Genomic DNA, 55,426 nt, shown 5'->3' with positions numbered 1-55,426 from the left:
CCGACGCCGTGACCGGCATCACCGTCGCCGTCGATGTCCGGGGCATCGCCACGGTGACACTGGACCGGCCCGATATACACAACGCGTTCGACGACGCGATGATCGCGGCGCTCACCGGCGCGCTGCACGACCTCGCCGCCGATGCCGCTGTGAGAGTGGTAGTGCTCGCGGCCAGCGGCCGGAGTTTTTCCGCGGGCGCCAACCTCAACTGGATGAAGCGCATGGCCGGCTATTCCGAGGCGCAGAACGTCGAGGATGCGCTGGGGCTGGCGCGGCTGATGCACACGCTCTACACGTTCCGCAAGCCGACCCTCGCGCGCGTGCACGGGCCGGCGTTCGCCGGCGGGCTCGGGCTGGTTGCCTGCTGCGACATCGCGGTGGCGGCGCCCGAGGCCACGTTCTGCCTGACGGAAGTCCGGCTGGGCATGATCCCGGCCGTGATCACGCCCTACGTCGTGGCTGCCATCGGCGAGCGCCAGGCGCGCCGCTACGGCCTCACCGCGGAGAAATTCGACGCCGCCGAAGCGTTGCGGCTCGGGCTGGTACACGAGGTGGTCGACGCGGCGGCGCTCGATGCCAGGATCGATGTGCTGGCCGGGCAACTGCTGCTCGGCGGCCCGTGTGCGCTGGCCGAGTGCAAGGCCTGGGTCGCCGAAGCGGTGGGGCGCCCGATCGACGAGGCACTTGTCGCGGAGTCGGCGCGCCGGATCGCCGCGCTGCGCGCCAGCCCCGAGGGCCGCGAGGGCGTCACTGCATTCCTGGAAAAGCGAGCCGCCCGCTGGGTCGCCGAAGCGAAGCGGTGAGCGCGGCCACGAACAGAACTGGCCTGCTGCCCGCTGCCGTGCGCGTGGTCGAGGTCGGGCCGCGCGACGGGCTGCAGAACGAGCCGGGCAGCATCCCGGTGGCGACGCGCGTGGCACTCATCGACCGGCTCGCGTCGGCGGGCCTCTCGATGGTCGAGTCGGGCGCTTTCGTGTCGCCGAAATGGGTGCCGCAGATGGCCGGGACCGCGGAGGTGCTGTCGGAGATCGCGCGGCCGCCCGGCACGCGGTTCCCGGTACTGGTGCCGAACATGAAGGGGTTCGAGACCGCACTCGCGTACCAGCAGGCGAGCGGCATCGCGCTGGAAGAGATCGCTGTGTTCTCGGCAGCCAGCGAGGCGTTTTCTCTGAAGAACACCCACTGCACCATCGACGAAGGGCTGACGCGATTCGCCGAGGTCACCCGCGCCGCGCTTGCACAGGGCTGGCGGGTGCGCGGATACGTCTCGGTGGCGTTCGGCTGTCCGTACGAAGGCGAGGTGGCTGCCGCGCGCGTGCTCGACGTGACGCGCCGGTTGCTCGATCTCGGCTGCTACGAGGTGTCGATCGGCGACACGACCGGCATCGGCACTGCGGGGTCCGTGCACCGGTTGTTCGACCTGCTGATCGCGCAGGTGCCGGCCGCGCGGCTGGCCGGACATTTCCACGATACCTGGGGACAGGGGCTGGCCAATACGCTCGCGATGCTCGAGCACGGCGTGGCGACGGTCGATGCCTCGGTGGCCGGCCTCGGCGGCTGCCCGTATTCGCCCGGGGCGACCGGCAATGTCGCGACCGAGGACGTGGTGTGGATGCTGCACGGCATGGGCATCGAGACCGGCGTCGACTTCGACCGGCTGGTCGATGCCGGCTGCTTCATCAGCGAGGCACTGGGGCGCCGGACTGGATCGCGTGCGGCACGCGCGCGGCTGGCCGGGCGCGAACGCAGCCTGGCTTCCTGAGCGAGTGTCGCAGGCTGGCGCTGCAGCGCGGCATGCCGGACAATACGGGCCCGACGCGCCGCAGGCGCGCTCCCCGACTGCAGGACACCGAGGCCATGGCCGTGACGCTCCCGACTTCCCGATCGCTGCCCGGGACTGCCGATGCGGCGGATGCCGAGGCGCCGGTGGCGTCGCCCTGCGTGCTGGTCTGCCTCTACGACAAGGACCTCGACGCCTGCCGCGGCTGCTTCCGCTCGCTGGACGAGATTGCCCACTGGTCGATCTACACAGCCCAAGAACAGCGCGACGTGCTCGAACGCGTGGCCGCGCGGCGCAGCCGATCCGGGGCGCAGCCTGCGGGCTGATGGCAGTTCCCTCCAACCGCCGAAGCAACGTTTTCCAGATGCCACTGTCCGAACCTGCCCCGCGTACCGCGATCCATGTCCGCCGCGTCGAATGCCAGGGTTTCCAGCGCGAGGATGGCCTTTGGGACATCGAGGGCTTCATGATCGACGTGAAGGCCCATGTCCACCAGCGGCGCGATGGTGGCGAGCCCCGTGCGCCGGGTGAACCGATCCACCAGATGCGTATCCGGCTGACCATCGACCTGGACTTCCTGATTCACGACTGCGAGGCGGTGACGGAAGCGTCGCCCTACAGCGGCTGCGGCGACATTGCCCCGGCGTTCAAGGCGCTGGTCGGACTGAAGATCGGGCCGGGCTGGCGGCGCAGGACGCTGGAGGTGCTCGGCGGCACGCGCGGCTGTACCCACCTGCTGGAACTGCTCGGGCCGATGGCAACCACCGCCTACCAGGCGACCGGCCGTGCGCGCGCCGCCCGCGACCAGTTGCGCCCTCCGGACAAGCGTCCCTACCAGATCGATTCCTGCCACATCTACCGCAGCGATGGCCCGGCGGTGCTGGAACGCTGGCCGGCCTGGCACACCGGCCCGAAGGACTGACGCCGGCCGCTCAGCGGCCGATGACGCCGAGCCGCTCAGCGGCCGATGACCCCGGCCGCTCAGCGGCCGAAGGGCGCGACGCCGATCAGCACCCGGTGCAGCCAGAACGCGAAGACTGCCCACAGCGCGATGCCCAGCACGACGGTGGCCACCGTGGGTAGCGTGGCGCTGTTGTACGTCACTCCGGCTGCGCGATCGCGCTGCCGTGCCGAGATGAAGTCGGCGACTGCCCATGCCAGGAAGCTGCCGAACAGCACGATGTCGGCCAGCGTGCCGTTGGCGAGCAGGTGGGCGAAAGCCCACAGCTTCACCCCAGCCACCATCGGATGGCCGATCGCCGCCTTGATCCGGTTCGACGGAATGTAGGCGGCGACCAGCAGCACGAAGGCACCGAGCGTCAACAGGGAGGCGGCATGCCGGGTCCAGACCGGCGGCTGCCACAGGAAGACCGGGTCGGTGCGGGTGGCGCCGTAGCCGATCACGATCAGCACCAGTCCGACGAGCGAGACCAGGGAACACAGCCCTTTCCAGCCGTTGGGTCCGAGCTTCGCGATCATCGCATCGCGCCAGCCGCTGGCGAAGATACGCGTCGAGTGGACACTGAGGAAGAGGATCAGGCCCAGGAGCATCAGGGTCATGTCGAAATACCTCGGATTGCGTGAAGAAGTGCCGATCCCTGGATGGGAGCGGATGCAGTGTGCTGCCCGTGAAACCGGCCGCGGGCTGGCCGGAAACGCGGGGCAGGTTCAAGGTCTGGCGCGCATCCATCGGAAAGGATGCAGGAAGACCGGCCGATACCGGATCGACATTACCCCGGCTGGCCATTGCCGTCCATTCGTGCGGCCGGGTGGACATCGCCGCTGTCTGCCGGAGGTCGGTCGGCGGCAGGCGCCGCGCCGCTCCGCGGGGTCATGCAGGACGTCGGCGCAGCGTCTGCGCTACCGTCCACAGGTCGACGCGAGCGGCGCCCTGGCGCAGCAGCGCGTGCGCGGCTTCGGCACCGGTGGCGCCAGTGGTGGTCACGTCGTCCACGAGCGCAACATGCAGGCCGTCGATCGGACGGTCGACCACGAAGGCGCGGCGCAGGTTATCCGCGCGTCCGGCCAGCGGCAGCTCTGACTGGGGCAAGGTGTCGCGCGCGCGGCGCAGGACCTCCAGACGCATCGGGATGCCGGTCTGCTTCGACAGCAGGCGCGCGATCTCGGCCGACTGATTGAAGCCGCGTTCGGCGATCCGCTGGTCAGACAGCGGCACCGGCAGCAGGCATTGCGGCCGGGCGGCGCTGGCACAGCGCTCGAGCAGGAGTCCGGCCAGCACCGGGACCAGCCACAGTTCGCCTTCGAATTTCAGGCGCCGGATCATGGCGTCAACCGGAAAGCGGTAATCGAGTGCGGCGACGAGCCGTTCGAACGGCGGCGGTTCGCGCGCGCAGCGGTTGCAGCGCGCAGGTGCGCCGGTCTCTGGCGCACGCGCGGGAGCGCCGGCCGGTTCGCCACAGCGCGGGCAGGCGTTGCCGTCGAGCCACGGCAGGTCGCGATGGCATCCGTCGCATAGCGATTCGCACGCTTCGCTGGCGGCACCGCACAAGGCGCAGGGCGCGGGGCCCGACCACAGCCTGTGCAGACGCCGCCAGGCCGACGCGCGCGGCGCGCCGCCGGACATGCCGGCGGACGCCGGATCGAAAGCAGGATTGAACGTGGTTTGACATCGCGTCATGGGCGACCGATCATCGTTCGGCAAGGAATGCCTTTCATTGTTCGACAGCCCGAGTCCATGGACACCCTCGAGAAACCTCCGTATCGCCCCGATTCCCCGTCCAGCCCGCGATCGTGGTCGGTCGACGAAGTGGCAGCGCTGTTCGACCTTCCGTTCGCGGACCTGATGTTCCGGGCACAGACCGTCCATCGCGAGCACCATGATCCGAACGCGGTCCAGCGCTCGACGCTGCTGTCGATCAAGACCGGCGGCTGCCCCGAAGACTGCGGCTACTGCCCGCAGGCCGCCCGGTACGACACGGGCGTGGGCAACGAGGCGATGCTGTCGGTGGACGCGGTGGTCGAAGCTGCCCGCGCCGCGAAGGCCAATGGCGCGACGCGCTTCTGCATGGGCGCCGCATGGCGTAGCCCGAAGCAGCGCGACCTCGAGCCGGTGCTGGCGATGGTGCGCCAGGTGCGCGCGCTCGGCCTGGAGACCTGCGCGACGCTCGGCATGCTCAAGCCAGGGCAGGCCGGGCAACTGCGCGATGCCGGCCTCGATTACTACAACCACAACCTCGATACCGCCCCCGAGTTCTACGGCGACATCGTGTCGACGCGTAGCCAGGATGACCGGCTCGACACGCTGGCACAGGTCCGGTCGGCCGGCATGAACGTCTGCTGCGGAGGCATCGTCGGCATGGGAGAGACGCGGCGCCAGCGGGCGGGGCTGATCGCGACGCTCGCCAACCTCCAGCCGTACCCGGAGAGCGTGCCGATCAACCACCTGGTGCGCGTGCCGGGCACGCCGCTCGAGAACGAGGACGCGCTCGACCCGCTCGAGTTCGTGCGCACCGTGGCCGTCGCGCGCATCGCGATGCCGCGGGCGATGGTCCGGCTCTCGGCCGGCCGGGAAGAGATGTCGGAATCCGTGCAGGCGCTGTGCTTCCTCGCCGGGGCCAACTCGGTCTTCTACGGCGATCGCCTGCTCACCACTGGTAATCCCGATGTCGAGCGCGACCATGCGCTGTTCGACAGGCTCGGCATCCACGGGCTCGACCCCGCGACGACGCCGGCGGCAGCTGGCGCCCTCCTCGCGCCGGGAACCTGAGGCGCGGTGACCAGGCTGTCCGACCTCGCAGCGCGGCTCGCCGGGCTGGAGGCCGACTCGCTGAGGCGTACCCGTCGCCGGCTGGAATCGCCGCAGGGCGTGTCCGTGACCATCGACGGCCGCGATTTCGTGTCGTTCTGCAGCAACGACTACCTCGGCCTCGCGGCGCATCCCGGGATCGCTCGCGCGGTCGAGGAGGGCGTACGGCGCTACGGTACCGGGGCTGGGGCCTCGCACCTGCTGACCGGGCATACCGATGCGCACGAGGCGCTGGAGCGCGACCTCACCCGCTTTTCGGGGTTCCCGGCGGCCCTGCTGTTCTCGACCGGCTACATGGCCAATCTCGGCATCGCCACCGCCCTGCTCGGCCGTGGCGACGCCGTGTTCGGCGACCGGCTGAACCATGCCTGCCTGAACGACGGCGCGCTGCTGTCGCGCGCCACCTTCCACCGTCATCCGCACGGCGACCTCGCGGCGCTGGAGCGCCAGCTGGCCACCAGCGATGCGCGGGTGCGCATGATCATGGTCGATGGCGTGTTCAGCATGGACGGCGACATCGCCCCGTTGCCCGAACTGCTCGAACTGGCGGCCCGCTTCGATGCCTGGCTGCTGGTCGATGATGCCCATGGCTTCGGCGTGCTCGGTGGCGGTCGCGGCTGCCTGGCGCACTTCGGCATCGAGCCGTCCGACGTGCTCGACCGGGTGATCTACATGGGCACTCTGGGCAAGGCGGCCGGGGTATTCGGTGCATTTGTCGCGGCCGCACCCGAGGTGATCGACACGCTGGTGCAGTCGGCGCGCACGTATGTGTTCACGACCGCGCTGCCGCCGATGCTCGCCTGCGGGCTGCAGGCGAGCCTGGCACTGATCGAGCGGGAACCGCAGCGGCGCGAACACCTGGGCGCCCTGATCCGGCGCTGGCAGGCGGGCGTGCGCGGGCTGCGCAGCGGGCATGCGCTGCCGTCGTCGACCGCGATACAGCCGTGGGTGGTGGGCGCCTCCGCGCAGGCCCTCGCCCTGTCGGCGGCGCTGGCCGAGCGCGGATTGCTGGTGCCGGCGATACGGCCCCCGACTGTCCCCGCCGGCAGCGCCCGCCTGCGCATCTCGCTGTCGGCCGCGCATACGCTCGAGCAGCTCGACCGACTGTGCGAGGCCATGCACGAGATCGATGCGCGGCGTGGATGAACGCGCGCGTGCGCCGATCGGCGACTGGCTGCTGGTGCCGGGTTGGGGCTTCGCGGCATCGGTGTTCGATGAATTGCGGGCCTTCCTGCCGCCGACGATCGTCGCGACGGCGGTGGCCTGCAGGGCAGCTGTCGCCGCCATCGACCAGCGTGCGGCAGCCGTGCGTGCCGGCGACGCTCCGCCCTTCGGTATCTGTGCATGGTCGCTCGGCGCGACCCTGGCGGTCGACCGCGCGCTCGCCCATCCCGGGGCGATCGCGGCGCTGGTCCTGGTCGGCGCCACGCCCCGCTTCGTCGCCGGCGACGGCTGGATCCCGGCCATGCCCGCCGCCGAGTTCGAGGCATTCGCGGCTGTCGCCGCGGCCTCGGTTCCGGCGGCGCAGTCACGCCTGGCGTCGCTCTGCGCGATGGGTTCGGCGGATGCGCCGGCACTGGCGCGTCGCCTGCGGCGTTCGTTCGACCGTGCGTTGCCTGGCGAGGCGGCTGCCGGTTTTCCGGACGCGATGATGGAAGGGCTCGACTGCCTGCGCCGCGCGGATCTGCGCGGAAGGCTATCCGCGCTGGACGTCCCGGTTGCCCTCGTGCATGGCGAGCGGGATGCACTGGTGCCCGTGGCGGCCGCGCACGCGCTCGCCGCCGCGCTGCCGCGTGCACGCGGGCTGGCAGTGGCCGCGGATGGGCACGCGCTGCCCGTCGTACAGGCCGGCCGACTTGCCGTTACGATCGCCGAGATGGACGGTGCCTCGCACCGCTTCCTGCACGAGACCGCATCCCGCACATGAACCTGCCCCCGACCGAGCCGCACGTGATCGACAAGCGCGCCACCCGCGCCTCGTTCTCGCGCGCCGCGTCCGACTACGACCGTGCGGCGGTCCTGCAGCGCGAGGTCGGCGACCGGATGGCCGAGCGTCTCGATTACATCCGCATCGAGCCGTCGCGCCTGCTCGATGCTGGCAGCGGCACCGGGCATGGCACGCTGGCGCTGGCGGCGCGCTACCCGAAGGCGCAGCGGTTCGCGCTCGACATCGCACCGGCGATGCTGCGCACCGCGCTGGCAAAGGAGCCAGCCCGCTGGCGGTCGGCACTCGGCGGACGCGCGCGTAGCCTGCCGGTGTGCGGCGACCTCGAGCGCCTGCCGCTCGCGTCCGGGTCGATCGACATGGTGTGGTCGAACCTCGCGCTGCAGTGGGTGAACGATCTGCCGGTGGCGCTGGGCGAGTTCTCGCGGGTCATCCGGCCGGGCGGGCTGGTCATGTTCAGCACCTTCGGCCCCGATACCCTGAAGGAGCTGCGCACGGCATTCGCTGAAGTCGATGGGTACAGCCATGTCAGCCGTTTCACCGACATGCACGACATCGGCGACATGCTGCTGGAGGCCGGGTTCGTCACACCGGTGGTCGACATGGAGCGGATCACGCTCACCTACCCGACGCTGCCGGCGCTCATGCGCGATCTGAAGGCGATCGGTGCACACAATGCGACCGCCGGCCGGCGCCAGGGCATGATGGGGCGGCATGCGTTCGACCGGGTGGTCGCAGCCTACGAACGTTTCCGCAGCGACGGCCGCCTGCCGGCCACCTACGAAGTCGTCTACGGCCATGCGTGGCGCGGCGAACCGCGGCGTACCGCCGATGGTCGCTCGATCGTGCGTTTCGAACGCGTCCGCCCTGGCGGCGGGGGCTGACGCGAATGCGCGGGATTTTCGTCACCGGTACCGATACCGGCATCGGCAAGACGCGCAGCTGCGCGGTCGTCGCGCGTGCGCTCGGTGCCGTCGGGCACCGGGTCGGCGTGATGAAGCCGATTGCCTCCGGAGCCTGCGCGCCGGAGGGCGGCGGCAGCACCCTCGCGTGGGAGGACATCGATTCCGCGGTCGCGGCGGCGAACGTGGCGCTGCCGGCGGCGTGGGTCAACCAGTACCGGTTCGCCGAGCCGGTCGCGCCGCACCTGGCGGCCCGGCAGGCTGGCGTTGCGCTGTCCACCGCGCAAATCGTCGAGGCGGCGCGGGCCGCTGGCGCGCAGGTCGACTGGCTGCTGGTCGAGGGCGTCGGCGGCTTCTGCGTGCCGCTGGCGGACCAGCCGGGTCCGGGCGCCGACACTGCGGCACTTGCCGTGGAACTCGGTTTTCCGGTGCTGCTCGTGGTCGGGCTGCGGCTGGGATGCATCAACCATGCGCTGCTTACTGCCGAGGCCGTGCAGCGGCGCGGGCTGTCGCTGGCCGGATGGCTGGCGAACGAGATCGATCCCGCACTCGCGCGGGCCGACGAGGTATTCGGTACGCTGGAGCGTTGGCTGCCCGCGCCCTGCGTCGGGCGCCTGTCCCATGCGCCCGTTCCCGACTGGACCGGCGCGGCCGCGCAGGTTCGGATCGATCGCATCGAGGCTGCCGTCGAACCCACCTGAGACAGGGCAGCGCGGTTGAAGGTCGCCTGTCGGCTGTGCTAGATTCAGACCTATGTTGAAGGGCCGTGTCTGACCCGGCCCGAAGTTCAACCCGGGGTTCATCCGAGTGTCGTTGCAGGCCTCCCGTAACAGGCTGCATCGGCCACCGGGACATGTCCGGACAGCGAGGGTGAACCACCGGATGCTGTCCGCATCGCGTTGCATGCAGGTGCGGAAAGTCTGTTCCTGCATGCAGTTGGCGCGGCCGATCCGGCCGCACATTCCGGCCAGCGGACCGGGTCTAGAAGTCCGCCGTCGGTCAGGCTGGTGTCCTGTACAGGCTTGTCGGTCGCCAGCCGCGCAGGGAGATTCGAAATCACTACGATCGAGGCCGATGTGGGCTCCGTTGCGATCACCGCGGTGCCAGCGGAAGACCGGAAGCGTTCTGACCCTACGGTCGGCCTGAGCCTGACTGCGCGTCCGAACCGATCGCTGTCGCCCGCCGTGCGGCGCTGGGTCGCCGCCGGCATGTGCGTGCCGGTGCTGGTCGTGGCCACGGTCGTTACGGCACAGGGGGCATGGCTGGTGCTGCCGTTCGCCGGGCTCGAGGTAGCGATGATCGTGTTCGCGTTCCGCTGGCTGCGGGCTGGCGACGGCGATTTCGAAACAGTCACGATCCTCGGTCATGAACTCGTCGTGCGGCGCTCGATGCGCGGGCAGATTACCGAGGCACGTTTCAACCTGCACTGGGTGCAGGTCGTCTTCGAACCGGCAGGCATCGCGCGCAAGAGCGTGCTCGCACTGCGTTCGCATGGCCGGGTGCACCCGATCGGGCACCTGATGACCGAGGCCGAGCGCACTGCCGCGGCCGATTACCTGGTCATCCGCATCCGCCACGCGCGCGCCGCGGCTGCCTGAGCTCACTTGGTCGAACGCACCGAACAGCACCACCGAAAACTGCTTCCGATATCCTTCCGAATTCAATGCCACGGCTGCAGGTCGCATCGCACACCGGAGTCTTCATGAATCGTCCGCACTACCCCCGCATTCCTTCGGCCCTGGCCGGCATCGCCGGCCTGCTGCTCCCAGCGGCGTCCTTCGCGCAGGAGGCCGCAGGCCCGGCTTACCAGGCCGCGTCGAAGTACAACCTGCAACCGCCGGTCAGCGAGATCGCCTCGCAGATCTACGACCTGCACACGCTCGTCCTGATCTTCTGCGCGGTGATCTTCGTGGCGGTGTTCAGCGCGATGTTCTACGCGATCATCTACCACCGGAAATCGGTGGGCCACGAGCCGGCCCAGTTCCACGAGAACACCACGGTCGAGATCGTCTGGACGGTGGTGCCGTTCCTGATCCTGATCCTGATGGCCTGGCCGGCCACGAAGACGGTGATCGCGATGAAAGATACCTCGTCGCCCGACCTGACCATCAAGGCCACCGGCTACCAGTGGCAGTGGGGCTACGATTACCTGAAGGGCGAGGGCGACCTGAAGGATGTCGCCGACGGCATCGCGTTCTACTCCGCGCTGGCTACCTCCTACGAGGAACGCACGAACTCCAAGCCGAAGGAAGCCGACTACCTGCTCGATGTCGACAATCGGCTTGTAGTGCCGGTAGGGAAGAAGGTCCGCATCCTCACCACCGCCAACGACGTGCTGCATGCGTGGTGGGTGCCTGCGCTTGGCGTGAAGCAGGACGCGATCCCGGGCTTTATCCGCGATACCTGGTTCAAGGCCAGTGCCGTGGGCGTCTACCGCGGCGTCTGCGCCGAACTGTGCGGCAAGGAACATGGTTTCATGCCGATCGTGGTCGAGGTGAAGTCGGTCGAGGACTTCCGCGCCTGGGCCGCCGAGCGGCAGAAAGCCCGTACGGCCGGTTCCGGTGCGGCGCCTGCGCCGGCCGCAGCAGCGCCTGTCGCCCCGGCTGCAGCAGCGCCGGCGGCCGATGCCCCGGCACGCGCGGCAACCGCCGTCGCGGCGCGCAGCGCCAGCGGCGGCTGACCGGATCCACCGGCAGCGCCGCGCCCCGAATCTTCATCGATATATCGCGCACAACCCGTTACGCCAGGTACACCAGGGAGACGAGACATGCAGGCCACCCATTCCCATCCGGCCGTCCATGACCACCACGCGCACGCCCAGCCGACCGGGCTGATGCGCTGGATCACGACGACCAACCACAAGGACATCGGCACGATGTACCTGTGGTTCAGCTTCACGATGTTCCTGGTGGGGGGCATCCTGGCCCTGCTGCTGCGCTCCGAGCTGTTCCAGCCCGGCCTGCAGCTGGTCGAGCCCGAAGTGTTCAACCAGCTCACCACGATGCACGGCGTGATCATGGTGTTCGGCGCGATCATGCCGGCGTTCGTCGGCTTCGCGAACTGGATGATCCCGCTGCAGATCGGCGCTGCCGACATGGCCTTCGCGCGGATGAACAACTGGAGCTTCTGGCTGCTGCCCCCCGCGGCGCTGCTGCTGGTGATCTCGTTCTTCGTGCCGGGCGGTGCCGCCGCCGGTGGCTGGACGCTGTACCCGCCGCTGTCGGTTCAGATGGGCCCCGGCATGGATCTCGCGATCTTCGCGCTGCACATCCTGGGCGCCTCGTCGATCATGGGCTCGATCAACATCGTCACCACGATCCTGAACATGCGCGCGCCCGGCATGACGCTGATGAAGATGCCGCTGTTCTGCTGGACGTGGCTGATTACCGCCTACCTGCTGATCGCCGTGATGCCGGTGCTCGCCGGCGCGATCACCATGATCCTGACCGACCGCCATTTCGATACCCACTTCTTCAACGCGGCCGGGGGCGGCGATCCGGTGCTGTTCCAGCATGTGTTCTGGTTCTTCGGGCACCCCGAGGTCTACATCATGATCCTGCCGGCGTTCGGCATCGTGTCGGAGATCATCCCGGCCTTCGCCCGCAAGCCGCTGTTCGGCTACACCTCGATGGTGTACGCCACCTCGTCGATCGCGATTCTCTCGTTCATCGTCTGGGCACACCACATGTTCACCGTCGGCATGCCGGCGACCGCCCAGCTGTTCTTCATGTACGCGACGATGCTGATCGCGGTGCCCACCGGCGTGAAGGTGTTCAACTGGGTGGCGACGATGTGGAAGGGCTCGATGACCTTCGAGACCCCGATGCTGTTCGCCTGCGGCTTCATCTTCGTGTTCACGATGGGTGGCTTCACCGGGCTGATCCTTGCGATCACCCCGATCGACATCCAGCTGCACGACACCTACTTCGTGGTGGCGCACTTCCACTACGTGCTGGTGGCCGGCTCGCTGTTCGCCCTGTTCGCCGGCGTGTACTACTGGCTGCCCAAGTGGACCGGGCACATGTACAACGAGACGCTGGGCAAGGCGCACTTCTGGCTGTCGGTGATCTTCTTCAACATCACCTTCTTCGTGCAGCACTTCCTCGGCCTCGCCGGCATGCCGCGCCGTGTGCCTGACTACGCGCTCCAGTTCGCCGACTTCAACATGATCTCGACGATCGGTGCGTTCGGCTTCGGCTTCACCCAGCTGCTGTTCCTCTACATCGTGGTGTCGTGCATCCGCGGTGGCGAAAAGGCGGCAGACAAGCCCTGGGAAGGTGCTCAGGGCCTCGAGTGGAGCGTGCCGTCGCCGGCGCCGTACCACACCTTCGAGGTCCCGCCAGTCGTTCGCTGAGCAGGCGCATCGCCAGGACACCATGACCAGCCTCGACATCGACAACCTCCCGGCCGCCGAACGCCAGCGCATACAGCGCCGCAACGCCCTGCGCACGGCGCTGATGCTCGGGGCGGCTGCGGTCCTGGTGTTCGCTTTCTACGTCTACCAGGTCGCAAGGACGGCAGGCTGATGGACGTTGGCAGCGACAGGCCTGCGGCGATGCAACCCGGACATGGCGTCCCGGATGCCTGTACGACGGCATCCGACAACCGGGTGACCCTGCGCAAGCTCCTGGTCGTCACGGTGCTCATGTTCGGCTTCGGCTTCGCGCTGGTGCCTTTCTACGAGAAGCTGTGCGATGTCACCGGCCTCAATCGCATCGTGAAGCGCGACGACCACAAGCCGGCGAATACCCAGGTCGACACCAGCCGCCGCATCACCGTCGAGTTCGACGCCAACCTGCGCAGCAACCTGCCCTGGACCTTCAAGCCGCTCGAGACCAGCGTGCAGGTGCATCCTGGCGAGATCGCGACCGTCGTGTACGAGGTTTCGAACGTCGCCGGCCGTGCGGTCACCGGGCAGGCGATCCCCAGCTACGGACCGATGCTGGCCTCGCAGTTCTTCCGCAAGATCGAATGCTTCTGCTTCGACAAGCAGGAAATGGCCGCCGGCGAGACGCGGCAGATGCCGATCGCTTTCGTGGTCGATCCATCCCTGCCGTCCGATGTGAATACAATAACCCTGTCGTTCACCTTCTTCGAGGTGGCTGGCCGTGCACAGGCGGGTACCCCGCTGGCCACGGCGGCTGCATCGGCAGGGGTGGCGGCACCGCAATCCAAGATCCAGTAGAGACCGCCAAGGTCCAACGGAGTTGCCCATGAGCCAGTCGGCCACCGCGAGCAGCAGCACTGCACCCCACTATTTCGTCCCGCAGCCTTCGACCTGGCCGATCTTCGGGTCGTTCGCGCTGTTCTTCATGGCGCTGGGCACGGCGCTCTGGATGAACGACGTCGGCTGGGGCAAGTTCGTGCTGATCGGTGGCCTCTGCATCCTCTTCTACATGCTGTTCGGCTGGTTCGGTACGGTGATCGGCGAGAGCGAAGGTGGCCTGTACAGCAAGCGGGTCGACGTCTCCTTCCGCTGGTCGATGGGCTGGTTCATCTTCTCCGAGGTGATGTTCTTCGCCGCGTTCTTCGGTGTGCTGTTCTACATGCGGGTGATCTCGGTGCCGGACCTTGGCAGCCTCGACAGCCGCCTGCTCTGGCCTGAGTTCACGGCGTCCTGGCCAGTCGCCGGGCCGGGCATCCGCGAGTCGTTCCAGACGATCTCCGCGTTCGGCCTGCCGGCGATCAACACGATGCTGCTGCTGGCCTCCGGCGTCACGATCACGCTGGCGCATTGGGCGCTGCTCGCGAACAACCGGCCGGCGCTGGTGCGCTGGATGGTCGCTACGATCGCCCTGGGCACCGTCTTCCTGTTCGTGCAGGGCTACGAGTATGTGCACGCCTGGCGCGACCTGAACCTGCAGCTCGACATGGGTGCCTACGGCGCGACGTTCTTCATGTTGACCGGTTTCCACGGCTTCCACGTGACGATCGGCACCATCATGCTGATCGTGATCACGATCCGCTGCGCGAAAGGCCACTTCACGCCCGAGAACCACTTCGGCTTCGAGGGCGTCGCCTGGTACTGGCACTTCGTCGACGTCGTCTGGTTACTGCTGTTCGTCGTCGTCTACGCGCTGTAACGCAGGCTGTCGGACGGGGCGCCTGCCGGTCTGGCGCCTGCGGCCCTCCGGGGCCGCCCATCCGGCCCTCGGCGAAGGGGCCATGTGGCCGCAGGCGCGATTCTCGCCCTGCGCCCCCTGCATGCCGACGCTGTCGGGAATCGGCAGCCTCGTCACAAGCGTGCCCCTCGCAGAATTTGCTATAGGGCAGAGCCGCGAAGCGTGATCAGCCCGCTGAAATGCGCGAGCATCAGTAACAGGAACAACGCCACCGACAGGCCGACGCGCAGCGTGAGCGCGCGGACCGTGCGGGTCGAGTTTCCCCTGTCGTTGAACAGGTAGAACAGCGCCGACCCCAGGCTGGCGAGGATCAGCACCAGGAAGCCGACGATCAGGATAGTCATGGCAACGTCCGGTAATGGAACAGGAAGTCTAGCCGATGCAGTGCCGCCGCCGTCTTCGGCATCGGCTGTTCCCGGCCGTGCTGCCGCTGGCCCGCGTCGTTTCCGCCCCGAGTGGATTCCTACGCTTGTGCTGCTCGCGGTGCTCGTGCTGACGCTGTCGGCCGGTCGCTGGCAGCTCGACCGCGCGGCCTACAAGGTCGCGTTGCAGCAGCGCATCGAGGCGGCAGCCGAGGCCCCGCCGGTGCCCGTGCAGTCGGTCCCGCCCGGCGATCCGGCCTCTTTCGCCTGGCATCCGGTCGAGGCGACGGGTCGCTTCGACGCCGGTCGGGTGGTATTCCTCGACAACCGCCTGCGCGATGGCGTCCCGGGCTACGAGGTGCTGACGCCGCTGCGACTGTCCGGCAGCGACCGTGTGCTCCTGGTCAACCGCGGATGGATCGCAGCGCCACGCCAGCGCGAGCGCCTGCCTGTGATCGAGACGCCCGCGGGCGAGGTGCGCGTACAGGGCCTGGCCTTCGTGCCTGGCGAGCGTTTCATGGAATTGCGGGCCGGCACCGACGACGCACTTCGCTGGCAGAACTGGACGATCGAACGGGCAAGGGAACGCTGGACGCTCGATCTGCTGCCTGTGGCCCTGCTGCAGACTGCGGCACTCGAGGGGAGCGGGCCCGGCACCGGCGCGTCCGACACGCTCGCGCGCAACTGGCCGCGGCCCGATGCAGGCATCGACAAGCACCGCGGCTATGCCCTGCAATGGTTCAGTTTCGCCGCTATCGGGGTGATCGTCTGGCTGGTGCTCAGCCTGCGCCGAACCGGTGCATCGATCCACCAAACGGAGGCGACATGAAGCTGCCGCCCGGGTTGCGCCGCAAGTTGCCGCTGATCGTGCTGGTGCTGGTCTGCGCCACGCCGGCGTTCGGACCCTACCTGCTCTGGTTCTTCTGGAAACCGGGCGAGTACAGCAACTACGGCGAGCTGGTGCAGCCGGTGGTGCTGCCCGAGATCGCGCTGGAGCCGATGTTTCCGGTCGTGCCGCCTGCGGCGGCTGCGGCCGCCGGTGTCCCCGCTACCCCGGGTCCTGGCGTACCCGCGGCCCCGGCCGGCGCGCCTTTGCCGGGTACGTCGCAGGTGCCGCAGGCGGCGCCGACCCTGCGCGGCAAGTGGTTCCTGGTGATGGCCGATGGTGCCGAGTGCGATGCGCGCTGCGAGCGCAAGATCTGGCAGCTGCGCCAGTTGCGCACGATGCAGGGCAAGGAAATGGAACGGGTCGAGCGCGTCTGGCTGGTCGACGACCGTAGCGAGCCTGCTGCCCGCCTGCATGAACCCTATGCCGGCACCTGGGTCGTGCGCCGCCCGCCGCAGGCCCTGCTCGATGCACTGCCGGTGCAACCGGGCAGCACGCTGCGCGACCACTTGTGGCTGGTCGACCCGCTCGGCAACCTGATGATGCGCTATCCGCCGGATGCCGACGCCACGCGTATCCGCAAGGACATGACGCGCCTGCTCAAGTACTCGAGGATCGGATGATGTACAGAAAGCTCCTGCTGCTCGCGCCATTGCTCACGATCATCGTCGTGGTCGTCGGTGCCTATACCCGCCTGACCGATTCCGGCCTCGGTTGTCCCGACTGGCCCGGTTGCTATGGCCAGCTGACGGCACCCGATACCGCGGCCGAGATCGCTCGCGCGAGCGAACGTTTCCCCGGCGCCGAGATAGATCCGTTCAAGGGTTGGGTCGAGATGATCCATCGCTATCTTGCGATGTCGCTCGGCCTGCTGATCCTCGGCATCGCAGTGATCGCCTGGCGCAACCGGCTGCGCCAGGCGGCGTCCGCGGTGCGCCTGCCGGGCAGCGACGCCCACTGGCTGGGTACGGGCCTGCTGCTGCTGCTGCTGGCACAGGCGATGCTCGGCAAGTTCACCGTCACGCTGCTGCTCAAGCCCGGCGTCGTCACGCTGCACCTGCTCGGCGGCATGCTGATCCTGTCCGTGCTGTTCCGGATGGCGATTGGCGAGTTCGTCGACCGCGGCCGCGTCGCGGTCGAGCGCGCCGCGCGGCTGGTCCCATGGGCTGCCGGGGGTATCGTGCTGTTGATCGGGCAGATCATCCTCGGCGGCTGGGTCAGCACGAACTACGCGGCGCTGACCTGCCTCGACTTCCCGACCTGCCACGGCACGTTCCTGCCGCCGATGGACTTCCAGCACGGCTTCCATGTCCTGCGCGAACTGGGAGAGGCGCCCGACGGATCACCGCTGTCGCACGAGTCGCTGAACGCGATCCAGTGGGCGCATCGGCTCGGCGCGCTGGTGATCACGGCCTACCTGGGTATGCTCGGCCTGCTCGCGCTGCGTATCCCCGGCGTGTCCGTGGCTGCCGCCTCTATGCTGCTGCTGCTCGTGGCACAGGTGACGATCGGCATCCTGAACGTGGTGTGGCTGCTGCCGCTCTGGCTCGCCACTCTTCACAACTTCGGCGCAGCCCTGCTGCTTTGTTCTGTCGTGATGCTAAAATTCATGATCACGCGGCCGGCTGCTGTCGATGCGCGTACCGCGCCGGCCTCGAAAGGCTCCACTCAGGCCTTGCATGCCTGACCTGAACAACCACTCAAAGCCCGGGCCATCGCCGCGCCGGCCAACCGCCTGGTGCGGCTGAAGCAGACGAGACCCGATCGATGTCCCAGACTCTCGCCCTGACCGGGGGCACCCTGCGTCAGTTCTATGAACTGACGAAGCCGCGCGTGGTGTCTCTGATCGTTTTCACGGCGGTCATCGGCATGTTCCTCGCTACTGCACCCGGTACCCTGCCGCCGCTGTCGCCGGTGTTGTTCGCGACCGTCGGCATTGCCCTGGTCGCCGGCGCGGCTGCTGCGGTCAACTGTCTGATCGAACAGAAGATCGACGCGGTGATGGCACGTACTCGTGGGCGTCCGCTGCCCAGCGGCAACGTCAATTCGTTGCAGACGCTGGTGTTCGCGGGGCTGGTCGGCGGCGTCGGGCTGCTGGTGCTGCACAACCTGGTCAATACGCTGACCATGTGGCTCACGCTGGCCACCTTCGTCGGTTACGCGATCATCTATACCGTGGTACTGAAGCCGTTGACCCCGCAGAACATCGTGATCGGGGGCGCGTCGGGCGCGATGCCGCCGGTGCTCGGCTGGGCAGCGATCACCGGAGAGGTGTCGCCGGCGGCGCTGGTGCTGTTCCTGATCATCTTCGCATGGACGCCGCCGCACTTCTGGGCGCTGGCGCTCTATCGCAAGCACGAGTACGCGAAGGCAGGCATCCCGATGCTTCCGGTCACCCATGGCGACCGATTCACCCAGCTGTCTGTGCTGCTCTACACCGTCATCCTGTTCGCCTGTTCGCTGCTGCCCTTCGCCATCCGCATGAGCGGCTGGCTGTACATGGTGTCGGCGGTAGTGCTGGGCGGCGTGTTCCTCTGGTATGCATGGCGGCTGTACACGAACTACAGCGACTGGCTCGCGCGGCGCACCTTCCGCTACTCGATCCTCTACCTGACGCTGATCTTCGCCGCACTGCTGCTCGACCACTACGCGCCCTGGAACCATTAGAACACCGGGGCGTACCCGTACTGCAGCGAAGCGTGCAACCAGGAGAGAACGCGCAATGAACCAGAAAGCGGGCAAGCCCGGGCGTACTGCCGAGCCGGTATCGGCGCTGATGCTGACCCTGGCTTCCTACATTGCGGCCACGCCGCGCCGCACGCTGCCCGCCGAAGTCAACGAACGCGCGAAGCTTCACCTTCTCGACACGATCGCCGCGATGGTCTCCGGTGCACCGCTGCTGCCGGGCCGGCGAGCGATCGAGTATGTCACCGCGATGGGTGGCACGCCCGAGGCGACCATCCTCACCACCGGAACGCGCACCAGCGCAGTCAATGCCGCGCTGGCCAACGGCATGCTCGCCCACTCCGACGAGACCGACGACGCCTACTACCTCGCGCTGGTGCATCCGGGCTGCAGCATCGTACCGGCCGCGCTGGCGATGGCGGAGCGGCAGAAGTCGAGCGGACGTGAGCTGCTGCGCGCGATCGTACTCGGCTACGATGTCTGCGCACGCACGTCGATGGCCCTCGGTATCGAGCATTTCCGCAGCGCCGGGCATTCGACGCACAGTTTCGGCGGCACCTTCGGTTCGGCGGCGGCGGCCGGTGCGCTCGCCCGCATCGACGTGCGCCAGGCGCGGCACCTGCTGTCCTACGCAGCGCAGCAGGCGAGCGGCCTGTCGTGCTGGGCGCGCGATGTCGAGCATGTCGAAAAGGCATTCGACTTCGGCGGCATGCCGGCGCGCAACGGCGTGACTGCGGCGACCATGGTTGCCTCCGGTTTCACCGGGGTCGAGGACGTGTTCAGTGGCGACCGCGGCTTCCTGCATGCATTCGAGCCGTTCATCCGGCCGCAGGAGTTCGTGAAGGGCCTCGGATCGCGCTACGACATCATGCAGACGGCGATCAAGCGCTGGCCGGTCGGCTACCCGATCCAGGCGCCGCTCGATGCACTGTCGACGCTGATCGACCGGTACGCGATCAAGGCGTCGGAGGTCGAGAGGGTGCACATCACGGTCGACGAGCAGGGCGCACGCACAGTCAGCGGCCGGAAGATGTCGAACATCAACCTGCAGCACCTGGTCGGCATCATGCTGCTCGATCGAGACATCAGCTTCGAAGCCTCACACGATCCGGCCCGTTCGCGCGACCGCGACGTGCTGGCGCTGAAGGAGAAGGTGCAGCTGGTCGGTAGTGCCGAGCTTTCGAAGACGAAGACCACGCAGGCGATCGTCGAAGTCACGCTGGCGCGGCCTCAGGGCAGGGCACGCAGCACGGTCGTGCGCCACCACACCCGCGCGGTGCTGGGCAGCGCGACGCGTCCGATGGACCGCGCCGATCTGGAGCGCAAGTGCCATCCGCTGCTCGAGCCCGCGCTCGGCGCACGCCGCGCGACCAGCCTGATCGATGCGATCTGGACGATCGACCGGCTGCCCGACGTGCGCGCGCTGCGCAGGCTGCTCAGTCGGCCTTGATGCCTGCCTTGCGGACCACCTGCGCGATGCGCTGGGTCTCGCTGCGGATGATCGCCGCGAATTGCTGCGGTGTGTTGCCGACCGGTTCAGCGCCTTCACTGGCCAGCGCCGGCTTCAGTTCCGGGCTGTGCACCGCACGCACTGCTTCGGCATTGAGCCGGTTGATGATGGCCGCTGGCGTCGCGGCCGGCGCCAGGAAGCCAGTCCACTGGACATGCTCATAGCCGGCCACGCCGCCCTCGACGATCGTCGGCACGTCGGGCAGCGCGAAGCTGCGCCGGGTCGTGGTGACGCCGAGCGCGCGCAGCTTGCCCGCACGCACCTGCGGCAGCACCGACGGCAGCGTGGCGAACGAGACCTGCGCCTCGCCGGCGAGCAATGCATTCACAGAGGGTCCGCCGCCCTTGTACGGCACGTGCAGAAGGTCGGCGCCGGTGAGGTTCTTGAACAGTTCGGCCGACAGGTGGGTGCCGGTGCCGCTGCCGGCGGAACTGTAGGCGACCTGCCCGGGCCGGGCCTTCGCCAGCGCAAGCAGGTCCTGGATGTTCTTCACCGGCACGGCGATGTTGGCCACCAGCACGTTCGGGAAGGCCGACAGCTGGGTGATCGGCGCCAGGTCGCGCTGCGGATCGAACGACAGCTTCGCATGCATGTTCGGATTGATGGTGATCGAAGAGGACACCACCAGCGTGGTGTAGCCGTCGGGGCTGGCGCGTACCGCCAGTTCGGTGCCGACGAGGCTGCCGGCACCAGGCCGGTTGTCGATCAGCACCGCCTGGCCGAGAGCCTCGCCGAGGCGTGCCGCCAGCAGGCGGGCCATCGCGTCGGTGGAGCCGCCGGGCGACTGCGGCACGATGATGCGTACCGCCTTCTGTGGCCACGCCTGCTGGCGGGCCTGCGGCTGCGCCTGGGCTTTGGCAGCCTGAGGCGCCGCCGTGCAAGCCGCGACGCCGGCAAGCAATGCGCGCACGAGCCGGTCGTGTCCCATGCTCTCCTCCTCGCTTCGTATTGTCGTTTTCAATAGGATAGACCCATGCGCTTCTTCAATCCACCGACCGAACTCGTCGCCGAGGTGTTCGCGACCATCCCCGCCCACCTCGGCAGATCGGGCCAGCCGTCGACCTGGATCGAGTCCAACCATCCGGGGTCGAAGCTCGGCTGCTTCCTCGAAGGCCCGGCGTTCGATCGCGCAGGCAACCTGTACGTGGTCGATATCCCGTTCGGGCGTATTTTCCGCATCACCCCTGACGCGCAGGTGAGCGTGGCGGCCGAGTACGATGGCTGGCCGAACGGCCTCGCGGTGCACAAGGACGGCCGCCTCTTCATCACCGACTACCGGCTCGGCGTGATGACCTGCGACCCGGCCACCGGCAAGGTCGAGCCGTGGATCACGCATGCGCGCTCGGAGGGCTTCAAGGGCGTCAACGACCTGGTGTTCGCCAGCAACGGCGACCTCTACTTCACCGACCAGGGACAGACGGGCGTGCACGACCAGACCGGCCGCGTCTGGCGCGCCACGCCCGACCGCAAGCTCGAGTGCCTGATCGACAACGGGCCGAGCCCGAACGGTATCGCGCTCTCGCCCGACGAGTCGGCCGTGTACGTCGCGATGACACGCACCAACTGCATGTGGCACCTGCCGCTGCGCGATGGCGTGCCCAGCAAGTGTGGCGTGTTCGGCTACCTGCCTGGCATGCACGGGCCGGACGGGCTGGCGGTGGATGCCAAGGGCAACCTCGCGGTCGGCCATGCACGGGTGGGCATCGTCTGGCTGATGAGCCCGGCTGGCGAGTTCCTCTACGGCATCCGCGCACCCGACGGCGGCGGACGGCTGACCAACATGGCCTACGGCGGGCCAGGCGGCCGGCATCTCTACATCACCGATTCGTATCGCGGCACCATCCTGCGCTGCGAGCTGCCAGTGCCCGGACTGAAGCTGTATTCGCATCAGTAGCATCGCACCCGGGCCCAGCGCCCATCGAAAGAATGCATCGTGACCCGAGACGCGGGCAGCCCGATGCGCGAAACCTCGTGAGGACACCATGACCGCCTCTTCGAATCCTTCCAGGTCCCTGACCGCTGCAGCGGCGGCGGCCTGTGCCGCCGTTCTTCTGCCCGCGATCGTGGCGGCGCAGGCGCCCGCATGGCCGGCCAAGCCGGTGCGAATCATTGTGCCGACCTCGCCCGGTGGCGGCACGGACATCGTCACGCGCGTGCTGGCAGCGCGCCTGGCCGAGGTGTTCGGACAGTCTGTAGTGGTCGAGAACAGACCGGGGGCCGGCCAGATCCTCGGCACCGAGTTCGTCGCGCGTGCGGCACCCGATGGCTATACCCAGCTGATGGCGGCAAGCGCCATCGTGCTGAACCAGGTGCTCGCAAGGAAGCCGCCGTACGACACCCTGCGCGACTTCGTGCCGGTGACGGTCGCAGCGACCCTGCCCAACGTGCTGACCGTTCATCCGAGCCTGCCTGTGAAGTCGGTGAAGCAGTTGATCGCGCTGGCCAAGGCCAGGCCGGGGATGCTGAACTACAGCTCCGCTGGTGCCGGTACCTCGCCCCACATGTCGATGGAACTGCTGCGCTCGATGGCAGCGGTCGACATCGTGCATGTCGCGTACAAGGGCACCGGTCCCGCGACCGCCGACCTGCTCGCCGGCCACGTCCAGCTGTCGATGCCGAACACGCTGACCGCCGCGCCGCACCTGCGGTCCGGGCGCCTGCGTGCGCTCGGGGTGACCAGCCTGAATCGCGCGGCCGGGCTGCCCGAGGTGCCGACCATCGCGGAGGCCGGGCTGCCCGGCTACGAGGCGATCCAGTGGTACGGCCTGTTCGCGCCGGCCGGGACGCCACGCGACGCGGTGAACCGGATGCAGTCCGAGACGGCGAAGGCGCTGCAGGCGCCGGATGTCGCGAAGCGCCTGGCTGCCGATGGCGCCGAGGCAGGCGGCATGAGTCCAGAGGCGTTCGCCGCCTATGTCAGGTCGGAGATCGAGAAATGGAGCCGCGTCGTGCGCGACGCGAAGCTGGCACTGGACTGACCTCCGGTGGAACGAAGCAGGGCGGAACGAAGCGTGACGAACGAGGAGTTGCAACCGATGACTGGATCTTCCCTGGCCGCGCAGCGGCCCGCAGCGGGTACGCTGCTGCTGGCGCTTGCGCTGTGCGCACCGTGCGCCGCGATGGCGCAACCTGCACAGGGCTGGCCGGCAAAGCCCGTGCGCATCATCGTACCCACCTCGCCGGGTGGCGGCACCGACATCGTCACGCGGGTGCTGGCCAGCCGCGTGGGCGATGCACTGGGACAGTCCGTGGTCGTCGAGAACCGCCCGGGCGCCGGGCAGATCCTGGGCACCGAGTTCGTCGCGCGTGCCCCTGCGGATGGCTATACCCAGCTGATGGCGGCCAGCGCGATCGTGCTGAATCAGGTGCTGGCGAAGCAGCCACCCTACGACATCCTGCGCGACTTCGTGCCGGTCACGCTCGCCGCATCCCTGCCGCACGTGCTGACCGTACACCCTAGCCTGCCGGTGAAATCGGTGAAGCAACTGGTCGCGCTGGCGAAGGCCCAGCCCGGTGCGCTCAACTACAGTTCGGCAGGCGCGGGGACGTCGCTGCACATGGCGATGGAGCTTTTCCTGTCGATGGCTGGCCTGAACGTCGTTCATATTCCGTACAAGGGTGCCGGCCCGGCCACGGCAGACCTGCTCGCCGGCCATGTGCAGCTCGCCACGCCGAACACGCTGACCGTCGCGCCATACCTGCGCTCGGGCCGGCTTCGTGCCATCGGCGTCACCGGCGCGAAGCGCGCGGCCGCGATGCCGGAGGTGCCGACGATCGCCGAGGGTGGGGTACCTGGCTACGAGGCGATCTTCTGGTACGCGCTGTTCGCGCCCGCGGGCACGCCGCGCGAGGCCGTGGGCCGAATGCACGCGGAAGTCGCCAGGGCATTGCTGCTGCCCGACGTCGGGCAGCGGCTGGCGGCCGACGGCGCCGAACCGGGCGGCATGCCGCCGGATGCCTTCGCCGCGTTCATAAGGGCCGAGCTCGAGAAGTGGGGCCGGGTCGTGCGCACCGCGAAGATAACGCTGAACTGAGTCACGCCGAACTGACCCACGCCGAGCCGAGGTACTGCCATGCCGAACATCGACACCCACGCACACTTCTTCCCGGAAAGGTTCATCGAACTGGTCGCGAAGCACGGTGGCCGCTGCGGCACCACGGTCACCAGCGATGCGAGCGGCGCGCGCTTCATCCAGGTCGGACTGAACCTGCGCACCGGGCCGATCACATCGGGCTTCATCGATCTTGGCGAGCGGCTCGCCTACATGGACAGCATGGGCATCGACATGCATGCGCTGTCGATGACCCAGCCGATGGTCTACTGGGCCGACGACGAACTAGGCATGCAGCTGTCGGTGGCGGTCAACGATGCGATCAGCGCGGCGCATGTCGCGCACCCCGATCGGTTCATCGGCTTCGCGCACCTGCCGTTCCAGAACCCCAGCCTCGCGCTGGAGGAACTCGAGCGCGCCGCGAAGCTGCCCGGTATCCGCGGCATCTACATGGCCACTGCGGTGCGCGACCGCGAACTGTCGGACCGCAGCTTCTTCCCGGTCTACGAACGCATGGCCGACCTCGGGCTGCCGCTGTTCCTGCATCCGATGATGATCAACAACGAGCGCCTCAAGCAGTGGTACCTGATCAACACGCTCGGCAACCCCTTCGAGGTGGCCATCGCCGCCTCCCACCTGATCTTCGGCGGCGTGCTCGACGCGTTCCCGACGCTCGAGGTGTCGCTGCCGCATGCCGGCGGCGCGCTGCCGATCCTGCGTGGACGCCTCGACCAGGGCTTCAAGGTCCGCCCCGAGTGCAAGCACCTGCCGCGTGCGCCGAGCGAGTACCTGAAGCGGTTCACCTACGACACCATCAGCTACTGTCCCGAGGTGATGGACTACCTGGTGAAGCTGGTCGGCGTCGATCGCATCCTGATGGGCAGCGACTACTGTTTCGACATCGCGCACAACGACCCGGTGGGCGTGGTGCACGAGATCAGCGTGCTCGACGACGCCGGCAAGCAGGCGGTGTTCTGGGACAACGCGGCGCGCCTGCTGCGGCTCTGACCTCGCGCGGGCGTGGGTGGGGTTCCCCTGGTCAGCTTCGGCTGGCGCAGGCGCCGCCCAGGGGGAACCCCACCCACGCCTGCCGGCATCGGGCCGGCCTGGAGGACGGGTCAGACGCCTGGCTGCCCGGCCGCAGAGGCGCCTCCGTCCGCGCTGTGCAGCCGGGCCGCGGCCGCGCGGGCAGCCGCAGCCATCTCGCGCGCCATCGCGGCGCTGCGCCCGGTGTATCCGGCCGGATCGAGCGCCGCGCGCAACGCCGGTTCGTCCACGGCCTGGCGTACGCGCTCGTCGGCGAGCAGCCGGTCGAGGAGCGAGCCGGCGCCGGTGCGTGCATCCTCCAGTGCGTGATGCACCAGGTCGTGGGCCAGGCCACGGCCGAGCGCTGGCGCGAGCATCATCATCGCGTTCTCTGCGGTGATTGCCTCGCCCGAGCGCTCGAGGTTGCGCAGCATCCGGTCGGGATGCAGGCGCAGGCAGGCGAGCAACTGGTCCATCTCCCAGGCGACCGCATAGGCGAGCGGCCCTGCGCCCTCCATCAGCCAGTACATCATCTGGTTGTTGGCGGCATCGCCTTCGTGCGTGGGCTGCATGGCCTCCAGGGCCAGCGGTACCTGGCTGCGCAACCGGGCGGCGAGGGCGATCACCTGCACCGCGACCTTCGAATTCACCTTCTGCGGCATGGTGCTGGAGCCGACGACGTCCTCGCCGAGCGACTCGGACACCTCGTCGATCTCGTCGGCCATGAGCGCATAGAGTTCGCGCGCGATCTTCGAGAACGTCGTGCCCAGCAGTGCCAGCAGCATCACATACTCCGCCACGTGGTCGGTGCCGGCGCGCGAGGGCACCGCGAGCGGTGCCAGCCCGAGGCGCTGCGACAGCCGCCGGTTGATCTCAGGCCCATGCTCGCCGAACGCGTGCATGGCCCCCAGGGCGCCTCCCCACAGCGAGACGAACGCCCGCGGCTCCACGCCGCGCAGCCGGTCGACATGGCGCAGCAGTTCCTCGATCCACGCGGCGACCTTCAGCCCGAAGGTGATCGGAAGCGCATGCCGATGGTTCGTGCGCCCTGCAGCGAGCATCCCGGCGCTGGCCTCGGCCAGCCCGGCCATCCGGACGAGGATGTCGCCCAGCAGGGCCAGCAACGCGTCGTGTGCTTCGCGCATCAGCAGGGTACGGCCGGTCTGGGTCAGGTTCTGGGTGGTTGCACCCCAGTGCACGAAGTCTCCGGCATCACCCTCGCAGGCCTGCGCCAGCGCGCGCGCGATCGAGTGGATCGGTGCGCGGGTGCGCGCGATGTCCGCGGCGAGCGCCGCCGCGCCGATCGTTGCAAGGTTCGCCCTGCGCCGGATCTCGACCGCAGCCGCCGGCGGGATCATCCCGAGTTCGGCCTGTACCTCCGCCAGCGTCGCCTCGATGTCCAGGAACGCCTGCCAGAGGCGCTCACGGCTGAACAGCGCTTCGATCGCGGCGACATCCGGGCGTGCGTGCCGTGGCGAAGGCATTTCGGACGACTCCTCGGGCGGAGGGATCAATTCGGGATCAGTTCGGCTGCACCTGCGCGAACTTCACGACCTTCGCCCACTTGACGGTCTCGCTCCGGATCAGTTCCGCGAACTGCTCGGGCGTCCCGGCCACCGGCACCGCACCGAGGGAACCGTAGCGCTCGATGACCACCGGCGACCTGACTGCCCGTTGCATCTCCGCGTTCAGGCGGTCGAGGACGGGTCGGGGAATGCCGGCTGGGGCGAGGATGCCCCCCCAGGTCATCACCTCGTAGCCGGGGACGCCGGACTCTGCCACGGTCGGCAAGTCTGGAAAGGCGGCCAGCCGCTTGCGTCCGGTCACGGCCAGGGCTCGCAACCGGCCCGATTGCAGATGTACGCCAACGCCAGTGAGCGGATCGAACAGCATCTGTACATGCCCGGACATCACGTCTGCCGTTGCCTGGCCTCCGCCCTTGTAGGGCACGTGCAGGATGTTCGTGGTGGTCAGCATCTTGAAGTACTCGCCGGCGAGATGGCCGATGGTGCCCGTGCCAGCCGACGCGTTGCTCAGTTCGCCCGGGCGTTTGCGCGCGAGCGCGATCAGCCCCTTGATGTCCTTGACTGGCAGCGCAGTCGTCACCGCCAGCAGGAGGGCAGCCTCCACGGCCTGCGACACCGGCTGGAAGTCACGCGCGACGTTGTAGGGCAGTGTCGGCGTGATCGCAGGATTGATGGCGAGCGGACCCGGCCCGGCGTAGCCGATCACGTAGCCGTCCGGTACTGCCGCGGCCAGGGCCTGCATGCCGATCGCGCCGCCGGCACCGGCCCGGTTGTCGGCGACCACCTGCTGGCCCATCTGTCTCGCGAGCTCGGTTCCGAAGAGGCGTGCCGAGACGTCGGTGGCACTGCCGGTGGCGAACGGGATGATGAGGCGGATCGGCTTGCTCGGGAACTCGGCTGCCGCCGCCCATGCGGCCCCGGCACTGGCGGCCAGGACGGTCACGGCCGCACAGGCGCCGAACAGCGAGCGGACATCAAGGGTCATGGCGTGAATTCCTCTACGGGCGGCAAGTCTTCAGGCTGAATCTGCCGACAGGTCATTCTAGCGCGCATCGGCAGGCGTGCCCTGCGCAAGGCAGGGACGGCGTGCGCTGCTGCTTCGCCGGATAGCCCGCTGTTCAGTCGCCCTTGAGCCCCGACGCGTCGATCACCTTGCGCCACTTCCCGGTCTCCTCGCGCAGGAAGGCCGCGAACGCCGCCGGCGTCGACGCGATGCCGTCGATGCCCTGGCTCGCGAACCGGTCGCGTACCTCCGGTGTCGCCAGCGTCTTCACCAGTGCGTCGTTCAGGCGCGCGACCACGGGTCTGGGCAGGCCCGCTGGACCGACATATCCGTACCACCCGCTGGTGTCGTAACGGAAGCCGGCCTCCTGGATGGTCGGCAGCTCTGGCAGCAGGTTCGACCGTTTCGTGCCGGCCATGGCGATCGCGCGCAGCTTGCCGGCACGCACCTGCGGCAGGGCCGACGAGATGCCGTTGAACATCAGATCGACCTCGCCACCGATCAGCGCGCCCATGCCGGGCCCTGCGCCCTTGTACGGCACGTGCACCACCTTCAGCCCGGCCACCAGGTTGAACAGTTCGGCCGCCATGTGGATGCCGGTGCCCGGTCCGCCGGAAGCGAAGTTCATCCTGCCCGGGCGTGCGCGCGCGAGCGCGACCAGCTCCTGCACCGTCTTCGCCTGCACCGACGGGTGCACCAGCAGGACGTAGGCCTGCTCGGCGACCAGCGACAAGGCGGTGAAGTCACGCAGCGGATCGTAGGCCGGTTTCGACTGGCGCAGCGGCTCGATTGCGAGCGGACCGGAATGACTGATCATCACCGTGTAGCCGTCGGGCTGGCTGCGCGCGACGATTTCCGCGCCGATGCCGCCGCCGGCACCGGCGCGGTTGTCCGCCACCAGCGGCTGGCCGATCGCCTCGCCATAGTTCTGCGCGACGATGCGCGCGACGATATCGGCCGGCCCGCCGGGCGAGGCCGGGATCATCAGGCGTATCGGACGGGCAGGGAAGGCCTGGGCCTCGGCATCGGTCGATGGCAGACCGGTCGCGAGCAGCAGCAGCGCGGCCGTGGCCGCAGCAGCGGTCGTACGGGTATCCTCTGCGACCAGAGCCGTCCGGGCGATCATCATGGGGTGTACTCCTCCTCGATGATGATGGTGACGCGCCCGAAGGGGGCGGTCAACCGCGATGGCGATGCGCTGGCAGCGCTGGCAGCGCTGGCATCGGCGGCGGCGCGTGCCGCCGGAGTGCTCCGCAAGACGCAGCGGCGGTGCCCGGCGCGTATCATCGCGCCCAGCCCACACATCAAGGAGGACCCGGTGAGTACAAGGCCCCTGGGCGTTGCCGTCATCGGTGCCGGACGCATCGGCACCCTGCGCGCGCGCCTCGCAGCAAAGCATCCGTCGGTCGGCTTCCTCGCGATCTCCGACCTCGATCCGTCGCGCGCGCAGGCACTGGCGAAGACCGCTGCGGCCGACTTCTGCAGCGGCAGCAACAACGAAGTGATCGAGCGCCCCGAGGTCAACGCGGTGTTCGTGTCCACGCCCGAGGGCGAACATGTGGCACCGATCATCCGCGCGCTCGAACTGGGCAAGCCGGTGCTTGTCGAGAAGCCGATCGCGCTCGAACTCGCCGACGCGCAGCGCATCGTCGATGCCATCCGTGCCAACAACGGTAACCTGCGCATCGGCTACAGTCGGCGCTTCAAGGAATGCTTCCTGCGTGCGAAGGAGCAGATGAACCACGGCCGCCTAGGTACCGTCGTCGGTGGCCTCGCGCGCGTCTACAACTCGCGCGCGCAGGCGTTCTCGATCCTCAAGCGCGACCCGCATGCCACGCCGGTGCTCGACGTGCTCACCTACTACGTCGACCTGATGTGCTGGTTCCTCGAAGGCAATCGCCCGGTCGAAGTGGTCGCGCGCGGCCAGCACGGTATCTTCAAGAAGGCCGGCTACAGTGCGCACGACGTGACCTGGGCCATCGTCACCTTCGCCGACGGTGCGGTCATCAACTTCGGCGTGAGCTATGCGCTGCCCGCGCAGTACCCGACGCTGGGCCAGTCCGACCGGGTCGAATTGCTGGGCACGGAAGGCACGATGATCATCGACGATGACCACATGGACCACCTGATCTATTCCGAGAAGGGCATCCCGCATGCCTACGTGCCCGACCACGGCGTGCCGTTCGCCTTTCTCGGCAGCAACACCGCCGGTGACTGGGCGCTGGGCGACTTCTGGGGGCCGCTCGGCAACGAGACGCGCAGCTGGCTCGATTCACTGGTGACCGGTGCGGATACGCCGCACTGCCGCCCGGACGCGGCGCTGGTCAACCTGGAGACGACGATCGCGATGGAGCGGTCGGCCCGATCGGGGCAGGCCGTGCGCCTGCCGCTGGAAACCTGAAGGAACAGATCGATGAAATGCATTGCAACCCGCAGCGCGCGGCGCACCATCGCCGGCGCGTCCGTGTTGGCGGTGGCGATGGCCCTGCCGGTGCCGGCCACGGTGATGGCACAGCAGCCCTATCCGTCGCGCCCGGTTCGGCTGGTCTCCCCTAATCCGCCGGGCGGCGCGAACGACGTGATCGCGCGCATCGTGGTGAACAGGCTCGCCGAGGTACTCGGCGTGCCGATGGTGATCGACAACCGCGGCGGCGCCGGCGGCACCATCGGCGGGGAGATCGCCGCACGCGCAGTGCCCGACGGCTACACGCTTCTCGCCGGTTCGATCTCGACGCACTCGTTCTCACCGGTGATCTCGCCGAAGCTCTCGTACGATCCGGTACGCGACTTCACGCCGATCTCGCTGTTCGCGATCTCGCAGAACCTGCTGGTGGTGAACCCGACGCTGCCGGTCAGCAACGTGAAGGACCTGGTCGCGCTGGCGAAAGCGAAGCCGAACACGCTCAACTATGCATCGGGCGGCACAGGGTCCACCAGCCATTTCGCGATCGCGCTTTTCGTCAGTGCCGCGGGTATCGCCAATGCTACGGTGCACGTGCCGTACAAGGGCGGCGCACCCTCTGTCGCGGCGACGGTCTCGAACGAGACCCAGTTCTACTTCGGACCGATGGCCGGCAGCATCCCGCAGGTCAAGGCGGGCCGGTTGCGCGCGGTGGCGGTTGGCGGGGCGGCACGCTCCGCGCTGCTGCCGGATGTGCCGACGGTACGCGAATCGGGCGTCAACTATGCCGCTGCGGGCTGGTTCGGCCTGCTCGGTCCGGCCGGATTGCCGAAGCCGGTCGTGCAGCGGCTGAACAAGGCGGTACATGACACGGTCGGCATGGCCGACGTGCAGCGCCAGTTGCTGGAAGTCGGTGCCGAGGGCGTCGCCAACACGCCCGAGGCGTTCGCGAAGTTCATCGCCGAGCAACTCGCGAGCACCCGGCGCGTGGTGAAGGAACTTGGCCTCAGGTTCGATTGAGCGGGGGGTCGTCTGTCCGACCACTCCCACTGCATCCACCGCAGGGTCGGCAGCGGCCATGCTGCCCGCGTCCCGGTCATGGCGAATCGTCGAAACTGACTGCGCTGGAGAAATGTTACGATCCGTCAGCCTATTATCGTTCTCAGGATGCTTCGATGCTCCGCATTGCAACGGCCGCTTCCGAGGCTCCGTCCACGATCGATGCCGCCACGCGTTGCATTGAGCAGGTCGTCGCGCAAGGGATGGATTCCCCCGGCTACCTGATGATCCAGGCTGACGCACGCCATGACCTTCGCGTAGCGGGCGCGGCGGTACAGGCGCGCTGGCCGCAGGTGCGCATCCATGCCGCCACTTCCTGTCTGGGCAGCATGATCGAGACTGGCACGCACACCGGGCAGGAGCCAGGCCTGTGCCTGCTTGCCGTCGCCGACGCGGATGGCGACTACGGCACCGCCTGCGGCGAACTGGGGGATGCGCCGAGCGCCGCAGCCGCCGCCCTGGTGCGCAAGGCGCTGGCGAATGCCGACCGGACGGGCGAAACCCCGGCCATGGTCTGGATATCCAGTACCCCTGGTCACGAAGAGGCGGTCATTGCCGGGCTGCAAGAAGTGGTGGGCGTGTCGACCCCGATCGTCGGCGGCTCGGCGGCCGACAATGCCATCGAGGGAAAATGGCAGGTCATGTCGGATGGCGCGGCCTTCGGTAACGGAATGGTGGTGTCCGTGCTGTTTCCATCGACGCCCATCGGTGCTGCCTTCCATTCCGGCTATGTTCCGACCGGGCTTCGCGGGCGCATCACGCGCTGCGCCGGACGACGCGTGTTCGAGATCGACGGCCGGCCGGCTGCCGATGTGTACGCTGGCTGGACCCGCGGCGCCGTCGTCCGGCCCGATGTCGGCGCGGTCAACATTCTCATGGCGACCGCGTTATGGCCGCTCGGGCGGCGCATGCTGGCGATCGGGGGCACGGATATCTACCTGCTATCGCATCCCGAAACGCTCGATGCAGATGGGTCCATGACGCTGTTCACCGACGTGGCGGTAGACGATGAACTGGTCCTGATGAGCGGCACCGCCGACGACCTGCTCGAGCGTCCGGCGTTGGTCGTCGAGTCGGCCTGTCGCATGGGCGAGATCGACAAGGCGCAGGTGGCAGGGATGATTCTCGTGTTCTGCGCGGGCTGCATGTTGACGGTGAAAGATCGCATCGACGAAGTACGCCGCTCGCTCAACGAATGCATGCCCGGTGTTCCGTTCATCGCCGCGTTCACCTTCGGCGAACAGGGGCCGGTGCTGGCCGGCGACAACCGGCACGGCAACCTCATGATCTCCATGGTGACGTTCGTCCGCGGCTGAGGGCGCTCCGGATGTCCATGCCAGATTCCAACCTGAGCAACGCGCTGGTCGAACTGGCGAACCTGCGCGCACGCGACGAGCGCATGCGCCGCGCGAGCGACGCGCTCGCTGGCGCGCTCGAGACGCTGGTCAAGGAGCGCGATGGCAATCGCCTGCCACAACTCGTCGTCGACTGTCTTTCGAAGGCGATGGACACGCCTTCTGTCGCGATTCACGCCTGCGATGGGACCGACCGTGCCGAGGCCCGTGGAGCCGGAGCCGAACCCGGATTCCTCGAACTCCTGGAGCGACCATCTTTCCTGGCCTATCTGGGCAGGAGGCCTTCGCGCATGGTTGCGGACACCTCCACCCTGGTGGAAGCCTTCGAACTGCCGCGTTCGCAACGTCTGCCCCAGGTGCTGCTTTGCGGTCGGGTGGGTCCGGACGCAGGGGACCAGCCTTGCGCTCCGGGTTGGCTGGTGTTGTGCGGCGGAGGTCGACGACTGTCCGACCCGGAGGCACAGACTCTGTTCCAGCGATTCCTGCCAGTGGTCACTCACGCGCTGCAGCGGTACGTCGAGGGCCAGCGGGCCGAGGCACTGGCCAGACGCGAAAGGGAGATGTTGCTCGCGAAGGAGCGGGCGGAAGCCGCCATGCTCGCCAAGTCGGAATTCCTTTCGCGGATGAGTCACGAATTGCGCACGCCGCTGACCGCGATCATCGGCTTCGCACAGTTGCTCGAGAGCGAAAGGCTCACGCAGACACAACTCGACCAGGTGCAACTCATCGCCAAGGCTGGCGATCATCTGCTGGAACTCGTGAATACGGTGCTGGATCAGGCCAGGATCGAGTCGGGCAAAATGGTGCTCGAGGTCGTCGCGTTCGATCTCCCGGACACGATAGAAGCGGTGGTGACCATGATCGACCGTCAGGCTGCCGCAAAGGGGCTGGCCTTCGAAACGGTCATCGCCCCTGACGTGCCGAGGCGCGTGCTCGGTGATCCCACGCGCTTGCGGCAGGTACTCATCAACCTGCTCGCCAATGCGGTCAAGTTCACCGAGCGCGGCTTCGTGGCGCTGCACCTGACCGCTGGCGAGGACATGCTCCAGTTCAGCGTGCGCGATACGGGCATCGGAATGGACGAAGCCGCACGCGGCCGGATCTTCCATGCGTTCGCGCAGGCCGACGAGAGTGTTGCCCGCAGGTTCGGCGGTACTGGCCTCGGGCTGCTGATTACGCGCGACCTGCTGCGCGCGATGGGCGGCGACATCGAAGTCGAGAGCACGCCCGGGGTCGGTACCTGTTTCCGGTGCCGACTGCCTCTGCGCCCGGCACCGGCCGACCCAGCGCCCGCTTCGACAAGCCACCCCGATCCGGTGCCGTCGCTGCGCGCAACGGCCTGGCTGGCCGGGCGGCGCGTGCTTGTGGTCGACGATAACGCGGTCAACCGCACGCTCGCGACAGCTCTCCTGGAACGGATGGGCCTCCTCGTCGACAGTGCGGATGACGGGCACTCCGCCCTCGCACGCATCGTGGCGGGGAGGTACGACCTCGTGCTGATGGATATGGAGATGCCGGGCATGGACGGGCTTTCCGCCGTCCGGGCGCTTCGCGGCGATGAAGCCGCTCAGGGAAGGCCGCGCCTGCCGGTTGTCGCACTGACGGCCAATGCCATGGCCGAGGATCGCGCGCGTTGTACGGCTGCAGGCATGGATGGCTACGTGACCAAGCCCATCGGGGTGGAGCAACTCAGGGCCGAGCTCGAGCGCATACTGGCGCCAGGAGGTGGGGGTGGGGGTGGGGTCAGGTCTTGAGTTTTGCATCGGAGATGCAAAACTCAAGACCTGACCCCACCCCCACCGCCGTTCGTCAGGCAGCGTCCTGCAGGCTCGCGCGGATTTTCTGCATCGCCTTCTGCTCGATCTGACGGATCCGTTCGGCCGACACGCCGAACTCGTCGGCCAGGTCGTGCAGCGTCGCGCCGTGTTCTTCCTGCAGCCAGCGCGCTTCGATGATGCGCCGGCTGCGGTCATCCAGGCTTGCCAGCGCATCGGCCAGCCCGATCTGCCGCAGCCTTGCCGTCTGCGCCTGCTCGAACTGCACTGCCGGACTCGCGCCCGGGTCTGCGAGGTAGGTGATCGGACCGAACGATGACTCGTCGTCGTCGCCGCCGACGGGCTCGAGCGACAGGTCGTGCCCGCCCATCCGGGTCTCCATCTCGACCACGTCTTCGTTACGCACGCCCAGGGTCTTCGCCATGCTGGCGACTTCCGCCGGGCCGAGCGTGCCGTGTGCCTGCTTCATGCTGCGCAGGTTGAAGAACAGCTTGCGCTGGGCCTTGGTGGTCGCGACTTTCACGATCCGCCAGTTCTTCAGGATGTACTCGTGCATCTCGGCGCGGATCCAGTGGACCGCGAACGAAACCAGCCGCACGCCGCGCTCCGGGTCGAAGCGCTTGACCGCCTTCATCAGGCCGATGTTGCCTTCCTGGATCAGGTCGGCCTGCGGCAGGCCGTAGCCCATGTAGCCCCGCGCGACCGACACCACCACGCGCAGGTGCGACATCACCAGTTCACGCGCGGCGGACAGGTCATCGTCATCGCGCAGCTTGCGCGCGAGTTCCGTCTCGCGCTCGAGCGTGAGCATCGGCAGACGGTTGACCGTCTGGATGTAGGTTTCGAGGCTGCCGGCCGCCAGCGACGGCAGCGCGGTAGCGAACAGCGGATTCGCGGCAGCGGGAAGGGCGGCAGCGGAGAAAGCGACAGCGGTGGTCATGGATACGCCTCCTTGGACGAACGACCCGCATCACGGGCCGGATACATGACACTGAACGGCTCTGGATGAGCCAACTTTAGCACTTAACGCAGGAGAGTGCTAATGGTGCACTGCAATCCCGAAAACTTCCATCGGGAACAGGTTGTCAAGCCGTATTCTCCATTCTTCCGGCCATCCAATCTTGCGCCAGATCAATGAGTTGTAAATGAGGGGCGATCCTTGCGGATCAGCCTGGCTCATCGCGCCACAGGTGCCGCGAGACTGCCAGCCAGGCACCAAGCCAGCCGAGCAGTGCGGCGAAACCGGTCACGGTAAGGATGTCCGGCAGGGGTATCGGCTGAACGACCAGTTCGGTTCCGTACAGCGCCGCCAGGCCCGGCAGCTGGCGGTTCACCCAGGCGACGCAGAACGCGGCCAGTGCACAGGCGATCAGTCCGCCGGCGGCACCCTGCAACGTGCCGGCATACAGGAACGGCCGCCGGATGAAGCCGTGGGTGGCACCGATCAGCCGGCAGACGTCGATTTCCTCGCGGCGATTCGCCACCTGCAGGCCGATGGTGTTGAATGCGATGGCAAGAAGGGCGACCGCGAGCAGTGCGGCCAGCCCTGCAGCGAGCGCGCGGGCAAGGCGCAGGCCTGCATCGAGCCGCGCCGCCCAGGCCGAGTCGAGCTGGGCGAGCGCTACCTTGGGCCATTGCGCGGCGTCGCGGCGCAACGCATCGATCTCGCCGGGATCGGTCGATTTCGTGCGGACGATGAACGCATCCGGCAGCGGGTTCTTCGGCAGCGCATCGACGAGGTCGGCGATGTCGTGGATCCGGCGCAGGTCCTTGAGCGCTTCTTCGCGGGACACGAATCGGTAGCCAGCCACCTGCGGATGCGCCTTCAGCCTTGCCGCGATGACGTCGGCGTCCCTGCCCGTCGCCTCCGGGGCGAGGTAGAGCGCGATGCGCGCATCGGCCTGGGCCGTACCGCCCAGGCGCTGCAGGTTCTGCACGGCCAGGTAAAGCAGCAGCGGCAGCAGGATCGCCACGCCGATCACCAGCACCTGGAACAGGTGGGCGAACGGTGCCCGTACCGCCCGCCAGGCGGTGACTGCGAGCGCGCGCCGGTGCTGGTTGAGCCAGGCCTTCATGGCGATCTGCTCATGGCGCGTTCTCGCTGGCCAGCATGCCGCGCGACAGCGCGATCACCCGCGGATGGGCCGTGCGCAGCGATACCAGGTCGTGGGTGGACACGACCACCGTGACGCCGACCTGGTGGAACGAACGCAGGATCTCGACGATGTCCTGTGCGTAGTCCATGTCGAGGTTGGCCGTCGGCTCGTCCGCCAGCAGCAGCGATGGCCGGTGCACGATCGCACGCGCGATGCACAGCCGCTGCTGCTCCCCGCCGGAGAGCGTGACCGGGCGCTCGCGCTCCCGCGAAAGCAGGCCGACCTTGTCCAGCGCAGCGCGCACCCGCCTGGCCGCTTCCCGCGGCGGGAAGCCGGTGACGTCCAGTGGCAGCTGGACGTTGTCGAAGACGGTGCGGTCGTACAGCAGTTTGTGGTCCTGGAAGATCAGCCCGATCCTTCGCCGAATGAAGGGCAGCGCGCGGCGCGACCCGGCGAGGTCCTGGCCGTTGACGCGCACCGTGCCGGTCGTGGGCAGTTCGATGCCGGCGATCAGCTTCAGCAGCGTGCTTTTCCCGGCACCCGAATGACCGGTCACCACTGCGAACTCGCCGCTGTCGATCGACAGCGTGATCGACTTCAGCGCGTCGTGGCCGTCCCCACCCCGGCTGGCGTGATAGCGCTTCCCGACCTGGTCGAGTTCGATCATTCGTGTCGGCCTTCAGTCGAACAGCGCGGAGACGAATTCGCGCGGTTCGAACGGCTGCAGGTCGTCGATCGCTTCGCCGATGCCGATATAGCGGATCGGCACCGGATGCTCGCGCGCGATCGCCGCGAGCACGCCGCCCCTCGCGCTGCCGTCGAGCTTGGTGACGACCAGCCCGGTCACGCCGAGCGCCGCATCGAATGCCTTCACCTGGGCCAGCGCATTCTGGCCGGTGTTGCCGTCCAGCACGAGGAGCACTTCGTGGGGGGCACCTTCCAGCGCCTTGCCGATCACGCGCTTGACCTTGCGTATCTCGTCCATCAGGTGCAACTGTGTGGTCAGCCGGCCCGCGGTATCGGCCAGCACGACATCGATGCCGCGGGCCTCGGCCGCGCGGATGGCGTCGAAGATCACCGCCGCCGGATCGCCCGACTGCTGCGAGATCACCGTGACGCCGTTGCGCTCGCCCCAGGCTTCCAGCTGCTCGCGCGCGGCGGCGCGGAACGTGTCGCCGGCGGCCAGCAGCACGCTGCGTCCTTCCGCGCGGAAGCGCGCTGCGAGCTTGCCGATGGTGGTGGTCTTGCCGGCACCATTGACCCCTGCGAGCATGATGACGAAGGGTTTGTGCGTGCCGACGTCCAGCGGTCTTGCGAGCGGTGCGAGCAGGCCGGTCATCGCGTCCGCCAGCGCGGACTGCAGCTGCACGGCATCGGTCAGCGCCTCCTTGCGCGCGCGCTGGCGCAGGTTCTCGAGCAGCACCTGTGTGGCGCCGACGCCGACATCGGCGGCCAGCAACGCAGCCTCGAGTTCTTCGAACAGTGCCTCGTCGATCTTCCGGCCGAGCCCGAACAATCCGGCGATCTGGCCGCCGACCTCGCCGATCGGCGCGCCGAGCGCGCCGCCGACGCTTCGGTTGAGCTGTTCGCGTGTCGCGCGCAGGCCCGCCTTGAGCCGTTCCGCCCATCCGGGGCGCGCAGCCGGAGCCACTGCCGCGGCGGGTGCGTGCAGCCCACCGCCGTCCTGCGACGGCTCTTCCTTGGACGCAGGTGCTTCCTTGCCCGGCTTCAGGAAACCAAACATACTTCCCCTTGTGGAATCAAACCGAAGGCGGCTCGGGTGACGAACCAGTAGGCGATGTTACGAGTTTCCATTCCCCTGCGGTCGTGCGCGCGCCTGACTGGCCGCCTGTCCATGGCGGCAGTCCTGCTCGGCACGGCCCTGCTGGCTTCCGGGTCGTCCCCCCGCAGCACGATCGAACGCGTGCTCGACAACGGCATGAAGATCGTCGTGCGCGAAGACCGACGTGCGCCAGTCGTCACGTCGATGGTCTGGTACCGGGTGGGCAGCATCGACGAGGTGAACGGGCTGACCGGGCTCGCGCATGTCACCGAGCACATGATGTTCCGCGGTACCCGGCGCCTGGCCGACGGCGAGTTCTCGCGGCGGGTGGCCCAGATCGGAGGGCGCGACAACGCATTCACCGGACGCGACTACACCGCTTATCACCAGCAACTGTCGGCCAAGGACCTGGGGACCATCCTCGAACTCGAAGCCGAGCGGATGGCTGGCCTGGCGATGCAACCCGAGGTGTTCGCCCGCGAGATGCAGGTGGTGATGGAGGAGCGCCGCTGGCGCACCGACGACCGGCCGCGCGCCGCGCTGTTCGAGCAGCTGTACGCAACCGCGTTCAGCGTGCACCCGTACCGCACCCCGGTGATCGGCTGGATGAACGACCTCGAGAACCTGACTGTCGACGATGCGCGCGAGTTCTACCGGCGCTGGTACGCACCCAACAATGCGGTGCTGGTCGTGGTCGGTGACGTCGATGCCGAGCAGGTGTTCCGGCTCGCGAACCGGCACTTCGGGCGCCTGGCTGCACGGCCGCTGCCGCGTCGCTCGCCGCAGGTCGAGCCGGAGCAGCGCGGCACGCGCCGCGTGACCTTCCAGGGTGCAGCGCAGAGTCCGTTCCTGATGCTCGGCTTCCATGTGCCGGTGCTGCGCGATGCCGATCGCGACTGGGAGCCCTATGCGCTCGAAGTCCTCGAGGCGGTGCTCGATGCCAGTGAAGTCGCGCGGCTGCCGCGCCTGCTGGTACGCGAGTCGCGCGTTGCCGGCTCTGCGGAGGCCAGCTACGAGAAGTTCCAGCGCGGCCCGGGGCTTTTCGTGATCAGTGCCGCGCCGAGCGAGGGGCGCAGTGTCGCCGAACTGGAGGCGGCGATACGCGCCGAGATCGCCCGCGTGGCGCGGGAGGGTATCGCCGCCGACGAACTGACCCGCGCGCAGACCCAGCTGGTCGCACAGCACCTGTTCCAGCAGGATTCCATGTTCACGCAGGCGAGTCGTATCGGGCAGGCCGAGATGGTCGGCCATTCGGCACGGGTGTTCGACCGCTTCGTTTCGCGCACGCGCGCGGTGACGGCCGAGCAGGTGCGCGAGGTCGCCCGTCGCTACCTGGTCGAGGACCGCATGACCGTTGCGGTGCTCGAGCCGACGGCGGGCGCGCAGCGCAAGCCGGCGCTGCCGCCGCCGAAGGATGCCCGGCATGTCGACTGAAGCCAGCCGGTTGCGGGCGTGCAGGCTGCTGCTTCCGTTCCTGCTCGTGCTGACGGTCGCGTTGCCGGCGCGGGCCGGCAACGGTCCAGTGGTCCAGACGTGGACGCTCGACAACGGCGCGCGCGTGCTGTTCGTCGAAGCGCGCGACGTGCCCATCCTCGACGTCGCGGTCGAGTTCCGTGCCGGCTCCGCCTTCGACCCGTCCGAGCGCTCCGGGCTTGCCGCGATGACCCAGCACCTGGCCCGATTCGGTGCGGGCGGGCTCGGCGAGGACGACATCGCACGCCGGCTCGGCGATGTCGGAGCGCAGTTGTCGGGGCGCATCGACGTGGACCGCGCCGGCTTCGTGCTGCGTACGCTGTCGTCTCGCCCCGAACGGATACAGGCGCTGGACGTGTTCGCCCGGGTCGTGCAGAGCCCGGAGTTCCCACTGGCTGCGCTCGAGCGCGAACGCACGCGCATCGGCACCAATCTGCGCGAAGAGGCGACGCGGCCGGGGATCATCGCCAGCCGTCAGTTCTTCGCCGCTGCCTACGGCAACCATCCGTATGCGTCGCGGCCGCTCGGCGATGCCGACGGTGTGCGCGCGCTGACGCGCGATACGATCGTCGACTTCCGACGCCGCTTCTACAGCGGGGTGTCGGCGGTCGTGTCCATCGTCGGCGACGTGTCTCGGGCGGAGGCTGGCGAGATCGCCCGGCAGGTCGCCGGGACGCTGCCTGCCGGCAGCGTCCGTCCGACGCTGCCACCGGTGCCTTCGCTCGCGGCTGCGCAGTCGCGCCGGGTACCGCATCCGTCGCTGCAGAGCCATATCCTGATCGGTACACCGGCTGCGAGCCGCAGCGACCCCGATTACTTCGCCCTGCTGGTCGGCAACCATGTGCTCGGCGGTGGTGGCTTCGCTTCGCGCCTGACCGTCGAAGTCCGCGAGAAGCGTGGCTTCGCGTACAGCGTGTTCAGTTCGGTGCAGCCCTGGCTCGATCGCGGGCCGTTCCAGATCGCCCTGCAGACGCGCCGCGACCAGACCGACGAGGCTCTCGCCGTGGTGCGCAGCGTTCTGTTCGAATTCCTGTCCAAGGGACCGACCGAGCAGGAGCTGTCCAACGCACGGCGCAATCTGGTCAGCGGCTTCCCGCTGCGCATCGATACCAACCGTGAAGTGCTCGACCTGGTGTCGGCGATCGGGTTCTATGACCTGCCGGTCGACTGGCTGTCGCAGTGGTCGAAGCTGGTCGAGCGGGTTACCCGCGAAGACGTCGTGCGCGCCTTCCAGCGGCTCGATCCGCAGCGGCTGGTCACCGTGGTGGTCGGTGCCGCCGACGAGCCGCCGCCGCCTGCGGTGCTGCCCCAGCAGCAGCCGAGGCTGCGCTGATGGGGCGCCAGTCGACGGCCGGCCGTGCGCCCGCACATGGTCCGCGGCACCCCGCGCCGCGGCCTGTGCTCGCGCAGCGGGTGCGCATCATCGGCGGCCACTGGCGCCGCCGCATGATCTCGTTTCCGTCCGCGCAGGACCTTCGACCGACACCCGACCGGGTGCGCGAGACGGTGTTCAACTGGCTCGGCCAGGACATGCAAGGGTTGCGCTGCCTCGATCTGTTCGCCGGCAGCGGTGCACTCGGTTTCGAGGCCGCCTCGCGTGGCGCCGAACGGGTGGTGATGGTCGAGCAGGATCCGGCCATCCTGCGCGCGCTGGAGACGACGCGCGGCCAGCTCGGCGAGCCGCCCGCCGGTACGCGGATCGAGATCGTGAGGGCGGACGCGCTGCGGTTCGTCGAGTCCGAAGCCCGACGAACCGGTGGCGCCGCGCACGGCCATGACGTGGTGTTCCTCGACCCGCCGTTCCGGCTCGGCCTGCTGCCGGCCCTGCTGGCGCGGGTGGAGGGCTGCCTGGCACCCGGTGGCTGGGTATATGTCGAGGCGCCTGCCGCTTCCGCCGATGGACCGGGCGTGCTGGACGCGCTGGGTAGCGCCGCCCCCTGGTGCACGATCCGCCAGGCACGTGCCGGTGCAGTCGAGTACCGGATCCTCGCGCGGCAGGCGGACCTGCAGGCGGACGCCAATCCGGATAGTCTCGGCGCTGGCGACCCCGTCTGAGCACGGCGCCTGACCCATTCGCAGAACGACGAGGAACGCCCCGATGACCACTGCCATCTATCCCGGCACGTTCGATCCGATGACGCTCGGCCACGAGGACCTGACACGCCGGGCCGCGCTGCTGTTCGACCACGTGATCGTTGCGGTGGCAGACAGCCGTGCCAAGCGCCCGTTCTTCACGCCGGACGAGCGGGTGGAACTCGCGTCCGAAGTGCTGCGACCGCTGAAGAACGTATCGGTCGTGCGCTTCTCCGGCCTGCTCACCGATTTCGTCCGTTCGCAGAATGCGCGCGTGATCGTGCGCGGCCTGCGCGCGGTGTCCGACTTCGAGTACGAATTCCAGCTCGCCGGGATGAACCGCAAGCTGTTCGCCGAGCTCGAGACGGTATTCCTCACGCCGGGCGACCCCTACATGTTCGTGTCCGCGACCCTGGTGCGCGAGATCGCGCTGATGGGCGGCGACATCGCGCAGTTCGTCAGCCCGCGCGTCGGCGCGCAGGTCCTGGCCAAGCTGCGCGAGCAGCCGTCCGTCGCCTGAGCGGAGAATCGGCGTGGCCCTGATGATCACCGACGCCTGCATCAACTGCGACGTGTGCGAGCCGGCGTGCCCGAACTCGGCGATCTCGCCGGGCGAGGAGTACTACCTGATCGACCCGACCCGTTGCACCGAATGCATCGGGCATTTCGACACGCCCCAGTGCGCGGAGCTGTGCCCGGTCGACTGCATCCCGCTCGATCCCGAGATGGTCGAGACGCGCGGGCAGTTGCTGGAAAAGTACGCCGGATTGATCAAGGCGGGCATCGCCCGGTCGCCTGGCACCCGCTAGCGCTGGCACTTCACGCAGTAGAAGGTCGAGCGGTTGCCCTGCCTGATCAGGCGCACCGGTGAACCGCAGGCCGTGCAGGGTTTGCCGTCTCGGTCGTAGACGCGGAACGTGTCCTGGAAGTGCCCGGCCTGCCCGCTGCTGTCGACATAGTCGCGCAGGCTGCTGCCGCCGGCCTCGATGGCTCGCGCCAGGATGGTCCGGACCTCGGACACCAGCCGCCCGAGCCGTGGCAGCCCGACCCGGCGCGCGGGCGTGCGCGGGTTGATGCCGGCCGCGAACAGCGCCTCGTTCGCATAGATGTTGCCGACGCCAGCCACCACGCCGCCCTCCATCAGCACCAGCTTGATCGCGGCGCTGCGGTTGCGCGTCACGCGGTAAAGGTATGCTGCGTCGAACGCATCGGTCAGTGGCTCGGGGCCGATCGCCGACAGCAGCATGTGCTCGGGCGCACCGGCCGGCAGCCACAGCACCGCGCCGAAGCGGCGCGGATCGCGCAGGCGGATCGACAGCCCGTTCGACAGTTCCAGGTCGACGTGGTCATGCTTTGCGAGCGGTTCGTCGCGCGGTACCACCCACAGCCGCCCTGACATGCCCAGGTGCACCAGCAGCCGGCCGCGACCTTCGCAGTCGAACAGCAGGTACTTCGCACGGCGATCGATCGCATCGATGCGGGCGCCGGCGACGGCGGCCTCCATGCCGTCGGTGACCGGCCAGCGCAGCGACCGGTTGCGCACGACGGCCCGCTCGATCCGCTGCCCGACCGTACGCACCGCGAGGCCGCGGCGCGTGGTCTCCACCTCCGGCAACTCAGGCATCGGCTGGATGCTGCCCGATCGCGTGCCGGCTGCTGGCCGCCGGCGCCAATCAGCGCCAGTTCGGTTCGAACATACGCCGCGCGGTCTCGCGCGACAGGTGGTATTGCAGGCCTTCGTCGGGGCGCAGCACGATCCAGTCGTTGCCTTCGCGCGAGGCGAGGTGCACGGTGATCGCCTTGCCGTCCTTCGTACGCACGATCGTCGCGTCCTTGCCGGGCTTGAGCTTCATCGGCTGGGTCAGCGTACCCGAGGCGAGCTTCCATTCGTCGATGAAGCGGTTCAGGTCGTCCTGGGTCGGCGTGATCAGGGGCTTCGGCGAGACCGCCCAGTTGCCGTCGACCTGCTCGACCTTGAAGCCGGGCATCTCGACGCCGGTGATCTGCTGCTCGGGCGTGGTCCACAGACGGTTGTCGGCCATGCGCTCCGGCTGCGGCGGGATCGCCTGTGCGTACTGCGGATTCACCATGTAGACGGAGTCGCCGGTCATCACGTACTGCATCTTCATCATCCGGTTGATGGTGCCGAAGGTGAAGGTCTGCTTGTCGAGCATGACGGTGGCGAACGGGGGTTCCAGCTCGAAACGGGCGAGGTCGGTGGCCGGAAGCTTCTGGTCGCTGACCGCACGCACCAGGTCGGCCAGCCGGCGCGCCTCGAAGTTGTCGGCGCGCGCGCGGAACGGCTTCGTGAGGTACCACTGCTCGCCTTCGAGTTCGAGCACCACCGGGTCGCCCCTGCGCAGCTTGACCTCGATGCGCTTGATCTCTTCCGGCTTCAGCGTGGACAGCTTGTGCTCGACCGGCTTCGGCTCTTCCGGCTTCGGCTTGAAGAACAGAAAGGCACCTAGCCCGAGCACGAGCACGAGCAGCAGCGCATTGATGATCAGGGTCTTCTTCACGGGCGTACCTTGGTAACGGCTGGGGTCTGACCCCGCGGGGTCAGACCCCAGGGGTTCAGCCTCGGGATCAGGCCTTCCGGCGGCGGCGCCACCAGATCGTACCGCCGGTCACCAGGAAGCCCAGCGGCAGCAGTACGAGGAAGCCGTAGACGATCACCATCATCGACGTGCGGTTGAGCGTCAACGAGGAATCGAGCGTCCCGCGCGGCTGCACGGTGATCAGGTTCTCGTCGCCGGAGAGCCAGTTGATGATGTTGATGCCGAGATCCATGTTGCCGACCATGCCGACATACTGGTTTGCCAGGAAATGGCCAGAGCCGATCACCACCACGCGCTGCGGACGGTCGTTCAACGTGCGCTCGAGCGCGATGCCTACGGTGACCGGGCCGGGCACGTCGCGGCCCTTGTCGAAGCTGACCGACGAGGTGCCTTCGGCGATCGGGCTCATCTCCAGCCAGCCGCGCGGTGCGACCTCGATCAGTGGCGTCTCGCGCCAGTCGCGGCTGCCGTCGACGCCGATCGAGCGCGCGAACGGCAGGATCGTGTTCAGCGTGAAGTTCTTCGCGATCGGGTGCTGGCCGTAGCCGGTGGCCACCGCCATCGTCGGCTGCGCGTTGATCAGCTGGGCCGACGGATCGACCACCGTGCCCGGGTTGAGCACCAGCCCGAAGATGTCGGCGATCGGCTGCAGGCCGCGCATCGGCTCCTGGTCGACCAGCCACAACAGGCTGCCGCCCTTGTTGATCCAGTCCTTGATCTTCTTCACCTCCGGCGGCAGCAGGTCGACCTTGGGCCCGGCGATGATCAGGATCTTCAGGTCGGCGGGCACTTCCTGTGCCAGGGACAGGTTCAGGGGACCGGTCGCGAAGCCCTTGTTCTCGAGCTGGCGGCCGAACAGGCCGAGATCATGGTTGGCCTTGCCGTCGATCACGCGTTCGCCATGGCCGTCGAGCGACATCACCATGCGCTCGGCGCCGCGCGCAAGCCGCATGATCAGGTTGGCAAACGCCTGCTCGGTCAGCGTGTTGATGTTCTCGCTGCGCTTGCCGTACTCGACGACCATCTCGCCGTTCACGGTAACCCCGGCGGCCTGCGCCAGCTTCGGCTGTTCGCGCGGATCGATGAACGACAGGTTGATGTCGGGTTTCAGCCGCTGATAGGGCGCCAGGAAGTCGCGGACCATCTTGCGCAGGTCTTCCTGGCCGGTCGCGTACGAAGTGATGGTGACCGGCTCGGTCAGCTGCTTCAGCATGTCGATGGTCGGCTGCGACAGCGTGTTGCGGGCGTTCAGGCTGACGTCCCATTCCTTCTTGTACTCGCGGGCGACGTACGAAAGGAGGCCGGCCAGCACCAGCACGAGCACGACGAACAGCCAGTTCTGGGCCGACAGCTTCAGTCGGAACTTGCGATCGATATTGGTGGCCATCAGTCTGCCTGGTTCTAGGGAGTCGGTTGGCGGTGCGGGGAGACGGGTGTGCCGGCGCCGTCGGGAGTCAGCCGCCGAGGCGGTCGGAATCGAGCCGGCGGATCGCGAGGATCAGGAACACGGCGGTGAACACCAGCAGGAAGATGATGTCGCTGGTGTCCATCAGGCCCTTGGTGAAACTCTCGTAGCGACGGATCAGCGCAAGCATCAGGAACGGGCTGTCGGGGCTCGCCTGGGACATGTTGAGCAGCCACAGGCCGAGCAGCGTCGCCAGCGTGGCCGTGGCTGCCACCACCGGTTGGGCGGTGAGCGAGGAGAAGAACACGCCGACGGCCGCGAACGCGGCGATCAGCAGCGCCAGCCCGAGCGACAACGTGCCGAGCAGGCCCAGGTCGAGCCGGCCGCCGAGGTACATCGACGAGGCCATCACCAGGATCAACACGACCGACAGCATCAGGAACGAGTACAGGCCGACGAACTTGCCCAGCACGATCTGCGTCATCGACAGCGGCGCCGAGATAAGGAAGGTCATCGTCTGGTTGCGGCGCTCTTCTGCGATCAGGCGCATCGACAGCAGCGGCACCGCCATGATGAGGATCACCGCGGCTGCGCCGAAGATCGGTGCGACGATGATCTCGGTGACGCCGGGCGGGGTGTCCATCTGCATGAGCTGAGTCTGCACCGTGAGATAGGCATCGAGCCGCGTCACCAGGATCCACGCCATCGTGACCTGGAGGAAGGCAAGCACTACCCATGCGAGCGGTGACGAGAAAAGCGCGCGCAGTTCCTTGGCGGCAAGGGTGAAGATCATCAGGCGTGCTCCTCGCGATGGGTCAGCTGCACGAATACGTCCTCGATGCTGGACACAGCGGGTGCCAGCTGGAACAGGTTCCACTTGCCGTCCCACGCTGCCTGGACCAAGGCATCGGTGGGGTCGTTGTCCGGCGCCGGTTGCACGCGGAACAGGCCGCCGCGCGCCAGTTCGACCTGCGCGACACCCGGCACGGCGGCGATGGCTTCGATCGGCGGCGCGTTGCGCAGGCCGAGCATCAGGCTGCGGCCGCGGAACGCCTTGACCCCGCCCAGCGAGTCGGCAAACACGAGCTTGCCCTTGTGGATGATCTGCACGCGGTCGCACACCTGCTCGACCTCGGGAAGAATGTGCGTCGACAGGATCACGCTGTGCGCGCCGCCGAGCTCGCGGATCAGCGCGCGGATGTCGCGGATCTGGTTCGGGTCGAGGCCGACTGTCGGTTCATCGAGGATCACGACATCCGGGTTATGGATGATCGCCTGGGCGATGCCGACGCGCTGCTGGTAGCCCTTGGAGAGTGCGCCGATCAGTCGCTGGCCTACGTCGCCGATGCCGCAGCGCTGCTTCGCGCTCTCGACCGCCGCCGGGAGTTCCTTCTTGGGCACGCGGTGAAGGCGTCCGGCAAGCTGCAGGAACTCGTTTACCGTGAGGTCGCGGTACAGCGGCGGGGTCTCGGGCAGGTAGCCGATGCGCGCCTTGGCGTCGGTCGGGCGATCGAGCATGTCGATGCCGCAGATCTCGACCTGCCCCGCGCTGGGCGCGAGGTTGCCGGTGAGCATCTGCATGGTGGTCGTCTTGCCTGCGCCGTTGGGCCCGAGGAAGCCGAGCACTTCGCCGCGATTGAGCTCGAAGCTCACCTTGTCGACCGCCACGCGTTCGCCGAACTGGCGGGTCAGGTCGGTCGCGCGGACGGTCTGGTTCTGATCGGGGGTGTTCATCGATGGGCCAGTCGTGACTGTTGCGTCTGCAGGGTGGAGGTGGGGCGGGGAGATGGAGCGACTTCGGAGGCCAGGGCCGCGCGGACACGGACAACGCAGAGCGCCCGGGACGGTCTCCCGCAGGACGCCATGCAACCACCCCACGCTTCATCGGCCGGACATCTTCCGCTTTCGTGGCGGCATGCGCGACGGGCAGACAGAACACCGCCGGTCGGCTTGTGACGGCGCGCAAATATACCTAAACTCTTTGCAAACATGAACAATTTCGGAAACTGTGCTCAACGTCCTGCCGTCGGCTTGGCGCCGGCTGGATGTCCCGGCAGGCCGGTCAGCCAGTTCCCTGCACGCCTTGGGGTACCGGCTTTGACCCAGAAACCCCGCTTCGGTTCCTGCATATCGACCCGAGTTCCGGCCGCCCGGCTCGCTTCGTGCATCGTCCGCGCTTTGGGCGCGTCGATGATTGTCCTGGGTGCCGGTCTGGCGCCGGGGTTTGCCGCAGCCGGCCAGATGGCTCCCGAGAGCCTCGCCCGGACATGGCTGGCGGAGGTGGCAGCCGGCGTGTCGGTCGGCGGATTGGCGCAGACCGGCGCGCCCGTGCCGCGCGCTGCCGGCAGCGATGAAGGCCCGGCGATCGACCCGCGCCTGCCGCGCATGGAACTCAGCCGGCAGGTAATGTTCCAGTACCTCCTGGCCGAGATCTCCGCCCAGCGCGGACGTTACGACATCGCCACGGCGGCGCTGAACGACCTCGCCAAGTCGACGCGTGATCCGCGCATCGCGCAGCGCGCGACCGAGGTCGCGTTGCGCGCCGGTGCGTTCAAGCAGGCGGTCGAGGCTTCGGACACCTGGGTGTCGATCGATCCCGATTCCGTACAGGCGCGACAGACCATGGTCGCGCTGCTGGTCAACGGCGGCCTGCTCAACGCCGCGGTGCCCCATCTCGATCGGTTGCTGGTGAACGAGGGCGAGAATATCGGGCGCGGCTTCATGCAGCTCGGCTCACTCTTCGCGAAGCAGTCCGACCGGGCCGCCGTGCTCGGCGTGGTGCGCGAACTGGCATCGAAGCACCAGGGCCTGCGCGAAGCCCGACTGGCCGTCGCACAGGCCGCCTGGACAACGCAGGACTTCGCCCTCGCCCTGTCCGAGGTGCGCGAGGCACAGCGCATATCGCCCGACTGGGAACTGGCGGCGCTGTTCGAGACGCAGATCCTCGCCCGACGTTCCAATGCCGAGGCGATGGCCCAGTTGCAAAGGTTCGTCGACGCCAACCCGAAGGCGACCGAGGCGCGGATGAACCTTGCCCGGCTTTACGCGGCCGAGCAGCGGCTGCCGGAAGCTCGTCTCGAGTTTCAGCGGCTGGCCGCCAGTTTCCCCGATAACGGCGAGCTCGCGCTGGCGATCGGGCTGCTGTCGCTGCAACTGGAAGATTTCGAGACCGCCGACGAGCAGTTCCGCAAGCTGCTTGCCGGCCAGCCGAAGGATGCAGACGCGCTGCGCTACTACCTCGGGCGCACGGCCGAAGGACGCCGGCAGTTCGGCGACGCGATCAAGTGGTACCGCGCGGTCGAGGCGGGCGAGCAGCGCATTCCGGCGCAACTGGCCGAGGCTTCGGTGCTGGCGCGCCAGGGGCGCACACGGGAAGCCCGCGCGGTGCTGCGCCGGATCGTCCCGGCGTCGCTCGAGCAGCGCACGCAACTCATCCTCACCGAAGCGCAGGTCCTGCGCGAGGCGAAGGATTTCCAGGGGGCATTCGACCTTCTCAGCGAGGCGCTGGCCAAGGCGCCGGACACCGTCGACCTGCTCTACGATCAGGCGCTGCTGGCCGAGCGGCTCGGCCGGTTCGATGTCGCCGAGAAGAACCTGACACGCGTGATCGATATCCGTCCCGACCATGCGCACGCCCACAATGCACTCGGCTACTCGCTGGCCGACCGTAATGTGCGGCTGGAGGAGGCACGGACGCTGATCGAGACTGCGCTGAAGCTGTCGCCCGACGATCCGTACATCATCGACAGCATGGGCTGGGTGTTCTTCCGCATGGGCGATGGCGGCAAGGCGCTCGATTACCTGCAGCGTGCCTACAGGCTCAAGCGCGATGCCGAGATCGCCGCGCACCTGGGCGAAGTGTTGTGGACCCAGGGCCGGCGGGACGAAGCACAGCGCATCTGGGACGACGCCCTGAAGGCGAGCCCGGACAACGAAGTGCTGCAGGGCACGGTCAAGCGCCTGCGCAAGTGAGCCGGCGTGATGCCAGGGGCGACGGCCCCGCGGCTTGCCCCGGGCTGTCGCGCCGCCGGGCGCTTCAGACGCTGCCGATCTTCCTCTCGGGCCTGTTGTACGGTTGCGCCGGGATGCCGGCCGGCGATTTCGTCATGTCCCCCGTTACGGCCGATGCCGACCCCGCGTTCGAATTGTCCGGGCGGCTCGCGATCCGCCAGGCAGAGCAGGCGCTGTCGGCCAACCTGCGCTGGCGTTTCGACGGACAGGGCGAGGAGATGGTGATCTCGGCCCCGCTCGGGGCCGGGTCGATCGAGATCGCGCGCGATGCGGCCGGCGTCACGCTGCGCACCGGCGGCAAGGTCGAGCGCGCGGCCACGGTCGAGGCCTTGATGCGTGGCACACTCGGTTTCGCGCTTCCACTCGACGGCTTGCGCTACTGGGTACGCGGCCAGACCGGACCTGGCGGCGCTGCAGTGCGCATCGTGCGCGACGCAGCGGGCCGGATCGAATCGTTCCACGAGGCCGGCTGGGATATCGTGATCCCGGTGTTTTCGGCGCCGCCGCTGGCCGCGTTGCCGCGGCGCATCGACGTTGCATCGGCGGAACTGCAGGTGCGTCTGGTTATCGACCAGTGGCAGGTCGTCCCCGCGTTCGTATCGATCGGGAGTGCGCCGAGGTGAGCCTCGCCGACTTTCCCGTGCAGCCGGATGGGATGCGCTACTTTCCCGCCCCCGCCAAGCTGAACCTGATGCTGCATGTCGTCGGTCGTCGCGCCGACGGCTATCACCTGCTCGAGACCGTGTTCCGCTTCATCGACCATGCCGACAGCGTGGGGCTCGCGCTGCGCGATGACGGTCGCATCGTCCGGCGCAGCGACCTGCCCGGCGTGGCGGAAGACGACGATCTTTCCGTGCGTGCGGCGCGTGCCCTTCAGCAGGCGACGGGCTGTCCGCTCGGTGCCGACCTCTCGCTCGTCAAGCGCATCCCCCAGGGCGGCGGACTGGGCGGCGGCAGTTCGGACGCCGCCACCGTGCTCCTGGCGCTGAACGCGCTGTGGCAGACCGGTCTGTCGCGGCAGGCGCTGCAGGACATCGGTCTCGCACTCGGTGCGGACGTGCCGGTCTTCGTGTTCGGACAGACGGCATTTGCCGGCGGAATCGGCGAAGAACTCGTGGCGATCGAAGCAGAACCAGCCTTCTACGTCGTGCTGGTGCCGCCGGTGCAGGTGCCGACCCGCGAGGTCTTTCAATCGCCGCATTTGACACGGGATTCGCCTGCCGCGAAAATAGCGGGTTTTCTGCATCCTCATTTCCGTTTTGCACTGGCGCCGGGACGCAACGATCTTGAGCCGGTGGTCGTGGCAGGCTATCCGACAGTCGGTGAGCATCTCTCCTGGCTGCGGCGGCAGGCACCGGCGGCGATGAGCGGGTCGGGTGCCTGCGTGTTCGGGGCGTTCGGTTCAGCGTCGGAAGCGGCGGCGGTCTTCGCCCGCCGGCCGGCGGAGATGACGGGGTTTGTCGCCGCCGGTCTCGACCGGCATCCGTTGTGGTCGCTCGCCGCGACGGGTTGTAGGCAACCGAGCACGCAGCCGAGCACATAACCGAGCATCAAGGCATTATCGGAGCAGCCGTCGCATCGCATGCTCCTGCATCATCGGCAGTCACTGCCAAGGTTTCTTGGGGAGTCGCCAAGTGGTAAGGCACCGGATTTTGATTCCGGCATTCGTAGGTTCGATCCCTACCTCCCCAGCCACTACACCGACCGCCGCGCGGGCCCTGCCTTCGCGGCGGTCTTTCCCTTCGACCGTTCCGTTTCTGATGACTCGGCTCACGACTTCGCGAAAGTGGCAGCAGCAACGGCAGCGACGGCTGCAAGCCCTGCGCGACGCAAGGATGGTCCATGGCCTATGACCGGTTGATGGTTTTCTCGGGTTCTGCCAGCCACAAGCTGGCCGAAGGCGTGGTGCGCCACCTGAACATCCATCTCGGGCGCGCCAGCGTCGGCAGGTTCAGCGATGGCGAGACCATGGTCGAACTGCTCGAGAACGTCCGTGGCAAGGACGTGTTCGTGCTGCAGTCGACCTGCTCGCCCGCGAACGACAACCTGATGGAACTGATGGCGATGGTCGATGCGCTGAAGCGCTCGTCGGCCGCGCGGGTCACCGCCGCCATCCCGTATTTCGGATACGCCCGGCAGGACCGCCGGCCGCGTTCGGCGCGGGTGCCGATCACCGCGAAGGTGGTGGCCAACATGCTGCAAAGCGTCGGCGTCGACCGCGTGCTCACGATGGACCTGCACGCCGACCAGATCCAGGGGTTCTTCGATATCCCGGTCGACAACATCTACGGCCTGCCGATCCTGCTCGGCGATGTGTGGAAGCGCGATTACCAGAATCTGTGCGTGGTCTCGCCGGATACCGGCGGCGTGGTGCGCGCCCGCGCGATGGCCAGCCGGCTCGAAGCCGACCTGGTGATCATCGACAAGCGCCGGCCGAAGGCCAACGTGTCCGAGGTGATGAACATCATCGGCGACGTACAGGGGCGTACCTGCGTGATCGTCGACGACATGGTCGATACCGCCGGGACGCTGGTGAAGGCGGCGCAGGCACTCAAGCACGCCGGCGCGGCGCGCGTCGCCGCCTACTGCACGCATGCCGTGCTCTCCGGCCCGGCGATCGAGCGTATCTCCGGTACCGACGACCTCGACGAACTCGTGGTCACCGATACCATCCCGCTGTCCGAGGCGGCACGCAACTGCGGCGACCGCATCCGCCAGTTGTCGGTTGCCTCGCTGCTCGCGGAGACGATCCTGCGCGTCAGCAACGAGGATTCGGTCAGTTCGCTGTTCATGGACTGACGCCGTACCCGGGTCCGGGATTTCCCCGGGCCTGCCACCGCCGGCCTTGAGCCGGCGGCTTCAACCCGGCGCTCTGGTCGCGGAGCGTCTTTCACAAGGAAACATCATGTCCCTCGAAGTCAGCGCGAAATCGCGCACATTGCAAGGCAAGGGTGCGAGCCGCCGCCTGCGCAGCGCCGGGTCGGTTCCCGGTATCCTGTACGGCGGAAATGCACCGGCGCAGTCGATCGAACTCGAGCACAAGGCGCTCTGGTTCCAACTGAAGAGCGAAGCGTTCCATGCGTCGATCCTGACCATGCACCTCGATGGCCAGACGCAGCAGGTGCTGTTGCGCGACGTGCAGATCCATCCGTGGCGCCAGCTGATCCAGCACGTCGATTTCCAGCGCGTGGCCCAGGACCAGGAAGTGACGATGCGCGTGCCGCTGCACTACGTGAACGCCGAGCAGGCCCAGGCGGTCAAGTTCGGCGGCGCGATCGTCACGCACATCATGAACGAGATCGAAGTCGCCTGCCTGCCGAAGTACCTGCCGGAGTTCATCGAGGTCGACCTCTCGCAGATCACCGTCGGCCACAGCGTTCACATGTCCGATCTGAAGCTGCCGGAAGGGGTGCGCCTGCCGGGCCTGGCTCGTGGCGATTCGCCGGTGGCGAGCGCGTCGATCCCGCGTGGCGCAGCCGAGGAAGACAAGACGGCAGCAGCATCGGCGGGTGCCGACAAGAAAGACGAGAAGAAAGAGCCCGAGAAGAAGAAGTAATCGGGTCTTCTGTCACACCCCGGGCCCGCGTCGCTCCCAAGCGCGCGGGCCTTTCTCTTCCAGACTTCCATGAAACTGATCGTCGGCCTCGGCAATCCCGGCTCGCAGTACGAGCGTACCCGACACAACGCCGGGTTCTGGCTCATCGACCGGCTCGCCCGCTCGGCAGGCGTCCACCTGCAGAACGAGCCACGCTACTACGGTCTGGCCGTGCGCACGCCGATCGCTGGTGAATCGTGCTGGCTGCTCGAACCACAGACTTTCATGAACCTCAGCGGCAAGTCGGTGGCGGCGCTGGCGAACTTCTACAAGATCGAGCCGTCCGACGTGATCGTCGCGCACGATGAACTCGACCTGCCGGTCGGCACCGTCAGGATGAAGCTCGGCGGCGGCTTCGCCGGCCACAACGGCCTGAGGGATATCACCGCCCAGCTGGGTACCCGCGATTTCTGGCGGTTGCGGCTGGGTATCGGGCACCCGGGCGATAAGGCACTGGTGCATTCGTACGTACTCAACCCACCGCGACCCGAGGAGCAGTCAATGATCGACGAGTCGATCGACCGAGCCCTTGGCGTGATCGACTGGATCGCACGCGGCAACTACGAAGCAGCGATGCTTCGCCTGCACACCAAACCCCGATGACTGGGGTCTGACCCTGGGGTCAGACCCCAGGGTCAGACCCCAGGGTCGCCTGGCGGGCATATCCCACATCACTCGTCCGATCGATCGGCAGGAGTCAACATGAGTCTCAGATGCGGCATCGTCGGCCTGCCCAATGTCGGCAAGTCCACCCTGTTCAATGCGCTGACCAAGGCGGGCATCGCGGCGGAGAACTATCCGTTCTGCACGATCGAGCCGAACGTGGGTGTGGTCGAGGTGCCGGATCCGCGTCTCGCGCAACTGGCCGACATCGTGAAGCCGGAGAAGGTCGTGCCCGCGGTGGTCGAGTTCGTCGATATCGCCGGCCTGGTGGCCGGGGCTTCGAAAGGTGAAGGGCTGGGCAACCAGTTCCTGGCCAACATCCGCGAGACCGACGCGATCACGCACGTGGTGCGCTGCTTCGACGACCCGAACGTGATCCATGTGTCGAACAAGGTCGATCCGCTCGCCGACATCGAGACGATCAACACCGAACTCGCGCTGGCCGACCTCGCAAACGTCGAGAAGCAGGTGCACCGGGTGTCGAAGCTGGCGCGTTCTGGCGGCGACAAGGAGGCCGCAAGACTGCTGCCGCTGCTCGAGCGTTGCCGCGCACAACTCGACCAGGCGAAGCCGGTGCGGGCGCTGGCGCTGGACGAAGATGAGCAGGCGCTGCTCAAGCCCATCTGCCTGATCACGGCGAAGCCGACGATGTACGTCGCGAACGTGAAGGAGGGCGGTTTCGAAGGCAACGCCTACCTTGACGCCGTGCGTCGGCATGCCGAGGCCGAAAAGGCGCCGGTGGTCGCGGTCTGTGCCGCGATCGAGGCCGAGATCGCCGACCTGGCCGACGAGGACAAGCAGGTGTTCCTCGCCGACCTCGGCATGACCGAGCCGGGCCTGGACCGCGTGATCCGCGCCGGTTTCAGCCTGCTCGGCCTGCAGACCTACTTCACCGCGGGGGTGAAGGAAGTACGCGCCTGGACGGTGGCAATCGGCGCCACTGCGCCGCAGGCTGCCGGCGTGATCCACACCGACTTCGAGCGTGGCTTCATCCGGGCCGAGGTGATTGCCTTCGCCGATTTCGTCGCGCTCAAGGGCGAGCAGGCGGCGAAGGAGGCCGGGAGGATGCGGCTGGAAGGCAAGGAATACGTCGTGAAGGACGGCGACGTCATGCACTTCAGGTTCAACGTCTGACGGTCGGAGCGGATTCCGGCGGTCTTCTCGGGACCTCTCCGGAATATCAAAGTATTGATTTGCATAGGTAAGATGGTCCGGGCGGTACCGCCGGGCACCGTTGCAAGCCGATTCGAAAGTGATTGGCGTCTCGGGTATGGACTGTTCGCCACCCCGAAAATTGGTAGCTCACCACCAACGGGCTGACGAAGGAGAGCATGTTCGCCATCGGCGACTACGCCGTGGCGCCCCGGGGCGAGACGCCAGAACAGGCGAAGGCCCGACGCGACGGCGGCCGCTTCACCCTGGCCGAGGCCCGCGACGAGCGCATGCGGGCGCGGGACCTCGACAAGCAGGGCATCAATCCGGCCCACGAACGCCAGCGCGCGCGCCTGCGCCGAGACCAGGACGGCGCCACCACCTTCGAGTCGGTGACCCGAGAGTGGCTGGCCATGAAAGACTGGGAGGAGATCACCAAGGCGCGCCGCCTCAACATGCTGC

General features: G+C 67.9%; 57 protein-coding genes and 1 tRNA gene (1 of these 58 cut by a window edge). 42 read left to right on the top strand and 16 right to left on the bottom strand.

Annotated elements, in window-relative coordinates; all coding sequences use genetic code 11:
- The 4 genes from ING98_15830 to ING98_15815 form a co-directional block, all read left to right on the top strand.
- Positions 1–803, top strand: partial view of an enoyl-CoA hydratase/isomerase family protein gene (locus tag ING98_15830; GenBank protein ID MCA3103335.1) — the 3' portion only. 13 nt of this gene lie to the left of the window's left edge; the window shows 803 of its 816 coding nt (coding positions 14–816); its start codon lies beyond the left edge, outside the window; the stop codon is at positions 801–803.
- A gap of 23 nt (positions 804–826) precedes the next feature.
- Positions 827–1,762, top strand: coding sequence for a hydroxymethylglutaryl-CoA lyase (locus ING98_15825; protein MCA3103334.1), 936 nt, complete (start codon positions 827–829; stop codon positions 1,760–1,762).
- A 95-nt stretch (positions 1,763–1,857) separates the two neighbouring features.
- On the top strand, positions 1,858–2,106 hold the full coding sequence (locus ING98_15820; GenBank protein ID MCA3103333.1) for a DUF1289 domain-containing protein: 249 nt from the start codon (positions 1,858–1,860) through the stop codon (positions 2,104–2,106).
- A 38-nt stretch (positions 2,107–2,144) separates the two neighbouring features.
- Positions 2,145–2,702, top strand: a complete 558-nt coding sequence (locus tag ING98_15815; GenBank protein MCA3103332.1) for a DUF2889 domain-containing protein — start codon at positions 2,145–2,147, stop codon at positions 2,700–2,702.
- A gap of 59 nt (positions 2,703–2,761) precedes the next feature.
- Here the strand turns inward: ING98_15815 and ING98_15810 are convergent, their stop codons facing one another.
- Both ING98_15810 and ING98_15805 read right to left on the bottom strand, forming a co-directional pair.
- Positions 2,762–3,340: an NnrU family protein gene (locus tag ING98_15810; GenBank protein ID MCA3103331.1), complete on the bottom strand. Its 579-nt coding sequence runs from the start codon at positions 3,338–3,340 to the stop codon at positions 2,762–2,764.
- A 271-nt stretch (positions 3,341–3,611) separates the two neighbouring features.
- Positions 3,612–4,418: a ComF family protein gene (locus tag ING98_15805; protein ID MCA3103330.1), complete on the bottom strand. Its 807-nt coding sequence runs from the start codon at positions 4,416–4,418 to the stop codon at positions 3,612–3,614.
- Positions 4,419–4,475: 57 nt separating this feature from the next.
- On the opposite strand from ING98_15805, the gene bioB reads away from it, so the two are divergent.
- From bioB to ING98_15750, 11 genes are all read left to right on the top strand, one after another.
- Positions 4,476–5,507, top strand: coding sequence for a biotin synthase BioB (gene bioB, locus ING98_15800; protein MCA3103329.1), 1,032 nt, complete (start codon positions 4,476–4,478; stop codon positions 5,505–5,507).
- Positions 5,508–5,522: 15 nt separating this feature from the next.
- Complete coding sequence (gene bioF / locus ING98_15795) at positions 5,523–6,692, top strand: 8-amino-7-oxononanoate synthase (protein ID MCA3103328.1); 1,170 nt, start codon at positions 5,523–5,525, stop codon at positions 6,690–6,692.
- Positions 6,685–7,473 carry an alpha/beta hydrolase gene (locus ING98_15790; protein ID MCA3103327.1) on the top strand — a complete coding sequence of 263 codons (789 nt, stop codon included), beginning with the start codon at positions 6,685–6,687 and terminating at the stop codon, positions 7,471–7,473. Before bioF ends, ING98_15790 begins: the two co-directional genes overlap by 8 nt.
- The gene (gene bioC, locus ING98_15785; GenBank protein ID MCA3103326.1) at positions 7,470–8,375 is read left to right on the top strand and encodes a malonyl-ACP O-methyltransferase BioC; all 906 of its coding nucleotides are present in this window, start codon (positions 7,470–7,472) and stop codon (positions 8,373–8,375) included. Before ING98_15790 ends, bioC begins: the two co-directional genes overlap by 4 nt.
- A gap of 5 nt (positions 8,376–8,380) precedes the next feature.
- Positions 8,381–9,094, top strand: a complete 714-nt coding sequence (gene bioD, locus ING98_15780) for a dethiobiotin synthase (protein MCA3103325.1) — start codon at positions 8,381–8,383, stop codon at positions 9,092–9,094.
- A 375-nt stretch (positions 9,095–9,469) separates the two neighbouring features.
- The gene (locus tag ING98_15775; GenBank protein MCA3103324.1) at positions 9,470–9,991 is read left to right on the top strand and encodes a DUF2244 domain-containing protein; all 522 of its coding nucleotides are present in this window, start codon (positions 9,470–9,472) and stop codon (positions 9,989–9,991) included.
- 104 nt (positions 9,992–10,095) lie between these two features.
- A complete protein-coding gene (gene coxB, locus ING98_15770; GenBank protein ID MCA3103323.1) occupies positions 10,096–11,073 on the top strand; it encodes a cytochrome c oxidase subunit II in 978 nt (325 codons plus the stop codon).
- An 87-nt stretch (positions 11,074–11,160) separates the two neighbouring features.
- Positions 11,161–12,747: a cytochrome c oxidase subunit I gene (gene ctaD, locus ING98_15765; protein MCA3103322.1), complete on the top strand. Its 1,587-nt coding sequence runs from the start codon at positions 11,161–11,163 to the stop codon at positions 12,745–12,747.
- Between the two features lie 22 nt (positions 12,748–12,769).
- Positions 12,770–12,919: a hypothetical protein gene (locus ING98_15760; GenBank protein ID MCA3103321.1), complete on the top strand. Its 150-nt coding sequence runs from the start codon at positions 12,770–12,772 to the stop codon at positions 12,917–12,919.
- Positions 12,920–12,948: 29 nt separating this feature from the next.
- Positions 12,949–13,578 carry a cytochrome c oxidase assembly protein gene (locus ING98_15755; GenBank protein MCA3103320.1) on the top strand — a complete coding sequence of 210 codons (630 nt, stop codon included), beginning with the start codon at positions 12,949–12,951 and terminating at the stop codon, positions 13,576–13,578.
- Positions 13,579–13,606: 28 nt separating this feature from the next.
- On the top strand, positions 13,607–14,476 hold the full coding sequence (locus ING98_15750) for a cytochrome c oxidase subunit 3 (GenBank protein MCA3103319.1): 870 nt from the start codon (positions 13,607–13,609) through the stop codon (positions 14,474–14,476).
- Positions 14,477–14,655: 179 nt separating this feature from the next.
- Here ING98_15750 and ING98_15745 read toward each other — a convergent pair whose 3' ends face one another.
- Positions 14,656–14,859: a twin transmembrane helix small protein gene (locus ING98_15745; GenBank protein ID MCA3103318.1), complete on the bottom strand. Its 204-nt coding sequence runs from the start codon at positions 14,857–14,859 to the stop codon at positions 14,656–14,658.
- A 127-nt stretch (positions 14,860–14,986) separates the two neighbouring features.
- Here ING98_15745 and ING98_15740 point away from each other — a divergent pair, with 127 nt between their 5' ends.
- The 5 genes from ING98_15740 (at position 14,987) to ING98_15720 (ending at position 19,898) form a co-directional block, all read left to right on the top strand.
- The gene (locus ING98_15740) at positions 14,987–15,706 is read left to right on the top strand and encodes an SURF1 family protein (protein MCA3103317.1); all 720 of its coding nucleotides are present in this window, start codon (positions 14,987–14,989) and stop codon (positions 15,704–15,706) included.
- Positions 15,703–16,386: a hypothetical protein gene (locus ING98_15735; protein ID MCA3103316.1), complete on the top strand. Its 684-nt coding sequence runs from the start codon at positions 15,703–15,705 to the stop codon at positions 16,384–16,386. The genes ING98_15740 and ING98_15735 overlap by 4 nt, the downstream gene beginning before the upstream one ends.
- Positions 16,383–17,450, top strand: coding sequence for a COX15/CtaA family protein (locus tag ING98_15730; protein MCA3103315.1), 1,068 nt, complete (start codon positions 16,383–16,385; stop codon positions 17,448–17,450). Before ING98_15735 ends, ING98_15730 begins: the two co-directional genes overlap by 4 nt.
- A gap of 80 nt (positions 17,451–17,530) precedes the next feature.
- Positions 17,531–18,430, top strand: a complete 900-nt coding sequence (locus ING98_15725; GenBank protein MCA3103314.1) for a protoheme IX farnesyltransferase — start codon at positions 17,531–17,533, stop codon at positions 18,428–18,430.
- A gap of 55 nt (positions 18,431–18,485) precedes the next feature.
- Positions 18,486–19,898, top strand: coding sequence for an MmgE/PrpD family protein (locus ING98_15720; protein MCA3103313.1), 1,413 nt, complete (start codon positions 18,486–18,488; stop codon positions 19,896–19,898).
- Here the strand turns inward: ING98_15720 and ING98_15715 are convergent.
- Positions 19,885–20,886 carry a tripartite tricarboxylate transporter substrate binding protein gene (locus ING98_15715; GenBank protein MCA3103312.1) on the bottom strand — a complete coding sequence of 334 codons (1,002 nt, stop codon included), beginning with the start codon at positions 20,884–20,886 and terminating at the stop codon, positions 19,885–19,887. The genes ING98_15720 and ING98_15715 overlap by 14 nt on opposite strands.
- 45 nt (positions 20,887–20,931) lie before the next feature.
- Here ING98_15715 and ING98_15710 point away from each other — a divergent pair, with 45 nt between their 5' ends.
- From ING98_15710 to ING98_15695, 4 genes are all read left to right on the top strand, one after another.
- On the top strand, positions 20,932–21,852 hold the full coding sequence (locus ING98_15710) for an SMP-30/gluconolactonase/LRE family protein (GenBank protein MCA3103311.1): 921 nt from the start codon (positions 20,932–20,934) through the stop codon (positions 21,850–21,852).
- Between the two features lie 88 nt (positions 21,853–21,940).
- Positions 21,941–22,936: a tripartite tricarboxylate transporter substrate binding protein gene (locus tag ING98_15705; GenBank protein ID MCA3103310.1), complete on the top strand. Its 996-nt coding sequence runs from the start codon at positions 21,941–21,943 to the stop codon at positions 22,934–22,936.
- A 57-nt stretch (positions 22,937–22,993) separates the two neighbouring features.
- Entirely contained in the window at positions 22,994–23,992 is a 999-nt protein-coding gene (locus tag ING98_15700) for a tripartite tricarboxylate transporter substrate binding protein (protein MCA3103309.1), read from the top strand.
- 39 nt (positions 23,993–24,031) lie between these two features.
- Positions 24,032–25,018 carry an amidohydrolase gene (locus ING98_15695; GenBank protein MCA3103308.1) on the top strand — a complete coding sequence of 329 codons (987 nt, stop codon included), beginning with the start codon at positions 24,032–24,034 and terminating at the stop codon, positions 25,016–25,018.
- A gap of 110 nt (positions 25,019–25,128) precedes the next feature.
- Here the strand turns inward: ING98_15695 and ING98_15690 are convergent, their stop codons facing one another.
- The 3 genes from ING98_15690 to ING98_15680 all read right to left on the bottom strand — a co-directional run bounded on the left by ING98_15690 (position 25,129) and on the right by ING98_15680 (position 28,694).
- On the bottom strand, positions 25,129–26,520 hold the full coding sequence (locus ING98_15690; GenBank protein ID MCA3103307.1) for an adenylosuccinate lyase family protein: 1,392 nt from the start codon (positions 26,518–26,520) through the stop codon (positions 25,129–25,131).
- A 37-nt stretch (positions 26,521–26,557) separates the two neighbouring features.
- Positions 26,558–27,547 carry a tripartite tricarboxylate transporter substrate binding protein gene (locus ING98_15685; protein ID MCA3103306.1) on the bottom strand — a complete coding sequence of 330 codons (990 nt, stop codon included), beginning with the start codon at positions 27,545–27,547 and terminating at the stop codon, positions 26,558–26,560.
- Between the two features lie 133 nt (positions 27,548–27,680).
- A complete protein-coding gene (locus tag ING98_15680; GenBank protein ID MCA3103305.1) occupies positions 27,681–28,694 on the bottom strand; it encodes a tripartite tricarboxylate transporter substrate binding protein in 1,014 nt (337 codons plus the stop codon).
- A 189-nt stretch (positions 28,695–28,883) separates the two neighbouring features.
- On the opposite strand from ING98_15680, the gene ING98_15675 reads away from it, so the two are divergent.
- The 4 genes from ING98_15675 (at position 28,884) to ING98_15660 (ending at position 34,134) form a co-directional block, all read left to right on the top strand.
- Entirely contained in the window at positions 28,884–29,966 is a 1,083-nt protein-coding gene (locus ING98_15675) for a Gfo/Idh/MocA family oxidoreductase (GenBank protein ID MCA3103304.1), read from the top strand.
- A 12-nt stretch (positions 29,967–29,978) separates the two neighbouring features.
- The gene (locus ING98_15670; GenBank protein MCA3103303.1) at positions 29,979–30,986 is read left to right on the top strand and encodes a tripartite tricarboxylate transporter substrate binding protein; all 1,008 of its coding nucleotides are present in this window, start codon (positions 29,979–29,981) and stop codon (positions 30,984–30,986) included.
- Between the two features lie 155 nt (positions 30,987–31,141).
- Entirely contained in the window at positions 31,142–32,341 is a 1,200-nt protein-coding gene (locus ING98_15665) for an FIST C-terminal domain-containing protein (protein MCA3103302.1), read from the top strand.
- An 83-nt stretch (positions 32,342–32,424) separates the two neighbouring features.
- Positions 32,425–34,134: a response regulator gene (locus ING98_15660; protein MCA3103301.1), complete on the top strand. Its 1,710-nt coding sequence runs from the start codon at positions 32,425–32,427 to the stop codon at positions 34,132–34,134.
- Positions 34,135–34,189: 55 nt separating this feature from the next.
- On the opposite strand, the gene rpoH is transcribed toward ING98_15660, so the two are convergent.
- The 4 genes from rpoH to ftsY form a co-directional block, all read right to left on the bottom strand.
- A complete protein-coding gene (rpoH, locus tag ING98_15655; protein MCA3103300.1) occupies positions 34,190–35,095 on the bottom strand; it encodes an RNA polymerase sigma factor RpoH in 906 nt (301 codons plus the stop codon).
- A gap of 226 nt (positions 35,096–35,321) precedes the next feature.
- Positions 35,322–36,230, bottom strand: a complete 909-nt coding sequence (locus tag ING98_15650; GenBank protein MCA3103299.1) for an ABC transporter permease — start codon at positions 36,228–36,230, stop codon at positions 35,322–35,324.
- 10 nt (positions 36,231–36,240) lie between these two features.
- Entirely contained in the window at positions 36,241–36,918 is a 678-nt protein-coding gene (locus ING98_15645; protein ID MCA3103298.1) for an ATP-binding cassette domain-containing protein, read from the bottom strand.
- A 12-nt stretch (positions 36,919–36,930) separates the two neighbouring features.
- Positions 36,931–37,995 carry a signal recognition particle-docking protein FtsY gene (ftsY, locus tag ING98_15640; GenBank protein ID MCA3103297.1) on the bottom strand — a complete coding sequence of 355 codons (1,065 nt, stop codon included), beginning with the start codon at positions 37,993–37,995 and terminating at the stop codon, positions 36,931–36,933.
- A 111-nt stretch (positions 37,996–38,106) separates the two neighbouring features.
- On the opposite strand from ftsY, the gene ING98_15635 reads away from it, so the two are divergent.
- Genes ING98_15635 through ING98_15615 form a run of 5 tightly spaced genes read left to right on the top strand, consistent with a single transcriptional unit; the run spans position 38,107 to position 42,389 of the window.
- A complete protein-coding gene (locus tag ING98_15635; protein ID MCA3103296.1) occupies positions 38,107–39,468 on the top strand; it encodes an insulinase family protein in 1,362 nt (453 codons plus the stop codon).
- The gene (locus ING98_15630) at positions 39,449–40,840 is read left to right on the top strand and encodes an insulinase family protein (GenBank protein MCA3103295.1); all 1,392 of its coding nucleotides are present in this window, start codon (positions 39,449–39,451) and stop codon (positions 40,838–40,840) included. Before ING98_15635 ends, ING98_15630 begins: the two co-directional genes overlap by 20 nt.
- Positions 40,840–41,562: a 16S rRNA (guanine(966)-N(2))-methyltransferase RsmD gene (gene rsmD / locus ING98_15625; protein ID MCA3103294.1), complete on the top strand. Its 723-nt coding sequence runs from the start codon at positions 40,840–40,842 to the stop codon at positions 41,560–41,562. The genes ING98_15630 and rsmD overlap by 1 nt, the downstream gene beginning before the upstream one ends.
- A gap of 43 nt (positions 41,563–41,605) precedes the next feature.
- On the top strand, positions 41,606–42,100 hold the full coding sequence (coaD, locus tag ING98_15620) for a pantetheine-phosphate adenylyltransferase (protein ID MCA3103293.1): 495 nt from the start codon (positions 41,606–41,608) through the stop codon (positions 42,098–42,100).
- A 13-nt stretch (positions 42,101–42,113) separates the two neighbouring features.
- On the top strand, positions 42,114–42,389 hold the full coding sequence (locus ING98_15615) for a YfhL family 4Fe-4S dicluster ferredoxin (protein ID MCA3103292.1): 276 nt from the start codon (positions 42,114–42,116) through the stop codon (positions 42,387–42,389).
- Here ING98_15615 and mutM read toward each other — a convergent pair.
- The 5 genes from mutM to ING98_15590 form a co-directional block, all read right to left on the bottom strand.
- Positions 42,386–43,204, bottom strand: a complete 819-nt coding sequence (mutM, locus tag ING98_15610) for a bifunctional DNA-formamidopyrimidine glycosylase/DNA-(apurinic or apyrimidinic site) lyase (protein MCA3103291.1) — start codon at positions 43,202–43,204, stop codon at positions 42,386–42,388. The genes ING98_15615 and mutM overlap by 4 nt on opposite strands.
- A 49-nt stretch (positions 43,205–43,253) precedes the next feature.
- The gene (locus ING98_15605) at positions 43,254–44,099 is read right to left on the bottom strand and encodes a DUF4340 domain-containing protein (GenBank protein MCA3103290.1); all 846 of its coding nucleotides are present in this window, start codon (positions 44,097–44,099) and stop codon (positions 43,254–43,256) included.
- 67 nt (positions 44,100–44,166) lie between these two features.
- A complete protein-coding gene (locus ING98_15600; protein MCA3103289.1) occupies positions 44,167–45,528 on the bottom strand; it encodes a GldG family protein in 1,362 nt (453 codons plus the stop codon).
- A gap of 64 nt (positions 45,529–45,592) precedes the next feature.
- The gene (locus ING98_15595; protein ID MCA3103288.1) at positions 45,593–46,336 is read right to left on the bottom strand and encodes an ABC transporter permease subunit; all 744 of its coding nucleotides are present in this window, start codon (positions 46,334–46,336) and stop codon (positions 45,593–45,595) included.
- Entirely contained in the window at positions 46,336–47,277 is a 942-nt protein-coding gene (locus ING98_15590; protein ID MCA3103287.1) for an ATP-binding cassette domain-containing protein, read from the bottom strand. The genes ING98_15595 and ING98_15590 overlap by 1 nt, the downstream gene beginning before the upstream one ends.
- 456 nt (positions 47,278–47,733) lie before the next feature.
- On the opposite strand from ING98_15590, the gene ING98_15585 reads away from it, so the two are divergent.
- The 9 genes from ING98_15585 to ING98_15545 form a co-directional block, all read left to right on the top strand.
- Positions 47,734–49,515 carry a tetratricopeptide repeat protein gene (locus tag ING98_15585; GenBank protein MCA3103286.1) on the top strand — a complete coding sequence of 594 codons (1,782 nt, stop codon included), beginning with the start codon at positions 47,734–47,736 and terminating at the stop codon, positions 49,513–49,515.
- A gap of 134 nt (positions 49,516–49,649) precedes the next feature.
- Positions 49,650–50,177: an outer membrane lipoprotein LolB gene (gene lolB, locus ING98_15580; GenBank protein ID MCA3103285.1), complete on the top strand. Its 528-nt coding sequence runs from the start codon at positions 49,650–49,652 to the stop codon at positions 50,175–50,177.
- Between the two features lie 32 nt (positions 50,178–50,209).
- A complete protein-coding gene (ispE, locus tag ING98_15575; GenBank protein ID MCA3103284.1) occupies positions 50,210–51,097 on the top strand; it encodes a 4-(cytidine 5'-diphospho)-2-C-methyl-D-erythritol kinase in 888 nt (295 codons plus the stop codon).
- A 77-nt stretch (positions 51,098–51,174) separates the two neighbouring features.
- Positions 51,175–51,249: transfer RNA gene (locus ING98_15570), tRNA-Gln, on the top strand.
- Positions 51,250–51,396: 147 nt separating this feature from the next.
- Complete coding sequence (locus ING98_15565; GenBank protein MCA3103283.1) at positions 51,397–52,353, top strand: ribose-phosphate pyrophosphokinase; 957 nt, start codon at positions 51,397–51,399, stop codon at positions 52,351–52,353.
- 106 nt (positions 52,354–52,459) lie between these two features.
- Positions 52,460–53,110, top strand: a complete 651-nt coding sequence (locus tag ING98_15560; protein ID MCA3103282.1) for a 50S ribosomal protein L25/general stress protein Ctc — start codon at positions 52,460–52,462, stop codon at positions 53,108–53,110.
- 69 nt (positions 53,111–53,179) lie between these two features.
- Positions 53,180–53,752: an aminoacyl-tRNA hydrolase gene (gene pth, locus ING98_15555; GenBank protein ID MCA3103281.1), complete on the top strand. Its 573-nt coding sequence runs from the start codon at positions 53,180–53,182 to the stop codon at positions 53,750–53,752.
- Between the two features lie 99 nt (positions 53,753–53,851).
- Positions 53,852–54,946: a redox-regulated ATPase YchF gene (gene ychF, locus ING98_15550; protein ID MCA3103280.1), complete on the top strand. Its 1,095-nt coding sequence runs from the start codon at positions 53,852–53,854 to the stop codon at positions 54,944–54,946.
- Between the two features lie 197 nt (positions 54,947–55,143).
- On the top strand, positions 55,144–55,426 hold a 283-nt coding region (locus ING98_15545), incomplete at its 3' end, for an integrase (GenBank protein MCA3103279.1).

The organism is Rhodocyclaceae bacterium, assembly GCA_020248265.1.
GTDB lineage: Bacteria > Pseudomonadota > Gammaproteobacteria > Burkholderiales > CAIKXV01 > CAIKXV01.
This window is presented reverse-complemented; position numbering and strand designations above follow the sequence as displayed.

Excerpts from the sequence above, each read along its gene's own strand:
- ING98_15820 (MCA3103333.1), top strand. The coding sequence starts at position 1,858 with ATGGCCGTGACGCTCCCGACTTCCCGATCGCTGCCCGGGACTGCCGAT.
- ING98_15815 (MCA3103332.1), top strand. The coding sequence starts at position 2,145 with ATGCCACTGTCCGAACCTGCCCCGCGTACCGCGATCCATGTCCGCCGC.
- ING98_15810 (MCA3103331.1), bottom strand. The coding sequence starts at position 3,340 with ATGACCCTGATGCTCCTGGGCCTGATCCTCTTCCTCAGTGTCCACTCG.
- ING98_15805 (MCA3103330.1), bottom strand. The coding sequence starts at position 4,418 with ATGACGCGATGTCAAACCACGTTCAATCCTGCTTTCGATCCGGCGTCC.
- bioB (MCA3103329.1), top strand. The coding sequence starts at position 4,476 with ATGGACACCCTCGAGAAACCTCCGTATCGCCCCGATTCCCCGTCCAGC.
- bioC (MCA3103326.1), top strand. The coding sequence starts at position 7,470 with ATGAACCTGCCCCCGACCGAGCCGCACGTGATCGACAAGCGCGCCACC.
- bioD (MCA3103325.1), top strand. The coding sequence starts at position 8,381 with ATGCGCGGGATTTTCGTCACCGGTACCGATACCGGCATCGGCAAGACG.
- coxB (MCA3103323.1), top strand. The coding sequence starts at position 10,096 with ATGAATCGTCCGCACTACCCCCGCATTCCTTCGGCCCTGGCCGGCATC.
- ctaD (MCA3103322.1), top strand. The coding sequence starts at position 11,161 with ATGCAGGCCACCCATTCCCATCCGGCCGTCCATGACCACCACGCGCAC.
- ING98_15760 (MCA3103321.1), top strand. The coding sequence starts at position 12,770 with ATGACCAGCCTCGACATCGACAACCTCCCGGCCGCCGAACGCCAGCGC.
- ING98_15755 (MCA3103320.1), top strand. The coding sequence starts at position 12,949 with ATGCAACCCGGACATGGCGTCCCGGATGCCTGTACGACGGCATCCGAC.
- ING98_15750 (MCA3103319.1), top strand. The coding sequence starts at position 13,607 with ATGAGCCAGTCGGCCACCGCGAGCAGCAGCACTGCACCCCACTATTTC.
- ING98_15745 (MCA3103318.1), bottom strand. The coding sequence starts at position 14,859 with ATGACTATCCTGATCGTCGGCTTCCTGGTGCTGATCCTCGCCAGCCTG.
- ING98_15735 (MCA3103316.1), top strand. The coding sequence starts at position 15,703 with ATGAAGCTGCCGCCCGGGTTGCGCCGCAAGTTGCCGCTGATCGTGCTG.
- ING98_15730 (MCA3103315.1), top strand. The coding sequence starts at position 16,383 with ATGATGTACAGAAAGCTCCTGCTGCTCGCGCCATTGCTCACGATCATC.
- ING98_15725 (MCA3103314.1), top strand. The coding sequence starts at position 17,531 with ATGTCCCAGACTCTCGCCCTGACCGGGGGCACCCTGCGTCAGTTCTAT.
- ING98_15720 (MCA3103313.1), top strand. The coding sequence starts at position 18,486 with ATGAACCAGAAAGCGGGCAAGCCCGGGCGTACTGCCGAGCCGGTATCG.
- ING98_15715 (MCA3103312.1), bottom strand. The coding sequence starts at position 20,886 with ATGGGACACGACCGGCTCGTGCGCGCATTGCTTGCCGGCGTCGCGGCT.
- ING98_15710 (MCA3103311.1), top strand. The coding sequence starts at position 20,932 with ATGCGCTTCTTCAATCCACCGACCGAACTCGTCGCCGAGGTGTTCGCG.
- ING98_15705 (MCA3103310.1), top strand. The coding sequence starts at position 21,941 with ATGACCGCCTCTTCGAATCCTTCCAGGTCCCTGACCGCTGCAGCGGCG.
- ING98_15700 (MCA3103309.1), top strand. The coding sequence starts at position 22,994 with ATGACTGGATCTTCCCTGGCCGCGCAGCGGCCCGCAGCGGGTACGCTG.
- ING98_15695 (MCA3103308.1), top strand. The coding sequence starts at position 24,032 with ATGCCGAACATCGACACCCACGCACACTTCTTCCCGGAAAGGTTCATC.
- ING98_15690 (MCA3103307.1), bottom strand. The coding sequence starts at position 26,520 with ATGCCTTCGCCACGGCACGCACGCCCGGATGTCGCCGCGATCGAAGCG.
- ING98_15685 (MCA3103306.1), bottom strand. The coding sequence starts at position 27,547 with ATGACCCTTGATGTCCGCTCGCTGTTCGGCGCCTGTGCGGCCGTGACC.
- ING98_15680 (MCA3103305.1), bottom strand. The coding sequence starts at position 28,694 with ATGATGATCGCCCGGACGGCTCTGGTCGCAGAGGATACCCGTACGACC.
- ING98_15670 (MCA3103303.1), top strand. The coding sequence starts at position 29,979 with ATGAAATGCATTGCAACCCGCAGCGCGCGGCGCACCATCGCCGGCGCG.
- ING98_15665 (MCA3103302.1), top strand. The coding sequence starts at position 31,142 with ATGCTCCGCATTGCAACGGCCGCTTCCGAGGCTCCGTCCACGATCGAT.
- ING98_15660 (MCA3103301.1), top strand. The coding sequence starts at position 32,425 with ATGCGCCGCGCGAGCGACGCGCTCGCTGGCGCGCTCGAGACGCTGGTC.
- rpoH (MCA3103300.1), bottom strand. The coding sequence starts at position 35,095 with ATGACCACCGCTGTCGCTTTCTCCGCTGCCGCCCTTCCCGCTGCCGCG.
- ING98_15650 (MCA3103299.1), bottom strand. The coding sequence starts at position 36,230 with ATGAAGGCCTGGCTCAACCAGCACCGGCGCGCGCTCGCAGTCACCGCC.
- ING98_15645 (MCA3103298.1), bottom strand. The coding sequence starts at position 36,918 with ATGATCGAACTCGACCAGGTCGGGAAGCGCTATCACGCCAGCCGGGGT.
- ftsY (MCA3103297.1), bottom strand. The coding sequence starts at position 37,995 with ATGTTTGGTTTCCTGAAGCCGGGCAAGGAAGCACCTGCGTCCAAGGAA.
- ING98_15635 (MCA3103296.1), top strand. The coding sequence starts at position 38,107 with ATGGCGGCAGTCCTGCTCGGCACGGCCCTGCTGGCTTCCGGGTCGTCC.
- ING98_15630 (MCA3103295.1), top strand. The coding sequence starts at position 39,449 with ATGCCCGGCATGTCGACTGAAGCCAGCCGGTTGCGGGCGTGCAGGCTG.
- rsmD (MCA3103294.1), top strand. The coding sequence starts at position 40,840 with ATGGGGCGCCAGTCGACGGCCGGCCGTGCGCCCGCACATGGTCCGCGG.
- coaD (MCA3103293.1), top strand. The coding sequence starts at position 41,606 with ATGACCACTGCCATCTATCCCGGCACGTTCGATCCGATGACGCTCGGC.
- mutM (MCA3103291.1), bottom strand. The coding sequence starts at position 43,204 with ATGCCTGAGTTGCCGGAGGTGGAGACCACGCGCCGCGGCCTCGCGGTG.
- ING98_15595 (MCA3103288.1), bottom strand. The coding sequence starts at position 46,336 with ATGATCTTCACCCTTGCCGCCAAGGAACTGCGCGCGCTTTTCTCGTCA.
- ING98_15590 (MCA3103287.1), bottom strand. The coding sequence starts at position 47,277 with ATGAACACCCCCGATCAGAACCAGACCGTCCGCGCGACCGACCTGACC.
- ING98_15585 (MCA3103286.1), top strand. The coding sequence starts at position 47,734 with ATGATTGTCCTGGGTGCCGGTCTGGCGCCGGGGTTTGCCGCAGCCGGC.
- lolB (MCA3103285.1), top strand. The coding sequence starts at position 49,650 with ATGTCCCCCGTTACGGCCGATGCCGACCCCGCGTTCGAATTGTCCGGG.
- ispE (MCA3103284.1), top strand. The coding sequence starts at position 50,210 with ATGCGCTACTTTCCCGCCCCCGCCAAGCTGAACCTGATGCTGCATGTC.
- ING98_15565 (MCA3103283.1), top strand. The coding sequence starts at position 51,397 with ATGGCCTATGACCGGTTGATGGTTTTCTCGGGTTCTGCCAGCCACAAG.
- ING98_15560 (MCA3103282.1), top strand. The coding sequence starts at position 52,460 with ATGTCCCTCGAAGTCAGCGCGAAATCGCGCACATTGCAAGGCAAGGGT.
- pth (MCA3103281.1), top strand. The coding sequence starts at position 53,180 with ATGAAACTGATCGTCGGCCTCGGCAATCCCGGCTCGCAGTACGAGCGT.
- ychF (MCA3103280.1), top strand. The coding sequence starts at position 53,852 with ATGAGTCTCAGATGCGGCATCGTCGGCCTGCCCAATGTCGGCAAGTCC.